The following is a 56879-nucleotide window of genomic DNA, read 5'->3' as shown; positions in this document are numbered from 1 at the left end:
GCAGCAAAACGGATGTGCGCCGGTCCACAAATCGTTGGGTCAGACGGTCATGTAATGCATCTGACAGCCTGTCTTCTACAGTGCGCGTTTCCTCACGCCAATGGGATTCGTCACGAACCCATCCGTTTCGTTGCGCAACATATGTCCAGGTGCGAATATATGCTAGCCGTTTGGAGAGCGCATCAATATCTCCGTCCGTCCGATCAATCCGGCGGATTTGCCGCGCCATGAAGTCATCAGGGATCGACTGGCGTTCGTGCAGATGCCCGTAGATCACCTCGAGCAGGCTGGCATGTTCCGAATGGCTGATGCCGCGAAAATCGGGGATTCGGCACACATCCCACAGCAGGCGCACGGATTGAGGATCGCTGGCGCGGGCCATGACCTCGGTCACTTGTGACAGCGATTTCAGCACGTTCAGATCGTCGGCGGGCCGTGCTTTGAGCAGGTTTTCGTTGTCTGGACTGACTTCTAGCGAGTCGATCAGCGCCTCGATGGATCCGAACCGCAAGGCAGCATTCCGCCAGTTCAGCTTTTTCATCGGCGTGAAGCGGCTGTCCATGATCGCTTGTGCTGTGCCTTCGTCCAACGGCGGGGCCTCGCCCGTGACGCCAAACGTGCCATCCGACATCCCACGCCCGGCCCGGCCTGCGATCTGGGCCAGTTCGTTTGGGGCCAAGGGCCGCATCCGCCGACCGTCAAACTTGGTCAGCGAAGAAAAAGCCACGTGATTCACGTCCAGATTCAAGCCCATACCGATGGCGTCGGTGGCGACCAGATAATCAACTTCGCCATTCTGATAGAGGTCCACCTGCGCATTACGGGTGCGCGGGCTGAGCGCCCCCATGACCACGGCCGCCCCTCCCTTTTGACGACGCAGCAGTTCCGCGATGGCATAGACGTTATCAACCGAGAACCCGACGATGGCGCTGCGTGGAGGCATCCGGCTGATCTTTTTCGACCCGGCATAGACCAGTTGAGACATCCGTTCGCGCCGCACGAACTGTGCCTCGGGCACCAGTGCTGATATGGGACCACGCATGGTGTCCGAGCCTAGGAACAGCGTCTCGCTTGTACCGCGAGACCGCAGCAGACGGTCGGTGAAAACATGGCCGCGTTCAGGGTCGGTACACAGCTGGATTTCGTCGATGGCCACGAAATCGGCGCCAATACCCTCGGGCATCGCCTCGACCGTGCAGACCCAGTATTGGGTGCGCGGCGGCACGATCCGTTCTTCGCCCGTAACAAGCGCCACGACGGACGGCCCGCGAATGGCGACGATCTTGTCATAAACCTCGCGCGCCAGCAGACGCAGCGGCAGGCCGATAACACCTGTCCGGTGGCCCAGCATCCGCTCGATCGCGTAATGAGTTTTGCCTGTATTGGTTGGGCCCAGTACGGCCACGATTCGGGATGACCCGCTCACTCTTGCCCCCTGCCCCTTAGAGGGACGAGCCCTCGACCTGAGGCTTCAGTCGATTCACCGCATTGGTTACTTCTTCATGATGGGGATGTATAGCCAATGCACGCTCGTAGACAGCCAGCGCTTTGTCCGGTTGGCCAATAATCTCAAAGATCAGGCCAAGACCGTAGATCGCTTCGTAATGGTTCGGGTTAAGTGTCAGCGCGTATTCCAGATCAGCGGCTGCCAAGCCAAACCGTTCAACCCCAAAAAATGCCGACGCGCGTACGTGCCACCCTTCTGCAAAGTCAGGCGCATGATCGGTCAGCGCCGTCAGATGTTCGATAGCCGCCTTTGTATCACCGTCATCCAGCGCCTCACGTCCCCGTTCCAGCAAAAGATCAGCCGAGGCTGAACCCGATAACGACCACAGAGACTTGAGTTGACGATCAATGCCAATCGCTTGATCGGGTGTTGATTGCGCCAATTGCTGCAATAGCTCGGCTTCATCCCGTGAATCTGCCTGCTGTGCAAGACAAGGGATGGAAAACGTGACTAGCAGCGCGGTTGCCGCGACGATACCTTTGAGATTGGTGCTTGCAATGCTCATAACAACGGTCAGTGTAGCGTAGCGCAGGAGGATGTCCATTCCCTGTGCTCAAATCAAAGTGAGGAGAACCATGAGCGACACTCTGGAAAAAGCCGCAGCGGCGCTGAACGAAAAACTGGCCGACAGCGGCTTTGGCGCATCCGCCAAGTTCGCCATTGAAGGTGTGGGTTCGATTGTTCTGGACGGCAGCGGCGCGCGTGTCAGCGACGAAGAAGCTGACGTCACCATGAACGCTGATGTCGACACGTTCGAACAAATCCTTAGCGGTGAGCTGAACCCGACCGGTGCTTTCATGTCCGGCAAGCTGACCGTCGATGGTGACATGGGTGTCGCCATGCAACTGGCATCGGCGCTGGCCTGATGGAAATGTCGTCGGCCCCTTTGTTCGAAGACGTGGCCGGCGCACCCGCCGGTGGACAGGCCCATTGGCTGACGACCTCTGACGGGGTTCGCATCCGAGTGGCTCATTGGCTGCCACAGGGTGATGCGGTCGGGACTGTGTTCATGTTTCCCGGCCGTACAGAATATATCGAGAAGTACGGCAATGCCGCGACTGAGTTTGTCGGGCGTGGATTTGCATTTCTGGCGATCGACTGGCGTGGTCAGGGGCTGGCCGATCGCCCTCTGGACGACCCGCGTGTCGGACATGTCGATACGATACCGGATTATCAGATGGATGCTCAGGCCGCTTTTGCGCTGGCCACAGAGCTGGACCTACCCAAACCGTGGCACGTCATCGGTCACTCGATGGGCGGTGCCATTGGCCTGCGGGCTGTACTTGAAACTGACAAGTTTGCCACCTGCGCGTTTACCGGGCCAATGTGGGGAATATTCTTCACCCCATTGATGAAACCGCTGAGCAGGTTGACCGCCTATTGGGGCCCTCGGTTCGGGCTGGGTGAGAAAACCCCGCCCACGACATCTTTGGAAAGCTACGTCCTGTCGCAACCGTTTGAAGGCAACGTGCTAACGCGTGATCCAGCGATGTATCAGATGATGCAGGATCAGCTCAACGTCCATCCCGAGTTGGTGCTAGGCGCACCCTCAACAATCTGGCTGCGCGAGGCGCTGGACGAATGCGCTTGGTTGATGGAGCAAACTGCCCCCACCATTCCGTGCCTGACTTTCCTTGGAACCCATGAACAGATCGTCGACCGCAAGGCGATCCGCGCCCGTATGGCCAACTGGCCCAGCGGCACGCTGGTGGAAATCCCCGACGGCGAACACGAGGTTTTGATGGAAGCGCCTGAGGTCCGCGGCCCCGTTTTCGACCAGTTGGCGGCGCAATTCATGGCTGCCGAACGTGAACCTGCCCTGTCTGACTAACACCCCGCTTGTGATCCCTGCCCGGCACGCCTAGATGTTGGCGAAAGCTGTTATTTCGAGGTGATCCATGCGCGACCTTCCCTTCCCCGTCCGTGACGCAAACGCAGTCGGCGGGTCCGACAATCTTGGCAACCTACCGGAATGGGACCTGACGGATCTGTACAGCTCGGAAGAGGCGCCGGAACTGTCGCGCGATCTGGACTGGCTGGAAGGCGAATGTGCGTCCTTTGCCGCAGACTACGAGGGCAAGCTGGCCGATCTGGATGCCGATGGCCTTCTGCAATGCGTCCTGCGTAACGAAAAGATCAACGCCATTGCCGGGCGGATCATGTCCTTCGCCGGTCTGCGGTACTACCAGCTGACCACCGATGCGGACCGCGCCAAGTTCCTGTCGGATATGCAGGAAAAGATTACCATCTTCACAACGCCGCTGGTGTTCTTCACGCTTGAGATCAATCGTATCGACGATGATGCGCTGAAAGCCCGGTTCGACGCCAATGCGGATCTGGGACGGTATGAACCCGTATTCCGCCGCATCCGCGCGATGAAGCCCTATCAACTTTCTGATGAGTTGGAGAAGTTCCTGCACGATCTGGGTGTTGTCGGCGATGCATGGGAACGTCTGTTTGACGAAACCATCGCCGGCCTGACCTTTGACATCGAAGGCGAAGAGCTGAACATCGAAGGCACCCTGAACCTGCTGACCGAGCAGGACCGGAGCAAACGCGAAACCGCTGCTCGGGAATTGGCGCGGGTGTTTCAGGACAACGTCAAAACCTTTGCCCGTGTTCACAACACACAGGCCAAAGAGAAAGAAATCGTAGACCGCTGGCGCAATATGCCAACCGCTCAAACCGGTCGCCACCTGTCAAACGACGTGGAACCCGAAGTGGTTGAGGCTCTGCGCGAAGCCGTCGTCGCCGCCTATCCTAAACTGAGTCACCGCTACTACGAGCTCAAGCGCAAATGGCTGGGGCTGGACGTGATGCAGGTCTGGGACCGCAACGCGCCCTTGCCGATGGAAGACACACGCATCGTCGGTTGGGACGAGGCCGAAAAGACCGTAATGGATGCCTATAACGCGTTTGACCCGCGCATGGGCGATATCGCCGCCCCCTTCTTCAGCAAAGGCTGGATTGATGCCGCGGTGAAGCCGGGCAAGGCACCGGGTGCATTTGCCCACCCGACCGTCACCGACGTGCACCCCTACGTGATGCTCAACTATCTGGGCAAACCGCGCGACGTGATGACCCTGGCGCACGAGCTGGGTCATGGTGTCCACCAAGTACTGGCCGCCGGTCAGGGCGAGATGCTGTCCTCTACCCCGCTGACACTGGCCGAAACGGCCTCGGTCTTTGGTGAGATGTTGACCTTCCGCAAGATGCTGGATCAGTCCGAAACCCCCGAACAGCGCAAAGTGCTATTGGCGGGCAAGGTCGAGGACATGATCAACACGGTCGTCCGCCAGATTGCGTTCTATGATTTCGAATGCAAACTCCACGCCGCCCGCCGCGAAGGTGAGTTAACGCCCGACGACATCAACTCCCTGTGGATGAGCGTTCAGGCCGAAAGCCTTGGCCCCGCGTTCGAATTCATGGACGGGTACGAGACCTTCTGGGCCTATATCCCACACTTCGTCCACTCGCCCTTCTACGTCTACGCCTACGCGTTTGGCGATGGCTTGGTGAACGCCCTCTATTCCGTTTACGCAAGCGGGTCCGATGGGTTCGAGGACAAGTATTTCGACATGCTGCGCGCCGGTGGTTCGATGCACCACAAGGAACTGCTGGCCCCGTTCGGGTTGGACGCGAGCGACCCCAAGTTCTGGGATAAGGGCCTGTCGATGATCTCGGGCTTTATCGACGAATTGGAAGCGATGGAGGGCTGATCATTTCTGGTTTTTGGTGGTCAGAAACACGGCCAGCACGATCAGCACACCCCCAAGGGTCGCAATCGGCGTGATTGCGGCCCCCAGAAACAGCGCCGAATTGACAAAGGTGAACACGACCGAGGCCGCAAACATCAAGGTTGCGGTCAAGGTCGAAACCCGCGCAGCAGCCTCGTACCACAGGTAATAGGCGCAGGCGGTCGGCAGCACGCCCAGCAGGATCAGGAACACGACGTCATTCACCGTTGGAACCTGCATCGAAAACGCGGCAAGCGGCAGCAGAAGAACCCCGGAACACAAGAAGATGCCGAACAGGAAGTTCAGCCGCTCTCCGGTCGATTTCGAATTGCGCATAGCCCGACTGCTTGAGATCAGGAAGACCGCCCAGCTTAGCCCGGCTCCGATTTCAAGAAGATCCCCGAATAGGGGCTCTCCACCTCCTTGCAAGTCCCGGAAAACGGTCAGAAAAACGCCCAGAATTGCCAAAACTGTGGCCAGAACATCGGTTCGCGTGACCGGTGTATCCGCAAAGAAATAAAGGAAAACCAGCACGAAAAAGGGCGCTGTGTTCTCCAAAACCATCGCATTGGCCGCGCCGGTATGTTCAAGCCCGATGTGGAACAGGATATAGTTCACAACGGTCGACAATACGGCCAGACGGAAATTCCAGTCACTCAACCGGATCGAGGCGGAAACCCGCATCAGACGCAACATGCAATAAATCGCCAACGCCGCGATGAACAGGCGCGAGACCGCGATTTGCAACCCGCCCAGATCGCTGATCAGATAGCGCACGATTACGCTATGCGCACCCCACAAGAACGCAGCCAGGAATCCAAGAACCAATCCATTCTGCAACAGTGGCTGTTTTGGCATGGGCTCAGGCATGGACTATTTCAACTGACTGTCCTTGGACCCGCGCCGATTGATCCCGGACCGCGCTTTGAACGCACCGTCCCTATCCTGCTGGCAATCCAGACAGAGTTTCACCCCCGGCAAGGCAAGTCTGCGTTTCTCGGGGATCGGCTCTTCGCATTCTGCGCAATGGGTCAGGCTTTCGCCCTGGTGGCGCTTTTGCGCCTGCATCCGGGCCAGTTCGTCGGATATCGACGCCTCGATCTGTTCACTTACCGCGCCGTCACGCGCCCAGCCGCCAGCCATTGGTCGCCTCCTGTTTGGGTGGCGACCAGATTAAGTCACGGGGCCCATGTGTGGCAAGTCAGAGCGGCAATGCACCTTCAAACACGCTGTCAATCACCTCTTGCGTCCCTCGTGAAAACTCAAGTGAGCAAAGATAATCCGCCCCTTCACGCACTGAACGACAGAATGCCTCGACCTGCAGTTTATAGTGATCATCACCGGGGAACCGTATGACCTGAACCTCAAGCCCCGGACGATGCAGTTCGACGCGTGCTTCGCCAAAGACTCGCGCGTTGAACGGTGTCGTCAGTCGGATAACGCCGCCCTCGCCGTGAAAGACCATCTCTTGATGGGGATGCATACGGATCGAAACGTAACTGGAATATGTAAAATCAGGGAACTGAGCACGAATTTCGGTGAAGGCATCAATACCGTTCTCCCACCGGATTGCAGATTGTACCGACACCGGTTCCTGCCCGGTAGCGAACCGTGCGCTGCCAATCACATAGACACCAATGTCGCGCAGCCCTCCGCCACCGGTTTCCGCACGATTGCGGATGTTTTCGGTTTCTGCACGATTGTCAAAACTGAACGCCCCCGTCACATGCACGAGCTTACCAATCGCGCCATCTGCGATCAGCTTGCGCGCGAACTGCCACTGTGGATGATGCACGATCATATAAGCCTCGGCCGCCAGCAACCCGGTTTCATCCCGTTTAGCAATCAAGGCGTCAAACTCATGTGCCTGCATGGTCATCGGTTTTTCGCACAACACATGTTTGCCAGCGTCCAGCGCCTTCAAAGACCAATCTACATGCATGTGGTTCGGCAATGGAATATAAACCGCCTCGATCTGCGGATCAGCCAGCATCGCATCATAACTGTCGTAAACGGTCAGGTCCGGGCAAAACGCCTGAAAAGGTTCGGCCTTTTCCGGGCTGGACGTCGCCAATCCGGCAAACCGCGCCCCGTCCGCTGCATGAATGGCCGGTGCCATGAACCGACGCGCGAAATTCGCGGCGCCCAGTACACCCCATTGAACAGGTTTTTGCATTGATCCCTCCCACATTCTCGCAACATCGTTATCGCTAACGGCAAAATCTCTGCTGTTCTAGCAACGTCTGGACGCGAAGTCAGGCTTTTATCTGCTTCAAACGAACGTAAGCTGACATCGCATACTGAAAGGAACCGGGAATGCGCAGATTTCTTAAATGGGTCGGCGGGCTGACAGGAACAGCAATGGCCGCTGGCTTGTTGATTTTCTTTGTTTTTTTGCCACCCTATATCGAAGGCAAACGCAACAACGTCATCGACCACGCGCCGTACCCAGTGACAGATTCAGCCGCCGCTTTACACGAAACTTTGATCGTAGGCGACCTGCACGCTGACCCTTTGCTATGGAGTCGCGACCTGACCGAACGCGGTACGCGAGGACAGGTGGACATCCCCCGACTGATCGAAGGAAACGTCGCCCTGCAGGTCTTCACCGCGGTCACGAAATCCCCTGCTGGTCAGAACTATGAGGCCAACTCGGCCGATGCGTTCGACAATATCACCCTCCTGGCGATCGGGCAGCTTTGGCCGCTTCGAACCTGGGACAGCCTCATGCAGCGCGCAGTCTATCAAGCTGAAAAGCTGCATCAGTTCGAGGCGGCCTCGGATGGAAAGCTGAAAGTTGTCAAATCCCGTAGTGACCTAGAGGACGTGCTGGCCGCTCGTGCGAGCGGCCAAGCCGTTGTTGGGGGTATCCTCGGCATCGAAGGGGCCCACGCGCTTGAGGGGGATTTGACAAATCTGGATACCCTGTTTGACGCCGGACATCGGGTGTTTGGCCTTCAGCACTTCTTTGACAATGAATTGGGCGCATCTTTGCACGGACAGGCGAACACCGGACTGACGGAATTCGGTCGCGACGTTGTTGCCCAATTGGCCGAAATGCCCGTCGTCATCGACCTTGCCCATTCCAGCCCTCTGGTCGCACGGGATGTGATCGCGATGACGGACGTTCCACTGATAGTCAGCCATGGCGGGCTACACGGCTTCTGCGCCGTCAAACGGAACTTTCCCGATGATCTGATGCAAGAGATCGCGGCCACCGGAGGCGTAATAGGCATGGGATACTGGGCCGACGTAACCTGCGGAGATATCACCCCTGCAGGCGTGGCCAAGATGATCAAGGCGGCAGTCGATACTGTTGGGGAAGATCACGTCTCGCTTGGGTCGGATTACGACGGGTCGGTCGAGACCGCGTTTGACACATCTGAACTTGCGGCGCTGACCTCGGGCCTGTTGAGCGAAGGTCTGACCGAGGCGCAAATCCGCAAGGTTATGGGCGAGAACATGGTTCGCGTGTTTCGCCAGCAGTTGACCCAATAAAAAAAGCCCGCCGAGACAGGCGGGCTTTTAATCACACCGGCCTGATTACATCTGGCCCAGCATTCCCTTCTCACGCGCGAGATCGCGCATTTTCTTTTGCAGCTTTTCGAACGCTCGTACTTCGATCTGACGAATGCGTTCGCGGCTGACGTTATACTGCGTGCTCAGTTCTTCCAGCGTCACAGGCTGATCCATCAGGCGGCGCTGAGTCAGAATGTCCTTCTCGCGGTCGTTCAGAACCTCCAGCGCGGCCGCCAGCAGTTCACGCCGAGCGTCCAGCTCGTCGCGCGCCTCATAGTCGCCTGCCTGATCAGCGTCTTCATCCTCAAGCCAGTCCTGCCACTGCATGGTGCCTTCGCCTTCGGAACCGACGGTCGCGTTAAGCGAGGCATCGCCACCGGACATCCGGCGGTTCATGCTGATGACTTCTTCTTCGGTCACACCAAGATCATTGGCGATCTGAGCGACATTCTCGGGGCGCAAGTCACCCTCTTCCAACGCGCCGATACGCGCCTTGGCCTTGCGCAGGTTGAAAAACAGCTTTTTCTGCGCCGAGGTCGTGCCCAGTTTCACCAGCGACCAAGACCGCAAGATGTATTCCTGAATCGAGGCGCGAATCCACCACATCGCATAGGTCGCCAGACGGAACCCTTTTTCCGGGTCGAACCGTTTGACGGCCTGCATCAGGCCGACATTGGCCTCGGAAATCACCTCGGCCTGCGGCAGACCATAGCCGCGATAGCCCATGGCGATCTTGGCCGCCAGACGCAGGTGCGACGTGACCATTTTATGAGCCGATTCAGTATCTTGCTCTTCAACCCAGCGCTTGGCGAGCATGTACTCTTCTTCTGGCTCAAGCAGGGGAAACTTGCGAATTTCCTGCATATAGCGGTTCAGTCCGCCTTCCGGCGTCGGCGCGGGGAGATTTGCGTAATTTGCCATAATTCATGTCCCTCCGACAAATGTTTAAGTTGTTAACATAGGATATGGGAGGTCATCCCCATCCGTTCAAGAGGTACCGTTAACAGTTTGGGATTAACGATTGATAAAGGAAAGATAAGAACGTGTTACTCACAAGTGTTTGCGCATTATGACAATGGCTTGCGCAGCTGTTCAATCAGATTTTCCATATCGGCGGGCAGATCCGCTTCAAACCGCAGGTTTTCGCCCGAAACCGGGTGTTCGAAACCCAAAACAGCGGCGTGCAGCGCTTGACGTGGGAATGCACGAACAAGCTCTGCGGTTTCCATGCTGAACGCCTTAGCGGCCAGTTTTCGCTTACCACCATAGACCGGATCGCCAACCAGACCGTGGCCCGCATGGGCCATGTGCACGCGAATCTGGTGCGTACGACCCGTTTCCAACCAGCACTCAATCAACGCCAAACCCGCCGGAGTGCCAAAAGTTTCAACCAGCCGCGCCCGCGTCACCGCATGGCGGCCTCCGTGGAACAGCACGGCCTGTTTCTGACGGTCGGTTTTGTGTCGCGCCAGTTGCGTGGTCAGACGCATGACATTGCCGGGCTCAAAACTCACGCCCTTTACGCCACGCAAGCGCGGGTCGTTTGCGTCGGGTACACCGTAACACACCGCACGATAATAACGCTCGACGCTGTGGGCTTCGAACTGGGTCGCCAACCCATGATGTGCAGCATCCGATTTAGCAACAACCAGCAAGCCGCTGGTTTCCTTATCTATCCGGTGTACGATCCCCGGGCGCTTTACCCCGCCGACACCGGACAAGTCATCGCCACAATGATGCAGCAGCGCATTGACCAAAGTTCCGCTGGGCGATCCCGGGGCCGGATGCACCACCATGCCTGCGGGCTTGTTCACAACAATCAAATCGGCGTCTTCGTAAACGACATCCAGCGGGATATCCTCGGGGCCGATATGGCTGTCTTCGGCTTCGGCTACTGTGATCAACACAACCGCCTCGGCGGACACCTTGGCCTTGGGGTCGCGCACCTCGGACCCGTTGATCAGGACAGCGCCCTCTTCGATCAATTTGCCCAAACGGGTGCGAGACAGGTTTTCCTCGGGTGGAACATCACGCGAAAGCGCCTTATCAAGACGAGGCGGCGGATCGTCCGCGATGTGAAATTCAATCTGGCGAGTGCCCATGACTGTCCCTTCCGAACCTCAAGAACCGCTGGAAACGCCGCAGATTCGACTGCTGCGGCGGATGGTCATGCTGCTGACCGCGGTGATGATTGGCGGCGTTCTAGTGACATTCGCACTGATTGTCATCCGGCTAACGGACAGAACCCCCACCCTTCCTGACGAGATCGCCTTGCCCGATGGTGCCAAGGCCCAAGCTTTGACAATCGGCAGCAACTGGTACGCCGTCGTTACAAATGACAACCGCATTCTGATTTTTGACAAGACGACCGGACGCCAGCGTCAGGAAATCAAGCTAGATTAGGTCGCGATCAGCTCTCCAGCGCCATTCGAAAGACGATTTCGGACGCTTTGCTGAACGCCTGATATTCCTGCGGAGTGTCCCGGCGGAACTCAAGTTCGCTCGCGTTGAGCTGTTTCGGCGCGAACACCTGCGACGCATCCGGAAAGAACTCCTGCTGAAACGCAACATCCTGCTTTGACATAAGGGTATCCAACCATTCCCGTTCGTCCGGCTCCAAAACGTCGTGGCGGCGCACCATAACGGGGTCTTCGGATATCAATCGTCTGAGCTGGCGACTTTTCTTGCGCCCCAGCGCCCGCGTGACGACCCCAAAGGCTTCGCTGGCGGCGCGCGATTGCGACGGGTTGGATGGTGACCCTGTAACATATCCTTCTGGCAATGGCGTTCCAATCCGCGACAGAAAATCGTCCACGACATGGCCATTGGTCATCTGTTCGCGCTCATACACCGAGGGAACAATCGTCACGCCAGAAAACGCCTTTCGGATTTGCTCAACCCGTGACGTGAAGCTAAAGGCTGCAGGGTCCGCTTCAATTCGGGACAATTGGGAACGGATGTAATCAGTACCGACAACGGGTAAGCGTCCGTTCTTGGCGCGTTGTTTGTAATCGGCCTCAAAAAAATCCGAGTACCGACGGCAGTAAAATGCAATTCGCAGGGCGCGCGCCGGAATTTCCGCAAAGACCTGCGCCAGCTTCTCGAAATCGCAGGAATAGAACATCTCAGATGACACAACACAGGTTTGCCCTGAATGCGCATCAAATTCCGAGGTCATCCCTGCCCGGAAAGGATCCATTGGCTGATCGCTTTGGTTCATGTGGAACGCGATGATGTTATGGCTGATCGCAAGTCGAGGATTACCGTCCAGCCTGCGTCGGCCGGTTTCCATGTAACGCAAGCCGATCTGATCAAGAACGGGCTGGTTGCCGCGCAAGAACCCCTGCAGCGCTGTTGTTCCGGTCTTGGGCATACCCAAATGCAGCCACAGCATCATATGTCTCCGACGTCAGGATACAACTGCATCACGAGGCAGTATTCTCGGCCGAAACAGACGTCATTTGCTGCATCAACTCTTGCATTTCAGGCTGCTCGCGTAGCTGCGCGATCTGCTGCCTGTGGAGATCACAAGACATGTGGTGCAATCGCGCGATTTCCGGGTCAGCCAGCATCTCGTAATACAGCGCGCGCTTACACTCCAGAACAGCGTCAATGGATGTGCAGGTCGTCGCGTTCTGGTTCATCATGTTCCAATATTCCAGACCCAGACTCTCGCCCAAGTGGTGCGCCCGTCCGCGCATCTTTTTGACCAGATAACTTTCACAGGATTTAAGGGCATAATGGTTGAGTTGAACATATTCATACCCAACCGACGCGCGTGTCGACCGCCAGCTTTTGTCATAGTAATGCTCGGGCATTTTCTGGCCAGAACCGTTGTACCAGTGACACTCTTCCATCGTTTCGACGGTCGCGCGTTTCGGCCGGTGGACGCCCAGCGCGTCCCATAGCCCGCGCTGGAACATCGTCTTGAAGCCCCATGCCTGTGGCGGGCGAATAATCCTTTCGGGCGCGGCTTTGCGGAACTGGTCGGATAGGAACCGATCCTCATATCGGACAATTCCCGCATTTCCGAACAACCGCCACGTCATCGAAATCGTTTTGGCATCCGGAATAGCCTGTGTCAGCGCACGCAGAGTGTTGTCGCCCGTCTTGACGTTGATATGTTCATCCGCGTCGATCACGATCACCCAGTCCTGCGGGCGCGCAATCTCCATCTTAAGAAACGCGTTATAAGCGCGCTTTTGCGGGCTTGTCCGGCGACGAGAGTTGTTGTCGACATGGGTCACCACACCCATCTCATCAAGCCTCTGTAACAAAGCATCTGTACCGTCGGTGCAATCATTGGTCATCACGACCATCTGATCAACGCCAATCGCCCGATTATGCGCCACCCATTCCAGCACGAAGGGCCCCTCGTTTTTCATGGGGGTGATGCTGATAAACCGTGATTTTTCGTCGCTCATTCCTGGGTGCCCCAATCGCCCTGTCGATACCTTGTTCTGGCTGAACATATCATTTTTGATCTTTCAAACTTCCTACGTTCAATTCCGAATGTAACCAAGCAAAATCAAGATGCTCCTCCTCCTGCGCGCTGCAGTTGGTTGGAAAAGCGTTGATATGTCGGACACAAGTCTTTCGCAGCCCGCAAATAAAGCCGGGCCGCTTTCCTGTCGCCCCTTTGCAGAAGAATGCGCCCGGCTTCGCCCTGAATAGCTGCCGTGTTCTTGTCCATGCCCGCGGCTTGAATAATCTGCTTGTGCCCCTGTTCTGTTGCACCAATCCGTTGAAGGCAGCGCCCCATCGCAAAGACAAGAAATGGGTTACCTGGATCACAAGCTAGTGCATCTGCCATTGCGAGACGTGCGTTGGTCGCGTCTCCTTCGGCTTCAAAGAGCCCGGCCAGTCGTTTGTGATACAAAGGGTTCTCGGGCGCTTCGGCAACAACGCGACGCATCAAGTCGACCGCTTTGGTTGCCGTGATTTCCCCTGTATGCACGCTCAGCACGGTTTGAAAGCTCTGCACTCGGACATCTGTGTTCGGAAAATCCGTCATGCGGGCAAGACCATCCACAAGGCGCTGCAACCGCGGTGTGCTGCTGAACAATCTACGGGCTTTCTGGTCCAGCGACAAATCCCACCAGTCCATAAGCAGAAAATCGAAGTTACATGGCAGCCGTACAAGGACTTTTCGTTGTGCAACGTGAGCGTTGAAGTTGAACCATGGCCTGCGAATAACCTTCTGCAACTCCCAATCGGTCGGAGGGAACAGCCGAAGTGAAATGTGATCCCGATACACCACCCTCGACCCAAACACCAAAACGTCGGGCCGGATCGGCTTTGCCCAAAATCCCTGGCTGAACGCTTGCGCCGCCTGCCAGCGCTTGCGTTTTTCGCCCAACGCAGCAGCCTTAAGAGCGCACAGAACGGCATGGTCTTCAGGCCACACATTTGGATCCTGCAAGACAGCGTCCACAAGCCCTAAAGCGGCATCCCACTGTCCTTGGTAGAACAGGTTCAGGGCCTGCAAAAGCGGTAGGAATGCGTTATCGGCGCCTGCGTGTAACAGCTTATCACCCAAGCTGGACGCCTCTTCGGTACGATCTTCGGCATTCAGGCGATTAAAGTGGAATAACACTTTGGAATAGATATGCGCCGCCTCGGACGGGTTCAAAAACTTATCCAAGGGGCCGTTCAATCGGGTGATCGCAGCCTCATAGGCTTCGGATATCTCGTCCTCGGTCAGGACGTCGCGAAACACTTTGCGCTGTCGCCCTGAAATGCGCGCGGCCGCCATTGAGAAGGCGCTGATTACGGGTGCGACCACCTGATCTGCGCGCGACATCGTGTAAAGCTCTAGAAAGTCGCGCTGTGCCCGTGTCATGCCCGAGACGTCCGCGATATCCGACATTTGCAACAGGTTCGGAAACCGCCTTTGAAACCGCGTGATCAGTTCTGGCTGGTCCGAGAACATGATCGCCCCACGACCAGCCGCTTTTTCAAGATGCGCCTCGTAGAACTCCTCAGGTTCGATCTTGGCAGGCCAGGTCGTGTGCTTCCACGGTAGGCCATTCAGGATATCACCACGCCGGATATGATAGGCTGAAACCCCCTGCCCCGATAACCGCTCATCTGCGCGGTTCATAATCAAACGGAGTTCATCCGTGAAGCCAATCCGGTGAATGAAGTCACGATAGCGAGGGCGGATCGCTTCGATATCCTCCCACGGGAAGGCGAGCACCTCAAACCCTTCTTCCACAAGCACCGAGCGGCCTGCGTCGAGATGCGCGATCAACTTGTCCGGGGTTGCATCGCCTTGAAATGCCCAGATCGGTTTGGCGTCTTTGCTCAGCGCGTCAAAGTCGTCGGCGTTTGCAAAATGAACATCCATCCATTCTTGCGTGAACAGCTCGTGCGGGTAGTCCAACTCTGGCGCGTCCGCCCCCTGCGGGAACCAGTTGACACGGTAGTCGGTACCATAATCCTCGGCCAGGCGGATACAGGTCAGCATCATCAGTAAGCGCGCACCCATACGGTCGCGGCGCTGACCGATGAAGACACCACGCGCAGCGCTCATGATGCGTCGTCTGCCGCAGCCATTGCAGCCCGGCGCAACCTGCGAAACCGCTGACGCGCTTGCCGAACCAACATGTCATGACGGTCGCCTGCCATACCCTCGATGCCCCGCATAAACATCGGAAGCCTGCGACGCGCGCGCATCATCTTGTAAAAAGCCGCGGGCTCTAACGATCCATCCATCGCCCCCAGCATAACAGGTTTCAGGATGTCCAGCTTGCGCAACATCGGCGCGGCAAAATGGTTTGAAAACCAGGTTTTTAATAGAAAAACATTGGCGCCCTGCAGCCGTTCGACCTGCCGTCGGTCAAGGTCAAAGAACGGATCATAGAAAACGTAAGCCCGACCTGCATTTACCACCGTTTGCGCAGCATCCCCCAGTGGCAAATCCCAATCCTGAACCTGACCAAACCGGTATCGGGTTTCCCAAGGCACAAGACGTTCATCCAACGAGGTCTGAGGATTGAAGGCAATAACCGTCGCACCGGGTACCAGTGCGGAAAAGGTCAGCGCCCCGAACCCGCCCATTGACGCCCCGGCAAATACAACCTTGTCGAACCTGTCAAAGAACCCCTCGGCCGCCCTACCCTGAAAATATGAGATGATTTCAGGATCGCGGTACCACGCCTTAGAGCGCGCAAAGACACCCATATGCGACCACCCTTCATCCCGGAAGAACTTCCAACCCCAGGGTTCGCGCGCAAAAGACAGGTCGTTGGCGTTAGCGATATTGTCAAAGCTGATCACCAGTTGTGACGCCGAACGTTGGTGAAACAAGATCGAATGACGGTCGAGTTTCTGCAAGAACCCCGTTCCGTCGCCACCCGGGTAAAGCTCGACAAACCACGGTGGCGGCGGATCTGTAAGGATCCGCTCGTACCCCGTCTTACGCTCGGGACGCTCGGGTTGAAGCTGTTCTTTTGAAAGATCGTCCGCCATGGCTATCAGATCAGGTTCTCAGCCAGCCAGCCGCGAAACTCGACCCAGTCGGGGCGCAGCTTGATTTCCGCGATCTTGGCCCGATGCCAGTCGCAGGCCTGTTGGTGCAGCCTGTTCAATTCAGGATCCGCTTTCAGTTGTTCAAGAACCGGAGCAGCCTTGCGAGCGGCAGGCAGGATCGATTGGTCGACCTCTTTATTGGCATTCATGTCCGTCCAATAGGATTGCCCTTGGTCCACGCGGATATGGTTGGTTCTTCCCCGATCACGCTTGATCAGGAACCCGTCCAAAGACCGAACCGAATAATGGTGCAAACGCCCAAGCGAATGGTCAAACCCCCGCCAGGCCCGCCACCCCACCTTATCTGCTGGAAACAGTTTGCCGCCAGCATCCGACCACGCAATGTCGGCCGCGGCTTCGTCTTCGAATCCTTTTGGGCGGTGCGGCCCGAAACGCGTGAATTTTCCATTGTTTCGAAACAGGGTTTTCAAGCCATACGCCCGACCCGAATGGTACGGATAAGGCTGATCTGCCATCGAGAACGCCTCGGTCACCGGTTTATCTTCGAAACTGATATTGCCTGAACTGCCGAATAGCTTCCAGGCAAACGAAATAGCATCGACAGGCTGACCAGCCCGGTCCTCAACTTCGGCGATCAAAGCCCCGAATCCATTGTCACCGCATCTGATGTTCCAGAACTCGTCCACGTCGAGGCATAACAGCCAATCAGCCTCTTTGACTTTGGGTTGCCGCCGTGCACGTCGCAACATCTGATGCTGAGGGTTACCGCCTTCTTTCACCTCGTTGGGAACGTGTGTGGCAATGCCCAGATCCTCAAGCCTGCGCGCGATGTCGTCCGTGCCATCTTCACAGGCGTTGGTGAAGATCACAAAGTGTTCCACCCCAAGGGATTTATGGAAGGCCACCCACTCTAACATATAGGGGCCTTCGTTTTTCATAGTCGTGAAGACGGTAATGGCCTGAGACATCTGCACCTTTCCCGAATGGTCTTGCCTCCGACTCATACACATCCCTAACCGCACGGGCGAGACAGGAAATAGAGGTTTGCACAGTCCGGTCCGAACTGGTGCATCTCTACACAAGATTTCCTTAAGAAACGACTGACATCTGAGTGGGAGATGGTGCGGTCGAGAAGACTCGAACTTCCACGGGTGTTACCCCACAGCGACCTCAACGCTGCGCGTCTACCAATTCCGCCACGACCGCACTGTATGTGACTTGGTAGAGGGGCGTATAGACGGTGCGGAACGGGATGTGAAGACTCAAAAACACGCCGGATTGAATTCCTTTTTTCTGCTCATATCTGTACCGGTGAATTCTTTGCTTACCGCCCTGAACAGGAGCCCTCCGACATGACCACACCAGACCCACGCCCCGTCATTCAGGTGGATATCGTATCAGATGTGGTCTGCCCCTGGTGCATCGTGGGATTTCGGCAATTGGACATCGCGTTGCAACAGGAAAACGTTCTGGCACGCCTCCAGTGGCACCCGTTCGAATTAAACCCGAATATGCCACCCGAGGGCCAAAACCTGCGGGAGCACATAACCGAGAAATACGGCTCGACGGCGGAACAAAGCCAACAGGCCCGCGAGCGCTTGGTTCAAATCGGCGGCGAACTTGGCTTTACCTTTAACTTCAACGACGACAGCCGGATCGTTAACACATTCGCAGCTCACCAACTCTTGGGTTGGGCTGAGTCACAGGGCAAACAACACCCGCTGAAACTAACGCTGTTCAAAACTTATTTCACGGATGGCCTGGATGTATCAGACACCGAGGTACTGCTGAATGCGGTGCAAGCTGCAGGGTTGGATCGTGACGCAGCACAGGCAGCGCTTGAATCGGGTGCGCATGTAGAGCCGGTACGCGAAAAGCAGCAGTTTTGGACCAGCCGTGGAATCTCGGGCGTGCCATCCATGGTCTTTGGGGGCAAATACTTGCTAACAGGCGCTCAGGGCTCCGAGACCTATTCCCAAGTCCTACAGCGGTGCCTGACCGAGGCCGCCTGACCTCTTTTCAACGCTTCGTCTGCGGGGTATGAGGCCCTCATGGAATGGAAGATCACAGACGGTTTGACCGACTATGACGAGGCTTTGTCCTTTATGGAAAAGCGCGTTGCGGCTATCGCAGCCGGCGACGCGGATGAGTGTATCTGGCTTCTGGAACACCCGCCGCTTTACACGGCTGGCACCTCGGCCAAAGCAAGTGATCTGACCGATCCCGACCGGTTCCCTGTCTACGAGGCAAAGCGGGGCGGCGAATATACCTATCATGGCCCTGGCCAACGGGTTGCTTATGTGATGCTTGACCTGAACAAGCGCGGCAAGGACGTGCGGCGCTTTGTAAAGCAGCTTGAGGAATGGGTTATCGCGTCCTTGGCCGAGTTTAATGTCACCGGGGAAATCCGAGACGGGCGTGTTGGTGTCTGGGTGCGTCGGGATGACAAACCGCTGACCCCGACTGGTCAACCTGCCGAAGATAAGGTTGCCGCCATTGGGTTGCGCCTGCGCAAATGGGTTAGCTTTCACGGTATTTCGATTAACGTCGAACCCGACCTCGAACACTTCTCAGGCATCGTTCCCTGCGGCATCAGTGAACACGGCGTCACCTCGCTGGTCGATCTAGGGCTGCCCGTTACAACGGCTGACGTGGACATTGCGCTGCAAAAAACCTTTGCTCGCGTGTTCGAGACGATCGCGCCAATCCCATAGAGACGCGAATCGCGCAACACTCGGGAAGATCACGAACAATTCGTTTTGTGACAGCGTCACTGTTTCCAAAAGAGGTTTGATCTTTAGGGCGTAGCCCGGTGCAAAAGCTAAAATTTACCCAAAAACCACTCAAATGAATACACGAGACCGTTTCAAGAGTAAGATGTATTCACCGTTCTAGAGTGAGTGGTGTGTTAACCGGTCAGCACCGGAAGCCCCCAGTGCATCGGAAAAGTTCTTGGTAACGAGTCTGCCGTTCCGACCCCAAATCGGAACGGCAATTCTATTCCAGCGACGGTTTTGTTCTACGGTCAGACGCTTGCAGTTGCTCGGTCGATTTATTGACCCAATGCGGCTTTGATCTTTTCGGCATGCTGAGCGATCAGATCGAAATCCCCCATTTTTCCCGGCGCACGCAACGGCAAGGCTTCGTGACGTGGCAGAACGTGGAAATGCAGGTGAAAGACTTCCTGCCCTCCGGCGGCTTCGTTGAACTGCTGTACGGTGACGCCATCAGCCTCAAATGCGTTCATCACAGCTTTCGATAGCTTTTGAACTGTTGCGATGACTGCCGCCAGCTGCTGAGGCGTCGCGTCAAGAAGATTGCGGCACGGAGTTTTTGGGATCACCAGCAAATGCCCGTCAGACCGAGGCATAATATCCATGAACGCCAAACTCTCGTCATCCTCGTACACACGTGTCGAAGGGATTTCCCCACGCAAGATCTTGGCGAAGATGTTGTCGGTATCGTAAGCGGTCATGTTTGTTCTCCAAGCGCGATATCGACACCAGTTCTGCTGTGCGCCCCAGCGCGGGTCAAGCGACGAATTGAAACCCAAGGCCGAGCCCTTGAAAATCCTGACGTGATACCCAGCTAACAGCTGATTTTGGTCGAAAGTAAGTGAGTGGCCCCGCGACCCGCGACAATTATTCTTGATCCAGATCAAACTCGACCATTGAAGGCGCCCCATTCGCAATCTAAAACCAGCAGGAATCCCGCGCGTCGGAGACTTTCGGCTGCGCGGTAGAATTGTAACAGGAGGCACCTAATGGCAGACGCAGCCATTCATGGTCATGATCATGAAGACGAGCGCAGCTTTTTCCAGCGCTGGTTCATGTCGACCAACCACAAGGATATCGGGATTCTTTACCTGATCTTCTCGGCTTTGGCCGGTTTGATTTCGGTTTTGATGACTGTCTATATGCGGCTCGAGCTGATGCACCCCGGTGTGCAGTACATGTGCCTCGAAGGGTTCATGGCTGATCCGTGTACCCCGAATGGTCACCTGTGGAACGTGATGATCACCTACCATGGTGTTCTGATGATGTTCTTCGTAGTCATCCCGGCCCTGTTCGGCGGATTTGGCAACTATTTCATGCCGTTGCAGATCGGCGCGCCTGATATGGCGTTCCCGCGGATGAACAACCTGTCCTTCTGGCTGTACGTCGCTGGTACGTCGCTGGGTGTGGCTTCGCTGCTCAGCCCCGGTGGTAACGATCAGCTCGGTTCGGGTGTTGGCTGGGTTCTCTACCCGCCGCTGTCCACGACCGAGGGCGGCATGTCCATGGACCTTGCGATCTTTGCCGTACACGTATCGGGCGCCTCCTCGATCCTCGGCGCGATCAACATGATCACCACCTTCCTGAACATGCGTGCCCCGGGCATGACACTGTTCAAGGTGCCGCTGTTCAGCTGGTCGATCTTCGTCACCTCGTGGCTGATTCTGTTGTCCCTGCCGGTTCTGGCAGGCGCGATCACCATGCTGCTGATGGACCGCAACTTTGGCTTCACCTTCTTTGATCCGGCCGGTGGCGGCGATCCGATCCTGTATCAGCACATTCTGTGGTTCTTCGGCCACCCGGAAGTGTATATCGTGATCCTGCCCGGTTTCGGCATCATCAGCCACGTGATTGCGACCTTCGCACGCAAACCGATCTTCGGCTATCTGCCGATGGTCTGGGCGATTATCGCGATCGGTGTTCTAGGCTTTGTCGTGTGGGCGCACCACATGTACACCGTCGGCATGTCGCTGCGTCAGCAGGCCTACTTCATGTTGGCCACGATGGTCATCGCGGTTCCGACAGGCGTTAAGGTCTTCTCGTGGATTGCGACCATGTGGGGCGGTTCCATCGAGTTCAAGACACCGATGCTGTTCGCGTTTGGCTTCCTGTTCCTGTTCACCGTCGGCGGTGTGACCGGTGTGGTTCTGTCGCAGGCCGGTATCGACCGCGCCTATCACGACACCTACTACGTGGTTGCTCACTTCCACTACGTGATGTCGCTGGGGGCCGTGTTCGCGATCTTTGCAGGCGTGTACTTCTACTTCAGCAAGATGACCGGTCGTCAGTATTCCGAGTTTTGGGGCAAGATCCACTTCTGGATGTTCTTCATCGGCGCTAACCTGACGTTCTTCCCGCAGCACTTCCTGGGTCGTCAGGGCATGCCGCGTCGCTATATCGACTATCCCGAGGCATTCGCCCAGTGGAACTTTGTATCGTCGATTGGTGCGTTCATCTCGTTCGCCTCGTTCCTGCTGTTCTTCGGCATCGTGTTCTACGCCCTGTTCCGTGGCGCTAAGGAAACGCGGAACAACCCGTGGAACGAATATGCGGATACGCTGGAATGGACCCTGCCCACCCCGCCGCCCGAACACACGTTCGAACAGCTGCCGAAGCAGGAAGACTGGGACAAGGGCCACGCCCACTGATCCCATAAAATCTAAAGAAAGCCCCGCCAAATTGGCGGGGCTTTTCATTTTGCATTCCCTTGTTTTCAGAATATTCGCCAGAACCTGCAGGACAGGCTATTCTAGGGGCAACTCCTTATCCAACAGGTCCGGAGGAATCCAATGTCCAAGATTGATTTCTGGTTTTCGATTGGCAGTACATATAGCTTTCTAACCATCATGCGGATGGATGACTGGTGCGTTGAAAACAACACAACAGTCAATTGGCGTCCATTCAATGTACGCGCCATTATGTCCGAACAGAAGAACATCCCGTTCGCCGGGAAACCTGCAAAATCCGCCTATATGTGGCGCGATATCGAGCGTCGTGCAGCCAAGTACCGTTTGCATGCCAACCTGCCCGCGCCCTATCCCGTGTCCGATCTGGCGCTGGCCAATCAGGTTGCGTTGCTGGGAATGCGTGATGGTTGGGGTAAGTCCTTTGCACAGAACATCTACCGTATCTGGTTCGAGGACGGAATCGAAGCTGGCAGCGAAGCCGCAATGACCGAAGCCCTGCACAGATGCCAGCAGGATCCTCGCATCGTTCTGGCCCGTGCGCGCAGTCCGGACATCGTGTCCGCGCTAGAAGTTGAAACGGATCAGGCCCTTCGGCTCGGCATTTTCGGTGCCCCAAGCCTCGTCGTCCGCGGTGAGGTTTTCTGGGGTGATGATCGCCTGGACGACGCTTTGTCATGGGCCCGCGTCGGGCACGTGACCTGAGCATTTTCCGTCGACACCAAAAGCTGCCGCGCTATTTTCGATCTATGCCTTACCAGTGGAATCAAACCTCAAATACCGAACAAGAGCTGCGACTTTGGCCGCATAACTCTTTGCCGCCTCGCTGGGCGATCCGAGTTGTGTTTTCGCTTTTTATATTCGGACTGCTTCCGCTGATGGCTGTGCTTGGTTCAGCGGTGCTGTGGGGCTTGTTGCCGTTCCTATTGGTGACGGTTTTGGGGCTTTGGCTGGCTATTCAGGCGAACTACAGATCTCGCAGTGTGTTCGAAGTATTCACTCTGACGGGAACTCAGGCGCGTCTTGTGCACCACAACCCCCGCACCGGCCAACAGGAATGGGTTTGCAACCGGTATTGGGCCCGGCCAGAGATGCACAAACACGGCGGCCCGGTTCCGAACTACGTAACCCTGACAGGCGACGGTAGAGAAGTGGAAATCGGCGCGTTTCTCTCAGAAGAAGAGCGCATAGCGTTGTACGGTGATCTGACGCAAAAACTGCGCGAACCTGTCGCGCAGTAATTGTTGCTCTTTGCCAGAAAAAGATCAGCAGCCGTTGCTTGATGCCGCACAAAGATGGTCTTTGACCATCGGTCCGACCTTTCCGAAATCCATCTGGCCGGTGTAACGCGTCTTGAGCTCGCCCATCACCTTACCCATGTCCCGGATCGAGCCAGCACCTGTGGTCGTAATGGCCGTCTGAATCGCCTGAGAGACCTCATCATCATCCAACTGCTTGGGTAGGAATTCTTCGATGACTTCAACCTCACGCAGTTCACGTTCAGCCAGGTCTAGCCGCCCACCCTCTTCATAGGCACGGGCGCTTTCCTTGCGCTGCTTGGTCATTTTTCCAAGGATTTCAAGAACCTCGGCATCACCGCAGCCCTTGACCTCTTCGTTGTCCGAAGCGCGCGATGCGATATCGCGGTCCTTGATTGCAGCATTGATCAGCCGCAGCGTCGACAGACGCTCGGCCTCCTTGTCTTTCATTGCTTGCTTCAGGGCAGAGTTCACCCGTGATCGCATATCCATATGATCTGTCCATCCCCATGGAAAAGGAACCCCGACCATATCGAAACAAAAAGCGTGATACAACAGGGGGTGAATATCGCTAAGTTATTGATTTTTATATATAGCCCAAAATTTGAACAGGCTTGACCCAAGCGCTTAACCCTCTTAGGTATGCGCCGGTTTACCTTGCAGGAGAGTCGCGCCATGGCCCAGAACGCCCCGTCCAAGCCCACCGCATGTCTGGCTTTGGCCGACGGAACACTGTTCTACGGGATGGGTTTCGGTGCCACAGGTCAAACCGTGGCTGAGCTGTGCTTTAACACCGCCATGACCGGGTATCAGGAGATTATGACCGACCCATCTTACGCAGGTCAGGTCGTTACCTTCACCTTCCCGCATATCGGCAATGTCGGCGTGAACCCCGAGGATGACGAAACCGGCGATCCTGTCGCCGCTGGCATGGTGGTAAAGTGGGATCCGACCGAACCATCGAACTGGCGTTCGGCGGAAGAGTTGAAGACATGGTTGGCGCGCCGTGGACGCATCGCAATCGGTGGCGTAGATACCCGCCGCCTGACCCGCGCAATCCGGCAGCAAGGCGCCCCTCATGTTGCGTTGGCGCATGATCCCGACGGCAATTTCGATATTGAAGCACTAGTCTCTGCTGCCCGTGGCTTTGCCGGGCTGGAAGGAATGGACCTGGCCAAAGATGTCACCTGCGCCCAAAGCTATCGTTGGGACGAAATGCGTTGGGCTTGGCCCGATGGCTACACACGGCAAGAAGCGCCTGCCCATAAGGTCGTGGCGCTGGATTTTGGTGCCAAGCGCAACATCCTGCGGTGTCTGGCCTCGGCCGGTTGTGACGTGACTGTTTTGCCCGCTACAGCCACTGCTGCCGAAGTACTGGGCCACAATCCTGACGGTGTGTTCCTGTCCAACGGCCCAGGCGACCCGGCAGCGACGGGCGAATATGCTGTACCAATGATCAAAGAGGTTCTGGACACCACAGATCTACCAGTTTTCGGCATATGCCTGGGTCACCAGATGCTGGCCCTCGCACTGGGCGGTGAAACGGTCAAAATGAACCACGGCCACCACGGCGCAAACCACCCGGTCAAGGATTTGGAAACCGGCAAGGTCGAGATTACCTCGATGAACCACGGCTTTGCTGTTGACGCGCAGACACTGCCAGAGGGCGTGGTTGAAACGCATCGCTCGCTGTTCGACGGCTCCAACTGTGGTATCCGCATGACCAACCGGCCTGTCTATTCGGTGCAATACCACCCCGAAGCCTCGCCTGGGCCGCAGGACAGCTTTTACCTGTTCGAGCGCTTCGCCACGGCAATGGCGGACAAAAAAGCGCAGGCATAAGCCTACATTGAACAAGGTTAACCGGTTGTTAACCTTAATAGATGAACCCTGACAACGGTCAAACGTGTCAGGGTTTTTTCATGGTCGTACTGAACCGGCAGCATTTTGCGCGGGCAAGACCGATACCGCCAAAGGTCAGGAAACCCTTGGGCGCCTGCCTGTTGGATCGTGGGTTGATTACCCACAATCAGTTGGAAAAAGCGTAGCACCTTCAGACCCGGCAGAACGCTCCACTGGGCGAAATACTGGTTGGCGAAGGTTGGGTGGACAGGCAGGTTGTCCTACATGCACTGGCGGAACAGTCCGGGCTGCAAATCGCGGATTTGGATCTTTTTCCCGCGGAAAGTGACGCGTGCCGCCTGAAACCCGTGGATTTCTGGCTACAGAACAATGTCGTCCCATGGAAACACGTTGGTCCGATCCTTTTGATAGCGACATCTCGGCCCGACCATTTTGATACGGTACGCGCTGCATTCAAAAACACAGATTACACCGTAATACCTGTCCTAGCGCCGGCCGAACACATTGACCGGGAAATCGCTCGTGTACATTCAAGCCACCTTGCACACGCCGCAGAGGTTCGTGTCCCCGCTGAACAAAGCTGCCGTTCATGGACGCTAAACGCGCGGATGAGGCCTGTTGTCGGCGTGATCACCATTGCGTTCCTGTTCACAGTCTTCCCCTCTAGTGGATTAGCACTTCTAGTCACCTTAGCGACGCTCTCGCTAATCTTGTTCATGGTGCTTCGCGTCGCGGGATTGATAGCCTTTCTAACGAAACCTCAAAACGACCACGACATTGACGACAAACATACGTCAGTTGGCAAACGGCCGTGCGTCTCGATCCTAGTCCCTCTGTACAAGGAGCGCGAAATCGCTAACGCTCTGATCAGACGGTTGCATCGTCTGACCTATCCCAAAGCGCTGCTGGACGTCATTCTTGTGCTAGAGGAATCCGACGAGGTCACGCGTACTGCGCTTTCCAGTGTCGACCTGCCCAGTTGGATCCGGATAGTTGAAGTCCCCGCATTGAACGGGCTGACGACAAAGCCTCGCGCCATGAACTACGCGCTGGATTTTTGCAGAGGTGATATCTTGGGGGTTTGGGACGCCGAAGATGCACCGCAGCCCGATCAACTTGAACGCGTCGTTTCCACATTCGCGCGCATGGACGAGGACGTAGTCTGCGTTCAGGGCGTACTGGATTATTATAATCCCAGAACAAACTGGCGCTCGCGCTGTTTTACGATCGAGTACAGCAGCTGGTTCCGCGTCATATTGCAAGGAATTGCCCGCATGGGTCTGGTCGTTCCGTTGGGGGGCACAACCTTTTTCTTTCGACGCGACAAGCTGGTCGAACTGGGTGGGTGGGACGCACACAACGTCACCGAGGATGCCGACCTTGGGGTAAGGCTCAGCCGCGCTGGATACCGGACCGAGATGGTCGACACCACCACGTTTGAAGAAGCGAATTTCCGCGCCTGGCCCTGGGTCAAGCAAAGGTCGCGCTGGCTCAAGGGGTTCATGGTCACTTATCTTGTGCACATGCGCGCGCCGTTGCGCCTGCTTAATGATCTGGGGTTAAAACGGTTTCTGGGCGTGCAGGCGTTTTTTCTGGGTACAGTTGGACAGTTTCTACTGGCCCCGGTCCTGTGGTTGTTCTGGCTGACAACCCTTGGTCAGCCCGGCCCGCTGGATCAGATCCTGTCAAACAATGTCATTTTCGGTCTTATTCGTCTTTTCGTCGCCGCCGAGATCACCAATCTGGTCGTCGGCAATCTGGCTGTAGCAGCCAAGGAAAGACGTTTTCTGCTGCCCTGGGTTCCCACCATGCCCTTGTATTTTCCGCTGGGCGTTCTGGCGGCCTACAAAGCCCTGTGGGAGTTGGTCAGCAATCCTTTCTTCTGGGACAAAACACAGCACGGACAGGCCGGAGAAGACGTGAAACTGCCCTGACGCTTAGGCTTCACGCCGAACGGCATCCTGTTTCAGACGAGTCATGAAGGCGACCGAGATATGTTCCTTCAACGCGCGTGCGGCGGCCTCTTCGTCGCGTGCAGCGATAGCCTCGACGATTGCCTTGTGTTCACTTTGGGCAATCTCTCCACGCCCGCGAACAGCCAGCGAGGTCGTTGCCATCAACGCCATAGTGCGATGCACCAGGTCCAACTGCTGCACCAGATAGCGGTTATGCGAGGCCAAATGGATTTGCTCATGAAACCGACGGTTGGCGCGCGACAGCGCGGTGGGGTCATCGACCAGCGCATCATCGGCGGCGACCATATCCTGTAGTACCCGGATTTCCTCTTCGGTCGCATGCTTGGCGGCCAGGCTTGCGGCCAGCCCTTCCAACTCGCGTCGCACCACATAAAGTTCAGCCATCTGGTTATGGTCCAGCGAAGCTACGATCAGCGAACGCCCGTCCCGTTCCAATAGCGATTGCGTCTCTAGCCGCTGCAATGCCTCACGGATGGGGGTGCGCGACACGCCAAACCGTTCGGCAAGCTCGCTTTCCACCAGCCGGTCGCCAGGCTTGTAAACGCCCACATCAATCGCTTCGAGTATCAGGCTATAGGCGTCTTTGGACGGCTGTCTGGATTGTGGCATCGGGTGGTTCATCTCCTGGTTCGAACATGTCTATCCGCCTCCGGCCCTTCGGATCAAGTGCGGCATTGAAAACCAACTCGCCACGCCCTAAACCCAACCCCATGGTCAAACCCGCCTTTTCCCACGTCACCCAATGGGTGTTCGATCTGGACAATACGCTTTACCCGCCTCACATGCGCCTGTTTGATCAGATCGAGGTGCTGATGACCGACTACGTGGTGCAGGCCATCGGCGTCGACCGGGCTGAGGCGGATCGGCTGCGGTCGCACTACTGGCGCGCATACGGCACCACGCTGGCCGGGTTGATGGCCGAGCATGATCTGGACCCCGACCCTTACCTGCACGCGGTTCATCAAGTTGACCTAAGCCATATGGACCCCGACGCCGAGCTGGCTGATCACATTCGGTCCCTGCCCGGCCGCCGGATCGTCTATACCAACGGCAGCGCACCTTATGCCGAGCGCGTTTTGGCAGCGCGCGGCCTCAGCGGATTGTTCGATGCGATCTACGGGGTAGAACATGCGGGCTATCGCCCCAAGCCCGAACAGGCCGCGTTCGAGGCGATCTTTACCAAAGACGGAATCGACGCTCAAAAGGCTGCCATGTTCGAAGATGACCCACGCAATCTGGCCGCTCCGCATGCGATGGGAATGCGCACTGTCCACGTCGCGCCCGAGCCGCACAGGGCCGATCACATCCACCACCACACCGACGACCTGACGTCATTTCTGGCCCGCCTGCGATAGGCTGTCACACTGCGACCATCTGTGTATTTCGCGGGTGCAGCATCGCCCCTATATGCGCCTCAGCGACGAACAGAATCGAGAAACCCATGAGCGCGATCGAGGCCCCTCGGCGCCTGCCCATCTGGCAGCGCCTGTTGTTTGCAATTCCCCTGTTTGGCTGGATGGCCAAGGACGTCGCCCAGAGCGACGGCGACGATTGGGGTTATACAGCCCTGGCGATCTTCAGCATGTGGGGGTGTTCCATCCTGCTATTCGGCCTGCCGGGTCTCTACATCCCTGCCGTGATGATGGTGCCGGTGATGTTCCTGATCCTCATCCTGATTTCACGCGGGTGACATACGGGACAGGATGTCACTTGGCACGCCGCGTGGAACCGCACTAGGTTCTGCCCAAACGGAGGCCAAGCCCATGACAGATAGCTGTGACATCCTGATTTCCGGCGGCGGAATCGCCGGGTTGACCGCTGCGGCGGCATTCGGAACAGCCGGGTTCGACGTGATCTGCGTCGACCCCACCACTCCGGTGACGGAACGCGATGTGGATGGCTCCGACATGCGGACCACGGCCTTTCTGCAACCGGCGCACGGTCTTTTGGATCAATGCGGGCTTTGGGCGCGGCTGGACGAGCATGCAGCCCCGCTGCAGATCATGCGCATCGTGGACGCGGGCGGAGATTTGCCCGAACCTCGCGTCGTGCGTGATTTCAACGCCGCCGATATCTCCGACCAGCCCTTCGGGTGGAACCTGCCCAACTGGTTGCTGCGGCGCGAGATGGTGGCGCGTTTGGCCGAACTGCCCAACGTGGATTTCCGTCCCGGCACTGGCACGGTCAGCCTGTTCACTCGCACCAATGAGGCGCGCGTGGGCCTGAGCGACGGCAGCCGCATCCGATGCAAGCTAGTGGTCGCCGCAGACGGGCGCAGCTCCCCCATGCGCGAGGCGGCGGGGATCGGTGTCCACACCACCCGCTATGGCCAAAAGGCGCTGGCCTTTGCCGTCAGGCATCCAGTCCCGCACGAAAATGTCTCGACCGAGATCCACCGCTCGGGCGGGCCGTTCACGCTAGTCCCCCTGCCCGACTGGCAGGGTCAGCCTTCGTCAGCGATTGTGTGGATGGAGCGTGGGCCGCGCGCAGCTGAATTACTGAACTCTGATCCCGACGCGTTCGAGGCGCTGATGACCGAGCGTTCGTGCGGATTGTTCGGGCAGTTGAAACTGGCTTCGCGCCGGACGATCTGGCCGATCATCAGCCAATCGGCCGAGCGTCTGTCGGGCGAACGCATCGCCCTGATGGCCGAGGCCGCCCATGTGGTGCCACCCATCGGCGCGCAAGGATTGAACATGTCACTGGGTGATCTGCGCAGCCTGTTGGATCTCGCGACAGCCCGCCCCGAGGGGCTGGGCGACGCGCAGATGCTGGACGCCTATCACAAGTCCCGCCACGCCGAGATAGAGATGCGTGTTAAAGGCATCGATCTACTTAACCGCGCCTCGATGATCGAGGCACGACCGCTGCGTGATGCGCGGGCGATGGGGTTGAATGCGCTTTATTCCCTGCCGCCGGTGCGCAAGACGCTTATGCAGATGGGCCTGGGTGTGCGCTGATCAGCACCTAGATCACCTGATCCAGCACCCGCTTCAAACGCGCGATCGTGCCATCCACATCATAGAGCTTGTCCAGCCCGAACAAGCCCAGACGGAAAGTACTGAACCCCTCGGGCTCATCACACTGCAGGGGCACGCCCGCCGCAATCTGCATCCCCAAAGCCGCAAATTTCTTGCCGTTCTGCACTTCGGCATCGTCAGTGTAGCTGACAACAACGCCCGGCGCTCCGAACCCATCAACCGCGACCGAGACAAGGCCCTTGTCCTTCAGCATCGCCCGAACACCATTTCCTAGTGCCCACTGAGCCTCGCGCAGTTTTTCAAACCCATAGTCGCGGGTCTCGACCATCGTGTCGCGGAATTCCTTCAGCGCATCGGTGGGCATGGTGGCGTGATAGGCGTGCCCGCCCGCCTCATACGCTTGCATGATCTGCCGCCATTTCTTGAGGTCCACGGCAAAACTGTCAGAACTTGTTTCCTCCAGTCGCGCCTCGGCGCGCTCTGACAGCATAACCAGACCGGCACAGGGCGACGCGCTCCATCCTTTTTGCGGAGCCGAGATCAATACATCCACGCCCGTCGCTTTCATATCGACCCAAGCACACCCAGAAGCGATGCAATCAAGCACCATCAAAGCACCGACCTCATGCGCCGCCTCAGCCATGGCCTTCACATAATCGTCCGGCAGAATAACCCCCGCCGAGGTTTCCACATGCGGGGCAAAAACCACATCCGGGCGTTGATCACGAATGGTCGCCACAACCTCGTCTATCGGTGCAGGTGCGAAAGGGGATGGGCTGGAATTCCCGGTTTGCCGCGCCTTGAGCACGGTGGCCGAAGCCGTCAACCCTCCGGCCTCGATGATCTGGCTCCAGCGATACGAGAACCAGCCGTTACGTACGACGACCACATTGGCGTTGCGGGCAAACTGCCGCGCGACAGCCTCCATCCCATAGGTGCCGCCGCCGGGTATGACAGCCACACCATCTGCATTGTAGACGTTCCTCAGCATGTCAGAAATATCCAGCATGACCCGTTGAAACTTAGCCGACATATGGTTCAGCGAACGATCGGTGAATACCACTGAAAACTCTTCAAACCCATCTGGGTCAACTGTGTCCAAAAGCGCTGCCATGAGTGTTCCTTTCAAATAAACCAGCTGACCAACCAGTTGGGCCAGTTCGGATCAGCGGCAATGTAACCTTCAAAATTGACCCAAGGGAACCCAGTAACTTCAACAAAAAATTTACTTTTTTGGGTGGCAATAGATCAATAAATGACGCCAATTAGTGTCACCAGCTCTTTACACTCATACGTGTTTCTGACCAGATACATTCACTTTACGGAAGAAAGGTATTTCCTAACGTGACGGCGCCTAAGCGGATCAGTTTTCAAGTTGTTCGGGACGAGGTGAAGCGGAGGATAGAAACCCGCATCTGGCCGCAGGGAGCGTTGCTGCCCACCGAAACGCAGCTTGCCGAGGAATTCAACTGCGCGCGCGCGACCGTCAACCGCGCGTTGCGAGAACTGGCCGATCAAGGCTTTGTAGAGCGCAAGCGCAAAAGCGGAACGCGGGTTAAGAAAGAACCCAGCAAACATGCCAAACTGGAGTTTTCACTGGCCCGCCAAACGGTCGAAAGACAAAACTCCACTTACAGGTATTCGCTGGTAGAACGAAACGTGGTCGATAGCCCGGGTTGGCTGGCATCGCAAATGAGCGTGGCTCACGATGCACGCGTTCTGCACGTGATCTGTATGCATTACGCCGACAACCGTCCCTTTCAGCTAGAGGAACGCTGGATCAATATCGCCGCGGTACCAGAGGTCGAGTTTGCAGACCTGAATGAGCATGGCCCGCATGAATGGCTGTTGAAGGCCGCCCCGTTTACCGAGGCCGAGGTCGCCTTTTGCGCCGTCTCGGCGGATGGTCGCCTTGCCGAATTCATGGGGACCACGACCGGGGCGTCAATGATACAGCTTGAGCGTACGACATGGCGAGATGGTCAACCGATGACTTTTGCGCGCATGACGCATCATCCCGGCTATTGCATCCGTACCAAATACTGATCAGCCAATCGGACCCGGCAACCTTTCTTCGCTGAGCAGAACGTTGGCCTCGACATCCCCGGCGCCCGGCAGAGTCATGATACGGCGACGCAGCACGCGTTCGAAATCGGCAAGATCGCGCGCGACAACTCGAAGGCGATAGTCGTAAAGCCCCAGCACATGCTCGACCGTTTGCACTTCGGGGATGGCGCTGACGGCACGTTCGAAGTCTTCCAAGCTGATTTGCCCTTTCCGAGCCAGCTTTACCCCAAGAAAAACCGTAACCCCGAACCCAAGGGCTTCGGCGTTCAGGCGTAGCCGACGCCCCTTGATCACACCGGCCTGCTCCAGTCGTCTAATGCGGCGCCACGTCGCTGGCTGAGACAGGCCCAGCTTTCGCCCCAGGGCTCCGGCGCTCTGACCGGCATCCTGCACCAGTGCCCGCAGGATTTTGCGGTCAAGTTCGTCCAGTTCAATCATACCGGCAACACCAGATCACTTTTGACGCGCGCTATATGCATCAGCGCTTCAATATCCGCGATATGCGGCAGCGTCAGAATCTGTTCCCGATAGACCTGCTGGTAATGCGACATGTCCCGCGCCAGAACCGAGAGCCGTACATCAACGCGCCCCAGAAAGGTCTGTATCTCGATGACCTCTGCCACACCTCGAGCTGCCGCAGTGAATTCATCAAAGGCGCGGGATTGCGTCTTGTCCAGAGTAACCCGCAAAGACACTTCAACTGCATATCCAAGCGCGGCCCAGTCGATCACGGCCTCTTGCCCTTGAATTATCCCGGCCTCGTGCATTTTTTCCAGACGTCGCCAGCAGAGGCTGGCGCTGATCCGGCTTCGCTCGGCCAATTCCGAAGTCGCCAGACTGGGGTCCGCCTGCAAATGACGCAGAAGACGCCGGTCAATATCGTCGAGCATGATTTTTTCCATTATCTGACTGAATACGAATAAATTCTCATCTGAGTGTGAGAATTTCAAGAAAAATGCCATCGCATTCCCCATCGCAAGCCAGTAGAACCATCCGCAATCGAAAACAGAAAGGACCGGCGACATGCGCGTCTATTACGATCGCGATTGCGACATCAACCTGATCAAAGACAAGAAAGTGGCAATCCTGGGCTATGGCTCGCAGGGCCACGCCCACGCGCTGAACCTGCGCGACTCGGGTGCGAAGAACCTTGTTGTGGCGCTGCGCGAAGGCTCGGCCTCGGCCAAGAAAGCCGAAGCCGAAGGTCTTACCGTGATGGGTATCGCCGAAGCCGCCGCCTGGTGTGACCTGATCATGTTCACCATGCCCGATGAACTGCAGGCCGAAACCTACAAGAAATACGTGCATGACAACATCAAGCCCGGCGCGGCCATCGCGTTCGCCCACGGCCTGAACGTCCACTTTGGACTGATTGAGCCGAAAGAAGGCGTCGACGTCATTATGATGGCCCCCAAAGGGCCCGGCCACACCGTGCGCGGCGAATACGTCAAAGGCGGCGGCGTGCCCTGTCTGGTAGCCGTCGACAAAGACGAAACCGGCAAGGCCCTGGAAATCGGTCTGTCCTATTGCTCGGCCATCGGCGGCGGTCGCTCGGGCATCATCGAGACCAACTTCCGCGAAGAATGCGAAACCGACCTGTTCGGTGAGCAGGCCGTTCTGTGCGGTGGTCTGGTCGAACTGATCCGCTGCGGCTTTGAAACTCTGGTCGAAGCCGGTTACGCGCCCGAGATGGCCTATTTCGAGTGTCTGCACGAAGTGAAGTTGATCGTGGACCTGATCTATGAAGGCGGCATCGCGAACATGGATTACTCGATCTCGAACACGGCTGAGTACGGCCAGTACGTCACCGGCCCGCGCATCCTGAAATACGACGAGACCAAAGCGCGTATGAAAGAAGTTCTGAACGACATCCAACAGGGTAAATTCGTTCGCGACTTCATGCTGGAAAACGCCGTAGGCCAGCCGACCATCAAAGCGTCGCGCCGCGCCAATGACGAGCATATGATCGAGGAAACCGGTGCAAAACTGCGCGCTATGATGCCCTGGATCTCGGCCGGCAAAATGGTCGACAAAGAAAAGAACTGATCCCCACGGGATCACGCGAAAGGGCGGCCTTCGGGTCGCCTTTTTTGTCCCAATCGGAGGCCGCGCATGGTCGATCAACCCACATCCCGCGACTGGAGCGGCGTCATCGCACTTGGCCTGATATGGGGTGGCACCTTCATGGTCGTGTCTATGGCGTTGGAAGGGTACGGCCCCGTCACGGTTGCAACCGCGCGAACCACTTTGGGGGCAGTCACTTTGTTGGCAATGATGGCTTTGACCGGTCGCAAACTGCCTGCGGGCGATGCCAGGCTGTGGTTCTTTATTGCGATCATCGGCCTGTTATCGACCGCGTTGCCCTTTCTGCTGCTGAGTTGGGGGCAGCAATATGTACCTTCGGCCTTTGCAGGGCTGTCGATGGCAGCGATCCCGCTAATGGTATTGCCACTGGCGCATTTCTTCTCGGACGAGCCGTTAAATCTGCGCAGATTTCTGGGCGTATCGCTGGGTTTTTCCGGGGCTTTGGTGCTGATCGGCCCAGGTCTGGCGCAGATCGGACAAGGGGCTGAACCCCTAGCGCAACTGGCCTGTATCGGGGCAGCACTCTGCTATTCCTGCGCGTCGATCTTCACCCGACGTTGTCCACCGATTGATCCGGTCGCGTTGGCGGCGTTGTCGCTGATGGTCGGGGCGGTTTTATTGTTGCCCGTCATGCTACTGACCGAGGGCGTCCCGCAATGGCAGGGCACGCGCCCTGGCCTGGCAATCATCGCACTTGGTCTGCTACCCACCGCCTTTGCCACCCTTTTACGCGTGTCCATCATCCGCAGCGCGGGGTCAGTGTTCCTGACGCTGGTCAACTATCAGGTGCCCATTTGGTCGATGGTCTTTGGTGCGTGGATTCTGTCCGAGGCGTTGCCACTGAGATTCTTCATAGCGCTGGCCATGATCCTCACCGGGTTGGCCATCAGCCAATGGTTCAGCCTGCGCCGGATGCTGATCGGGCGTTAACCAGCCACAGCCTCGACCTCGGCCACGATGCCGTCGACGACCTGCGCCAGAAGCGCGTCATCCTCGCACTCGGCCATCACACGGATCAAGGGTTCCGTCCCCGATTTACGGATCAGCAAACGGCCCTGTCCGTTGAGCCGCGCCTCGGCATCAGCAATGGCAGCCTGCACGCTGGCGACTTCCAGCGGAGTTTGACCTTCACCATAGCGCACATTCTTCAGCAGCTGCGGAACCGTCTCGAACTGTACGGCCAATTCCGAAGCTTTACGGCCCGAATGCACCATCTCGGCCAGGAAATGCAGCCCGGCCATCAGCCCGTCGCCCGTGGTGGCATAGTCGCTCATGACGATGTGGCCCGATTGTTCTCCGCCCAAGTTGAAGCCGCCTTCACGCATCCTCTCAACAACATAGCGGTCGCCGACCGCCGTTCGTTCAAGGCGCAGACCCAACGCGGTCAAGTGCCGTTCCAGCCCCAGATTCGACATAACCGTCGCAACCAGCGCTCCGCCCTGCAAGCGTCCCGCCTTTGACCAACTGCCAGCAAGCAGCGCCATCAACTGGTCGCCGTCAGCCACCTTGCCATGTTCGTCAACCATCACCACACGGTCCGCGTCGCCGTCCAGGCAGATGCCGACATCCGCGCCATGGGCCACCACAGTCTCGGCCGCCAACTGGGGTTTGGTCGAGCCGCAATTCAAGTTGATGTTCTTTCCGTTTGGCGCAATCCCCACAGGGATGACGTCCGCCCCCAATTCCCACAACACTTCCGGGGCTGTTCGGTGTGCCGCACCATTGGCGCAATCGACCACCACTTTGAGGCCGTCCAGCCGCAGATCGCGGGACAGAGAGGACTTTACTCGCTCGCCATATCGAAAGCGGGCATCATCAACGCGTCGCGCACGGCCAATGTTCTGAGCTTGAGCGGGTTTGACACCTTCTTCAATCAGACGCTCGATCTCAATCTCGGCCTGATCCGATAGCTTGAACCCATCGGGGCCAAAAAACTTGATCCCGTTGTCTTCGGCCGGGTTGTGGCTGGCCGAGATCATCACGCCTAGATCCGCCCGCATCGACCGGGTCATCAACCCGACCGCAGGGGTCGGAACCGGCCCCAGTAGCAAAACGTTCATACCGGTCGAAGTCAGCCCCGCCGTTAGCGCGTTTTCCAGCATATAGCCTGACAGACGCGTGTCCTTGCCGATCACGACGCGATGTGCGCCAGACTGGTCACGACGGAAATACCGACCTACGGCTGCGCCAATGCGCAGGGCCATTTCGGCCGTGATCGGATGAGTATTGGCAGTGCCCCGCACCCCATCGGTTCCGAACAGCTTGCGCATTGATATGTCTCCGTCGTTTCTTGCCTGCGACCGGATTACCGGACGGCAGCCCACAGACGCAAGGCCTGAGCGGTCTCAGCCACGTCGTGAACCCGCAGGATCTGCACCCCTTGTGCCAGACCGGCCAACCCGACTGCAATCGAACCCGGCGCACGGGCGTCCTTGCGCGTCTCTTTGCCGATCTGTCCGATGAACCCCTTGCGCGATACGCCCAGTAGTATCGGACAGCCCAACCCGTGAAACAGGCTGAGATTGCGCAGCAGCGTCAGGTTATGGGCCTCAGTCTTACCAAAACCAATGCCGGGATCGACGATGATTTGGTCTCGACGCAGCCCGAGGACTTCGAGGTTCTGTACCTGCTGGCCCAAAAAATCATACACGTCCAGCAGCACGTCATCATAGCGTGGTTCATCCTGCATCGTGGCGGGATCGCCCTGCATATGCATGACACAGACCGGCGCGCCAACCCGCGCACAAAACGGGGCCAGATCTGGATCGAAGGTAAAGCCCGAGACATCGTTGATCAGCCCCGCGCCTGCCCGCCACGCCGCTTTGGCAACGCTCGCTTTGCGCGTGTCTATCGAGATCAGTGCCTGCGTTTGTTCTCGGATCGCTTGGATCAGAGGCTCCGTCCGGGCGATCTCTTCATCTTCCGGGACGAAAGCGGCCCCGGGCCGGGTAGATTCGCCACCAATATCCAGGATCGTCGCATCCTGCGCGACCATCTGTTCGGCCGCACGGCGTGCAGACTGGACTGAGTTATGCATCCCACCGTCCGAGAAACTGTCCGGAGTGGCATTGAGGATACCCATGATCTGAGCCCGATTCATGTCCAACCCCGCTATCGGCGCGCGAGGATGGGACAGAGGTTCCAGGATATCGTCGGGCATGTCCTGTGCCGAAACAATAGAAGAGCATTCCGAGCGACTCAGCCGTTCCGCATGGGTAAACCAAAGCGCCTGCCCCGCCAAAGACACGGCGCCATCGGGACGCCGCGCGCCGTTCTGGACCAGCGGACGGTAATAGGTTGTCACAGTTGCGCCTGCTCCACAGAGATTGCTCGCAGTGGTGTTTCAGGATCGCCCGGCAACGCACCACCGATGACCATCATCTCGCTGGCTTCGAACGTCGCTGCAAACCAAGCCGCCAGCGCCACGGCGTCCGATGGCGCAGCCGAAGGGCCATCAACCGCGTCCAGAACGATCTTGGACGGTGCCCAGACGCAAATCTGCCCGTTTTTCATCGCCCAATCCAATTCCGTCCGCGTCGAGACGACGACGCAGCGGTGATCCCGTGCAGCCAGAACCCAGGCGTTTTGCTCGATCGCCAGCAAGTCAATCCGGCGTTGAGTCATCGCATGTCCCGTTTGCGGAACAGCCATGTCAGCTGCACCCACACACAGGATCAGCGGGCGCTGACGATTTTCCAACTGATCGATCCATCCAGTCAGGTTGCCCGACGCAATCGCCTCATTCGATAGAAAGACCAGACGGGGATGCGGGCGTTCTTCTTCGACCACATCATGGTGCACTGCGTCCTTACCGCGCACAATCTCGACACCCAGAGCACCGGGACCCCGATCCAGTTTTTCGATGCGAACAAAAGCCCTTACAGCCTGTGGCTCTAGCAAAATACGTTCTGCCACCCGGTCGGCCAGTGTTTCCAGAAGATTCAACCTTTCAGCAGCCAGTTCAAAGGCGATCGCCTCGGTCACACGATCGTAAGACAAGATGCGGTCAACATCATCGTCAATCGGGTCTGTCAGTGGCCGCACCTCAACCACAATGTTAAAACAAACCCGCTGCGTTGTGCCGCGTTCAGCCTGAAAGGCACCGATCTCGACCTCCACAATATGATCCCGCAACGAAATGCGATCCAAGGGACCTCGGGTCGCAGTAGCCTCGGAACGCTCCGAAGGATGCGCGAAGGCAAGGCGGATTTCAGAACTCATGGTTCGGACCTTTTCGGGCTTTGGGACTGATCTGCCCAAATTAGACGTTGCGGGCGCGTATAGCACCGCAACAAACGCCTTTCCAGCCATCGAATGCGTCGTCAGGTCACGCGGAACCAACTCATCATACCCGATGCGGCATGACCCAGCATGTGACAATGCAACAGCCAGCTGCCCGGATTGTCTGCAACCAGAACAACCTGGCGCGATTGCCCGCGCCCCAAAAGAACCGTATCGCGCCACGGACCAAGGCTGCCATCCGACAGAACGATGCGAAAATGATGACCGTGCATGTGCATCGCATGAGGAAAGGCGGTTTCGTTGGCAAACTCAATCCGATGCGTTTCGCCCAATCGCGCGTCCAAAAACGGATCCTTTGGGCGCTCGGCATACCCGTTCAGCGCCCAGAAACGACCCAGCTGCGCCAGTTCCTGTCCTGACAACTCGGTCTCGCCCAGTTTGGCTGAACTTAACCAACGCATCGCGCCGCCTTGCATCGACATCCGATGCAAAGGCGTATCCTCGACAGAGATTTCAGGCAGCGGATTGGGTGGTAGCGCCGCGATACCGGTTCGCACCGCCCGGCCTGGGCCAGATACATCAAAACGCACAAGGCCAAAGCCCCCGTCCCGCTCAAAACTCACAAGGCTGGCGGTCTCGGACGCGGAGGCACGCACGTCTACGATCATGTCTGCCCGTTGCGCCGGACCCAGTGGGAAACGATCGGTTATCTCCAGCGGAGTTTCCAGCGGCATACCGTCCAGCGCAACGATCCAACCGGTCAGCCCATCTATGCCCAGATCAAATATTCGGGCGTTGGATGCATTGATCAGGCGCAGGCGCAGACGCTCGGAAGCTCTGACTTTATACGAAGGGTCGAACTGACCGTTGACCGTAACGATATTGCCCAATCGTCCGGCATGGCTGAGATCATGCCCGTTGTCGAAATCATTGGTGATCTGGGCTGTTTCAGCGTCCAGCCGCCAGTCATCCAGCATCAGCGTCAGATCACGATCCACGTCGGGTTTATCGGATTCCTCGATGATCAGCGGGCCATAAAGTCCACGCGCCACCTGTTCGATTGTGCGGTTATGGGAATGATACCAATACGTCCCGGCGTCAGGCACGGCGAAATCGTAGTCGAACGTGGATCCGGGCTCGATGACGTCCTGCGTCAGGCCCGGCACACCGTCCATCGCATTGTCAATCCGGATGCCGTGCCAGTGAACCGACGTGGCCTGAGGCAAAGCATTCGAGAGCTGGCGCTGCACACGCCCACCCTGCGGCACACGGATTTCCGTGCCGGGTACAGTCCCGCCAAAGCTCCAAACCGGTGTTTCCGGAAACTCGGACGGCGCGATCTGCTGCACGGCTTCGCGTGCCACAAGTTGAGGATACGCGGCCAGACCCACTTTGGGAAACGCAGATAGCGCGGCAGACGCGCCCAGGAATTGTCGACGATTCAAAAACATTGCGGGCCTCCTGGCACGCAACATAGATCAAAAAACGCCCCGCGCCATTCAGCTTCCAGCGCGGGTGCGTCAGTTAGTTACTCGCCGTGCGATGTTTGTGCCGGTAGAAAATGTGCACGCCGATCCGTGCGGTTTCCGTATAGACACGCGCCCAAGAGGGCCGAACGGCTGTTGTGTGGTAGTGAGTGGCACCTTCGGTCAACGCAGGCACGTCACCGTCGATGGCCGCACGTGCGACTTTCGAAACACGTTCATAGGCTCTTTTCTCGCGGATTACTTCCTTGCGGCCATCACAGGTATAGGTGAACTGGCACTGGTATTTCTTACCTGTCCCCTGCTTGATCACTCCGCACAGCGTATCGGGAAAACGTCCGCTGTCGACTCGGTTCAGGATGACCTCGGCCACGGCAAACTGTCCGCGCACACTTTCGCCACGCGCCTCGAAGTACAGTGCTTCGGCCAGGCACTTGAAGTGCTCGTCCCCAGTGGCCTTGGGCTGTTGATCCAGCCAGTTCTTTGAGTAGGATATTTTTTGTGGTTCAGCCGCCTTTCGGGGCTTGAACAAATTCAGGTATTCGCGGAAGTTTTGACCGGGCAGTTCAGTCCGGGCCACAAGTTCACGCTTTGCAGTATCGGTGGCTTCCCTCTCAGCGACGGAAACACTTGGCAGCACGGTTGCTGCCATCGTGGCAACAGCCATTATGTAACGTAGCATTCAGATAACCTCGCAAAGGCACATGATGCGCCAAACCCTCCCCCGGCGGGCGCGACGAGGCTCATACCGAATTGAATCGGAAACGTCCAGTTTTGTCGAAAAAAGCAAGTGGAAAATCGCCGTTACGTCAAAAATAACCCACGGCGAAGCTTGTTGTTTCCTACTATTCTTAGGGTTTCAGAAGGCTGTCAACCCCCAAGTCTGGACGAAATCGCCAGTTGAGCGGCAGCCAGCCGAGCCACAGGCACCCTGAAGGGAGAACATGAGACATAGTCGAATCCCAGATCTCGACAAACGGCGATTGATTCGGGGTTTCCACCGTGTTCACCGCACACAGACAAGGTCACGTTAGGTTGCGATTGCCGCCCCCTCTCGGCCCCGAGCTTGAGCAGTTCCCCAACACCGTCCGCATCCAATACATGGAACGGATCTTCGGCAAAGACACCTTGTCGGACATAGGCGGACATAAACCGCCCCGCGTCATCGCGCGACAGCCCGTAGGTCATCTGGGTCAGATCGTTGGTTCCGAAACTCAAGAACGAGGTCTGTGGCGCGATCTCATCTGCGCGCAGGCAGGCGCGCGGTGTTTCGACCATCACACCCAACCTGTATTCGAATTCCTGCCCGCGCTCGGCCGCAACCGAAGCCGCAACAGAGTCGATCCGCGATTTGACCAGCTCAACTTCGCGTTTCGCGGAAACCAGCGGGATCATCACCTCGGGCACGACAGGTTCGCCATTTTTGCTGGCTTCGATCGTCGCCTCAAAGATCGCGCGGGCCTGCATGTCATAAATCTCGGGCACAGTGACACCCAAGCGGACACCGCGCAGCCCCAACATGGGGTTGTATTCCGTCATCGCCGCCACGCGACGTTCAACATCCGAGACCGGGAGGTCCAGCGCTTCGGCCAATTCGCGTTGACCGCCGCGTGTGGTGGGCAGGAATTCATGCAAAGGCGGGTCGAACAGGCGGATACAGACGGGCTGCCCTTCCATAATCCGGAACAGTTCGACAAAATCCTCGCGCTGCATCGGCAATAGACGTTCCAGAACCGCCTCGCGACCCGATGAGGTTTGCGCAAAGATCATCTCGCGCATGACAATCAGGCGGCTGGGATCAAAGAACATATGCTCGGTCCGGCACAGCCCAATGCCCTGCGCCAAAAAGTTCCGCGCCGTCTGCGCGTCGGCAGGCGTATCGGCGTTCGCGCGAATGGCAATGTCGCGCTCAGCGTCGGCCCAGGCCATAAGTGTCTGAAAACAATCATCCAACGCCGCTTCCAGCATCGCAGGTTTCCCAGCAAGGACTTGCCCTGAACTGCCATCGATAGTCAGTGTGTCTCCGGTTTTAAACACACGTCCGTCAGGTGCAGTCAACATCCGTTTCTTGGTTTGAAAACGCATCTCGGACGCACCGACAATACAAGGCAGACCGAGACCCCGACCAATAACGGCCGCGTGACTGGTCATCCCGCCTTTTTCAGTCAGAACCGCGACGGCCGCGTGCATCCCGCGCACATCCTCGGGCGCGGTTTCACGTCGCACCAGGATACACGGCTCTCCACGAGCAGCGCTGGCCTGCGCTTCGGCGGCGGTAAACACCATTTTGCCAGTCGCGGCGCCGGGGCTGGCGGCGATTCCGGTCGTCAGAACATCTCGCTTCGCCTCGGGGTGGACCTGACGGTGCAGTAATTCGTTCAGCGAATGCGGATCAACCCGCATCACCGCCTCTTGCGGTGGAATGATACCGTCTTCGGCTAGTCGCACTGCAATCCGCATCGCGGCCCGCGCGCTGCGTTGCACGCGAACACCGTCCAAAATGTGGACATGGCCGTTTTCGATCACGAATTCGACCTGCATTTCCTCGCGCAGCTTGATCCGCATCAGCGCGGCATGCGCCTTGAGTTCCGCAAAGGCTTCGGGCGCCACTTCCTCGAGCGACTTACCGCGCGGATCCTTTTCCAGATAGAGCGCAGCAACACCCTCGCCCAACGCATCACGGCCCTGGCTCTGGCTCAGGTATCGCCCGGTCAACTGAGGCATCCCAGTCGTAGGTTCCACCAATTGCAAAACACCCGAGCCGCACTCACCCTGACCGACACCCGGGATCATCTCCTGAATGACGAGGCCCAATCCGGCATCCACAGGCGCACCTTTAGCCTGTCGCAGAAGGCGTGCCGAAGTCCCATCCCATGCTCGTGCCATCGACCGTAAAACGGCGACAAGTTGCTCGCCGCGATCCTGCGGAAAGGTTTCGTCCGTTTCATCTTCGTAGGCACGCAGCGATTGTTGCAGACCTTCGCGCCCATCGGCGTCGATATCATCGAACACGTCTGCATCCAACCGCGCGACGTGAACCGCGTAGCTTTGCACGAAACGCAGATACAGGGCGGCCGCAGCCTCGACGCCCATCGAATCCGACAGGTCCACATATCGCGCATCATTCATTCCGATATTCAGGATCGCACCTGGACCGCCCCAATCAGGGTCCTCGGAGCTGGGTCGCACGCACAACAGTGTCGATTGGTCGAACTGCTCAAGAATAGCGTCGATATCAGGGACCTGTCCCTTGGCGATTGCCTGAACAGCATCAAAGGATAACGCCACTGTGCGCGGCACCGGTAATTCCAGACGGACAAGCCGTTGTAGACATTTCGCGCGGCCACCATGCGACGCCGTGGTGACAGGCGCGGTGGATGTGATCAGCGTGGTATGCGGGTTATTCTGCACTGCGGCACCTTTTGGTTTGACCGCAGCATAAGCCCCTGCACCATTGGCGCAAGGGCCATCTGGCTTAGCCTTCGATCTTGCTGAGGTCCGCCACGCGCGCGCAAACCTGACGGATCTGGCTGAGCAGGTTCAGACGGTTGCGCCGCAGGATGTCATTGTCGGTATTGACCTGAACATCTTCGAAGAACGCATCCACCGGACCGCGCAGTGCGGCCATGGCGGTCATTGCAGCGGGGAAATCCTCGGCCTTCTGCGCGGCTTCGATCTGGCCCTGCGCGTTTTCCAGCGCCGCAAACAGCGCCTTTTCGCTGTCGGTCTCGGCAAACTTCACATCCGCACCGTAGGAATATTCGACCCCATCTTTTTCCTCGGCCTGAGTCAGAATGTTGTTGGCGCGCTTGAAGCCCTGAACAAGATTCTCACCATCCTCGGTCGCGATCACTGCGTTCAGAGCACGAGCGCGTTTGACCAAAAGGTTGAGGTCATCATTGCCGTCCATCGCGATACAGGCGTCGATGATGTCGTGGCGGATGCCTTCATCACGCAGGAACACCTTAAGGCGGTCGTGGAAGAAGGACAGCAGGTCCGCCGGGGCGTTGGTGACAATCGCAGTCGCGGCTTCGACCTGATGCGCGAGCCCGTGAACCTCTTGCGCGGCGGCCTCGGCATCCTCGGCCTTGGCTTGTTTCGCCTTGGCTTCCAGCAGGGCTGCCTGCCATTCGGGCAGTTTCAGCAGGCTTCCCAATGCTGATGCGAAGGTGTCATTCAGCGAAAGGCGCAGATTGTTGGTGAGGATCAACCGGATCACCCCAAGCGCCGCACGGCGCAGCGCAAACGGGTCTTTCGAGCCAGTGGGCTTTTCGTCAATCGCCCAGAATCCGGTCAGCGTGTCCAGCTTGTCGGCCAGCGCCACAGCCACGGAAACCGGCGCGGTCGGCACATCATCCGACGGGCCAAGCGGCGAGTAATGTTCCTCACTTGCCTGCCCCACTTCCGCAGGCAGTTCGGCTGAATCGGCATAATAGCGGCCCATCAGGCCCTGCAATTCGGGGAATTCGAACACCATCTCGGATGACAGGTCCGCCTTGCACCCTTGCGCCGCCATCATCGCCAAGGCTGGCGTTGCACCGGTCGCAGAGGCCAGTTCATGCGCCAGCGCGGCGATGCGCAGAACCCGCTCGCCCTGCGAGCCCAGTTCTGCGTGGAAGGTCACCGAGTTCAGTTTCTCGACCCACGGCTCGAACCCGTCGGATTTGACAATGCGCAGGTCGTTCTCCCAGAAGAACTTCGCATCCGCCAGCCGGGCGGACAGCACCTTTTGGTTCCCCGCCAGGATGGTCGCGCCATTGTCGGCGGTCTCGCGGTTGGCGACGGTTATGAATTGTTCGATCCGACCGGTCTTGGGGTTCTTCACCGAAAAGAACTTCTGATGCTCTTTCATCGAGGTTTGAAGCACCTCGGGCGGCAGGTCCAGGAATTCGTCGTCGATCTTGCCCATTAGCACCACTGGCCATTCGACCAGACCCGCAACCTCGGCCAGCAGGCCCTTGTCCTCGACAACTTCCAGACCGGCGGCAAAGGCCATGTTCTGTGCGTCGTTCCAGATATGTTCGGCCCGATCCGCGGGGTTTAGTTCCACAAAGGCGCGTTTCAGTTTGGCAGCGTAGTCTTCGAAGGACGTGGCCGAGAACCGATCCGGGGCCATGAAACGGTGCCCCCCCGTGGTATCCCCGGATTTGATCCCCTCGACCTCAAGCGGTACGACCTGCGCGCCCGTCTCATCCGACAGGATGCACAGGATTGAATGCAAAGGGCGAACCCAGCGCAACGGACCGCTGCCCCAACGCATCGACTTGGGCCAGGGGAAGTTACGGATGGTGGCCTCCAGCACGTCGGCCACGATCTCGGTCGCTGGACGGCCCGCTTTTTCGATGGTGGCGAAATAAACCGCGCCTTTTGGCGTTTCGCGCTCTTCCAAATGATCGCGCGTCAGTCCCGCACCGCGCAGGAAGCCCTCGATCGCTTTGTCGGGCGCGCCGACCTTGGGGCCCTTGCGTTCTTCTCGGATGGTGGGGCTTTCCGCCAGCAGGCCCTCGATCGCCAACGTCAGGCGGCGCGGCGTGGTTAGAGCGGCAGCCCCGGCATAGGTCAGACCGGCCTCGACCAAACCATCGGTGATCCGCTTTTTCAGATCTTCGCCGGCACGGGTTTGCATGCGGGCGGGGATTTCCTCGGAAAACAGTTCGATCAGCAGGTCGGGCATGGTCGGTCCTTAGAAGTTCACGATCGTCTGGATGACGATGGCATTGGCAATATCCACAAAGAAGGCGGATACAAGGGGCAACACGATAAAGGCAATAGGCGAAGGGCCATATCGCTTGGTGACAGCGGTCATATTCGCGATAGCTGTGGGGGTTGCACCCAGGGCAAACCCGCCGAACCCGGCGGCCAGAACAGCGGCCCGGTAGTTGCCACCCATGACCGGAAACAGCACCCAGATCACAAACACAACGGCCAGCAGCGTCTGCGCCGTCATGATCACCACAATCGCAAGCCCCAGCTCAGCGATCGTCCATAACTGCAGGCTCATCAATGACATTGCCAGAAACGCACCCAGCGAGAATTCCGAAAGCAAAGCAAGCGAAGGCGTACGCGCAACAGGATTCGCGTTTGGAAACAGCGCCGAGCGTAAGTTGGCAATGACGATACCCATGATCAGACAGGGGACGAACAAAGGCAGCTTGAGCCCCGCCGCACTGATCGCCTGGTGCAGGAAGTACCCCGCAACGATCGCGATGTTCAGATACAGCATCACCCGCATGATGGTCAGGTGATCCACCTTTGCCTCTGCCTCGGTGGGTTTGTCGGGCAAACCGACCGTATGTTCTTCGTCGGGACGTTCTGGTGTCAGGTTCTTGCCCTCGACCAGAAATCGCGCGATCGGACCGCCGACCAAAGCTGCCAGAACAAGACCCAGAGTAGCCACGGCAACACCCAGTTCAGTTGCACCTTCCAAACCGGTCACTGCGCCAACCTCGGGTGCCCAGGCGATGGCAGTACCATGCCCGCCAATCAATGCCGCCGACCCGAACAAGACCCCGGCCTGTACCGGATAGCCGAAGATCGCTGCGCCAACCGCGCCGATTCCGTTTTGCAGAACTATTGTGATCAGCGTCAGGATCAAAAGCAAAAACAGCGGCTTACCGCCAGCAACCAAATCAGAAAGTCTGGCGTTCAGCCCAATTCCGGCAAAGAATACAACCAACAGGAAATCGCGCGCAGCCAGTCCGAACGACATCTCGATGCCGAAGACCAGATACAGCGCCAACAGAAAGACCGAGGCCAGCAACCCTCCGGTCACGGGCTCGGGGATGTTGAACTGCCGCAGCACCTCCACACGGGCGTTGATCTCGGCCCCGATCAGATAAACGGCAAACCCCATCGTAGCTGTCAGAAAGTCGGGAACTTGCAACATCTGCTGGATCATTGCTTCACTCCTGCGGGCGCGGCGGGCATTCCTCGCCTACGACCGTTCCGTCATAGGCTTTTTCACCGCAATTGTTCAGCGCGTGCCAAACATAGCCCTTGCCGTCCTGTGAGACTGCAACGATACGATCGACGCCATAGTGAATGTTCTTTTGCCCCATGAATGCCTGTGCCTGCCCGGTCTTCAACGCATCCGCGATGGCAACGGCATTGTAGCAGTCGAACCATCCTGGCGCGGTCAACGGTTCGGCATTGTCCAACGCCACGAAGCCTGACAACTGGTCCAAGCTCAGATCGGTTTCAAAACACGCTCGATACCGGATCGGAGAGCTATCGGCATCAATTGCCTGAAACGCAGAATAGGTGATCGGTTTTGGCTGATCGGTCTCAACGACCACCAGATTGACATCCCGCCCCGGCTGCGGTTCGACCGTGTAGTAAAACCCATAGACCTGAAGATAATACATTCCCACACCGGCCAAAACAGCCGAGCCAAGCAACAGAAGAGCAAGCAGTTTTCCGGTCATTGTTTACGCAACCCCTTTCAAATGCGCGGGAAATCGGACAGGGTCCGGCACGTAACAGGTTGATACGAGGCTTATCGAATGGACTCCACCCTTACCGTCGGATTCTTCGGCGCTTTGTTCGCGATCATGAACCCGATCACCAACCTGCCCGTTTTCCTCAGCGTGACCGAAGGGTTGTCCCCCGCCGATCAGCGTAAGGTGGCCGCGAAAGTGACGGTCTACTGCCTGATCCTTGGTGGCGCCTTTGCAGCCATCGGCAATCAGGCGTTGGGGTTGTTTGGCATTTCGGTCGATGACCTGCGTGTCGCGGGTGGGCTGGTCGTTCTGATGATCGGCCTCAACATGCTGAGCGGCAATCAAAGCACGACCCATCATGGGACCGAGGATGAAAAACAGTCCTACCCCGAACCCGACACCGTTGCGTTCTACCCCTTGGCCTTCCCGATTCTGGTCGGGCCAGGCACGATCACGACACTGATCCTCTATGCTCATCACATCACCAAACCAGTGGATGCGATGCTTTATGCAGGCGTATTTTTTGTTGTCCTGCTGTTGCTGTTCGTTACCTTCTGGAACGCATCGGCGCTGGCCAAACGCTTGTCCGCAAACGCGCGCGTTATTATGAGCCGCTTCATGGGCATGATCCTGTCGGCCATCGCCATCAGCATGATCGCCGATGGCCTCAAGGTTTTGCTGCCCGGATTGGCGTGATCTGGCCATCAAGCCTCGTACCCGGCAGCCTCGGTCATGACAAACGCATCGGCGCATTGCTTGGCCAACGCCCGCACCCGCCCGATATAGGCCTGCCGTTCGGTGACCGAAATCACCCCACGCGCGTCCAACAGGTTGAAGATATGGCTGGCCTTGATGCACTGATCATAAGCCGGATGCGCCATCACGATGCGCTTGCCCGTCTTTGGATCATCATGCTCTTGCGCCAGAATAGTGGCGCATTCTGCCTCGGCCTCTTCAAAGTGGCGCAGCAGGACCTCGGTGTTGGCCACGTCAAAATTCCAGCGGGCGTATTCTTCCTCGGTCTGTTTGAAGATATCGCCATATTTCAACGGGCTGGGCGATTGAGGGTCGTTGAAGGGCATGTCCATTACATGGTCGATGCCCAACACATACATTGCCAGACGCTCCAACCCATAGGTCAGCTCACCCGAGACAGGCGCGCAATCGTGGCCGCCGACCTGTTGGAAATAGGTGAACTGGCTGACTTCCATACCGTCGCACCAAACCTCCCAACCCAGACCCCAGGCCCCAAGGGTGGGACTTTCCCAGTCATCCTCGACAAAACGGATGTCGTGCAGCTCCATGTCGATACCGATCGCCTCAAGCGAACCCAGATACAGCTCTTGCAGGTCCGGTGGGCTAGGTTTGATCAACACCTGATACTGATAGTAGTGCTGCAATCGATTGGGGTTCTCTCCATATCGCCCGTCGGTCGGGCGGCGCGAAGGTTGAACGTAGGCCGCTGCCCAAGCTTTGGACCCCAAGGCGCGCAATGTGGTCGCCGGATGGAAGGTGCCGGCACCGACCTCCATATCGTAGGGCTGCAGGATCGCGCAGCCTTTCGAGGCCCAATAGGTCTGAAGCCGCAGAATAATCTCTTGAAAAGAACGAGGTGTACTGGACTGGTCGGTCATGACATTCCCTTTGGACGCTTGGGCGCCGGTTCCGGTGGGTTTTTCCTTTCCTATGCAAGGGGCCGGGGGGCGTCAACGGCACAAGTGGTCTCGCCTGTCACTGAGCGGCCACACTGTAAATTCCCCGTATTCGGGGCATGGCAATCCACACCCCTGATCGCGTAGTCTGCGGCGCAGAAAAACACTGCGGACATGGGCAGACAATGACACGCATATTTACGGCAATTCTGTTTCTAATTCTCTTCGGCCTTCGCGCCTCATTCGCGCAACAAGACACTGGGGTCTGGGTTCAGGTTGAAGCCCGCCCGACTTTGGCCGCAGCACAAGAGCGCGCGCGGGCGTACGCAGAAGTATTACCTGATGTGAACGGCTTTCGCTTGAACTCTGGATGGTATGCGATTGTTATTGGTCCTTATTTACGCGGCGATGCCGAGCAGGTTCTGAGTGTTTACCGCTCCGAAGGGCAAATCCCCGCGGACAGTTACATCACGTTCTCCAACGTTCTGGGGAAGCAGTTCTGGCCCACCGATGCGGCCCTGTCAGAACCGGAAACTGTAGCGCCACCAGTCGAACAACAGCCCGATCAGCCCGTGGCCGGGCTGACGCCGCAAGCCTCGGACGAAACACGGTCACAGGCATTGCAATCAGAGCGCCGTCTGACGGCTCAGGAACGCAGGAATCTGCAGACCGCTTTGCAGGCCGCCGGTTTCTACAACGCAACAATCGACGGCGCATTCGGGCAAGGCACCCGGCGTTCGATGGCCGATTGGCAGCGTTTCAATGGTTTCGAGGCGACGGGCGTTCTAACCACGGCACAGCGCGCAGCCCTGATGGACGCCTATAACGCACCTTTGATCAACGTCGGGATGGCGCGCCATTCGGATATGAAGGCGGGGATTGATCTGGATCTGCCGTTGGGCGTGGTCTCGTTTGACCGCTACGAGGCGCCATTCGTGCATTTCACGAACAGTACCGATCTGGGCGCAAAGGCGCTGCTGATCAGCCAGACCGGCGACAAGAACACGCTGCGCGCTTTGTACGAAGTCATGCAGTCACTTGAGATCGTTCCTTTGGAAGGGCCGCGTCAACTAAGTGGCAATAGCTTTACCCTTGAAGGACGTGGAAACGATGTCGTTTCCTATACCGAGGCGCGTCTGGACAATGGGCAGATCAAGGGCTTCACGCTGGTTTGGCCTGATGGAGATGACGCCCGGCGGATGCGGGTACTGGCCGCGATGAAAGCCAGCTTTGCAACGAACAACGCCGTTCTCGACGCCGCGGCTGGCGCAGATGCTGAACAGCGGATCGATCTTGTGGCTGGCCTTCAGATACGCAAGCCTCGCCTGTCACGGTCCGGGTTCTTTGCCGACACCAATGGCACCGTACTTACTGTGGCCGAGGCGGCAGACAGCTGCGCCCGCGTGACGCTGGACGGAGATCAGGAACTTCAGGTCGCCTGGCGGGATTCCGACCTAGGTATCGCAGTTCTGCAACCGCGCAGCGCATTGGCCCCGCTGAGCGTTGCTGAATTCAGCGCAATCGCCCCCCGTATTCAGGCTGAAGTAGCAGTGTCTGGCTTTTCGTACCAAGGCGCATTGGGCGCGCCCACGCTGACTTTCGGCCAGATCGCCGATGTGCGCGGGCTGAACGGGGAAGAAGGCGTGAAGCGCCTAGCCCTCGCGGCTCAGCCCGGTGACGCCGGAGGCCCTGTATTCGACGGGAACGGTCAAGTGGTTGGTATGTTGTTGCCGACCCCATCCGACGGTCGCACCCTGCCCGCTTCGGTCAGTCTGGCGGCGACGGTATCCAGCCTGAACCAGATTTTGGACAAAGCAGGCGTATCCGGCGTATCCGGTCAACCGTCCTCTCAGATCACACCTAACGAGCTGAACCGTCGGGCAACCGGAATGACGGTGCTGGTCCACTGTTGGGACTGATCCCGCCTCAATCAATTCAACGCCGCCTTTAGGGGCGGCGTTTTTAGTTACAAAATATCTGGCGTGATCCGGATCAGCGTGGGGCCTTTCGCATCAAAAGCAGCGCGGACGGCAGCCTGCATGTCTTCAAGACTAACTGGCTCTGCGGACCGGGCACCGAAGGCTTCGGCCAGCTTGCAAAAGTCGGGGTTCCGCGCCACGACCGCATTCGGCGCGATCTGACTGCGGACCATGCTGTCTTCGATCTCTCTCAGCTTGCCATTGTCCCAAAGGATAATGGGAAGAGACAGGCCAAGTTCGACTGCAACGCCTAGCTCCATCATCGTGTATTGAAACCCGTAATCTCCTGCGAGTACCGCCGTAGGTTTGCCGCGCCGTGCCACAGCGCCTCCGATCCCCGCGGGAAGGGCATAGCCCAGCGTCCCAAACCCGGTGGGGTGGTGCCAGTGGTAAGGGAAGGTCATATCCCAGACCTCTTTGCCCACATAGGCAAGCTGGGTCATGTCCGAATAGATCATTGTCTCGGCCGGCATCGCCTCGCGCAGCGCGTCCAGCACGGGGACAATGCCGGGGCGTTCGGCGTCCACTTCGATCCGCCATTTCGCGCGGGCTTGGGCGACCTCGTCTTCGGTCCAGCCGGTTGCTGGTTTCACATGGTCGATTGCGGCCCAAAGTGCGTGAGCAAAACTTTCCCCGTCCACTTGCAACTTAACCGCCGCCCGTTGGCGGTCGGACAAGACAGCAGGGTCAAGGTCGACGCGCACTAGATTCCCAGAATGCCCCAGATCGTCGCGCCACAGATCGACCTCGCCCAGCTCGGCCCCAACCACGACAACCAGATCGGCCGATGCAATGACCTCGGCGCTGCTGGGTCGGGGCAGATAGGCACCAAAATCAAGCGCATAGTTCAACCCGGCCATGCCACGCCCCGCATAGGTGGTGAAACAGGCTGCCCCCAGTTGGGTCAGGATCTGCCGCCACAGGTTGGACCGCGTCCCGCCCCCAAGGATGAACAAGGGCCTGCGGGCGATATTCAGCATCGACATAACCGACGCGACGTCCGGCGGCGCGGCTTTGGTGCGCAGCCCCGGTTGGTTGGGAAACGGGGCCGGATCTGCTTCGGCCTCAAGCTGCTTGATCGGCACCTGAATATGCTTGGGACGCGGGCGCGCCAGTTCGAATTCCTCAAAGGCGCGCTCCACCAGCCCGTAGGCGGCTTGGGCCGAATTTGCCTGCACGGACCAATCCGCAACCGTATCGGCGGCCCCGCGCTGGTCCTTCATCTGATGCAACTGGCCCTTTGACGCCTCGGTCTCGTCCAGACATGAGGACAGAACCAGCATCGGAACAGAATCCGAATACCCCTGCCCCATCGGTGTCATGATGTTGCACAGGCCCGGCCCGGTTATCACATAGGCCACCCCCGGCTTGCCTGTTGCACGGGCATATCCGTCAGCCATAAAGCCCGCGCCTTGCTCGTGCCGGGCCAGAACATGGGTGATACCTGCTTCTTCGATCCCCCGATACATTTCCTGGTTGTGCACACCGGGAATGCCAAAAATCACATCCACACCGCGATCCCGAAGCATATGCGAGATTTGCGCGCCGAGGGGTCTTTTCATCAGCTTCTCCAGAATTGAACAGTGAACAGAGCGTAGACGGCCAGCAGCTCAAGCCGCCCAACCAACATCCCGATGGACAGCAGCCACTTGGCCGTATCGCTCAGCCCCGCGAAATTGCCCGCCGGGCCGATCTGATCGCCAAGCCCCGGCCCTACATTGGCTAACGCCGTCGCCGCGCCCGAGACAGAGGTGATAAAGTCCAGACCCGTCAGCGCCAAAGCCCAAGCCAGAACGCCCATCGACAGCACAAAGAACATGAAAAAGCTCATGACCGAGGTCAGAACATCGGTACTGATGGGGCGCCCATCATATAAAGGCATAAAGACCCCGTGCGGAGACCGGATCCGACGAATCTGAGTTTTGATGGATGCAAATAGCAACTGATAGCGGAAGACTTTGATCGAACAGGCTGTCGAACCCGCACACCCCCCGATCAGACCGATCAGAAAGAACACCATCACCGGAAAGCTGCCCCATGTCATGTAGTTGACGCTGGCGTATCCGGTTCCCGAGATAATGGAGGTGATGTTGAACAAGGACTCGCGAAATGCCTGTTCCCAATGATGCGGAAAGACCAAAAGCAGAAAGACCGTCATCACGGCGACCAGCACCAGAATGGTCGCTAGAAACGTGCGGATCTGGCTGTCTTTCCATAATGAGCTTGTATTGCCGTTCGCCAGCTGGACGTAGCGCACAAACGGCAGCGCTGCCAAAATCATGAATACAGATGCTGCATATTCGGTGGGCCCGGAAAACGTTGCAAAGGACGCATCATAGTTCGAGAACCCGCCAGTTGCGATCGTTGTCATCGAATGCACAACGGCGTCAAAAAAGCTCATTCCAAAACCGGCGTAGACCAAAACGCAGACAAAGGTCAGAAACACATAAATCAGTGATATCTGCCCAGCGATTTCCTGCGCGCGAGGCAGGATTTTCCCCATGGTCTCAAACCCTTCCGAGCGGAAAATCTGCATCCCGCCCACCCGGAGCTCGGGCAAAAACACCATAGCCACAACGATAATCCCGATGCCACCCAGCCATTGCAGGACGCCGCGCCACAAAAGCAATCCCTGCGGCAGAGCATCCAACCCCGTGATCACGGTCGAGCCGGTGGTCGTCAGCCCCGACATCGCCTCAAAATAAGCATCGACGAAACGAAGCTCGGTCGCCCCAAACAAAAATGGGATGGCACCAAAGAACGGCAGCGCGACCCAAACCCCTGTTGTCAGCAAAAAGGTCTGACGGATCGTCAGACCTTCGCCCACACCGTTCGAGCAGCTCATCGCCAGAATAACGCCGGTCAGGACCGTAATGATCCCACTTTCAAGGAAAACATGCCATTCGTCGCGCCCTTCAATCAGGTCCGCGATCAAAGGCAGCACCATGGTCGCCCCAAGAATGGCGACCAACAGGCCAATCACATATCCAACCGGGCGTATATCCGTCATGAGGCGCAGCGTTGGCGCGCCTGCACGACTGTGTCAAGCGGATGACCCGATTTACTTATCGGATTTATTGCCAGCAGCCGGCATCGCAGGCGGCTTCGAAGGGGCACGAGGCCGGCGCGCAGCAGGCGCAGACGCCGGTTTCTCTGCAGCCGGTTTTGCGGCCACGGATTTAGGCGCCGCAGCTTTGGGGGCTACTTTGGTCGGAGTCGGCTTGGCTGACGCCGCTTTGGTCGGGGCCGTTTTGGGCGCCGGGGCTTTAACCGGAGTCGATTTGGCCGGCGCTGCTTTGGCTGTTGTTTTGGGCGCGGCCGGCTTGGATGCCGCAGCCGCAGGCTTGGTAGCCGCCGGTTTCGGTGCCGCTTTCGCTGTCGCAGGTTTTGGCGCAACAGATTTCGTCGCAGGTCTGGCGGCGGAAGGAGCCTTAGATGCAGCTGTTTTCGCAACCGCAGGCTTGACCGGTGTCTGAGCGGGTTTCACCGCCTTGGCGGGGGCCGGTTTTGAGACAACACGTTTCGGTGATTCGGTCGCTGTCTTCGCTGCGGGTTTGACCTTTGCAGCCGGTTTCGGCTTAGCAACCGGAGCTGTAGTTGCCTTGGAAGCTGGTGCTGTGGTCTTGGTCGCAGATTTCGGCGCAACAGGTGCGGGCACCGATGAAGACGCATGCAATGCTTGAACGGGAACGAAAGGCAGCTCCATCGCCGAGCACGCCAGAATGTGCATGATTTTCATCTGGTTGCTGACCGCATAGCCCGCCATCCGAATGGCGGCAGCCTGAAATTCCAGCGGCTGGGTAATCGGATTCATACGTAGTTACTCCTCTGAAAACGACGCAGCCTGCATGACGGGAAGAAGCCAGAGACGCCGCGATGTTTCGGGCACCCTTCGGTGTCGCTCTGATTCAGGCGTTGCACGTGTCGGCTTCCTTCAGAAGTGACCTTTGCCGCAATCAAACGGCGCAGTCACGGCTGCATTCGGCCTCAGTCTACTTGAAAGGCCGTGCGCTTGCAGCATTTTTTGCTGCGCTGCGGCAAAAACGTGCCGTAAGTTTGAAGTTGAGACTTTTTGACCTCACCCTACGTGGAAAAGGGTCGCAAACAATTTCGGGTCAATGCTGGCGGATACGAAGGTCGGGCCTTCAGTCAGGACCGAAACCGCATCGTGGCTGTGCAGGCTTTCCTGATGGCTGGCGACCACTCGGAAATCACCGACGTGATGATCGGCCAGCAATTCGGCGCAGAACAAACGCGCGGCGTCCTCGACAAAGATCGGGTTGGCGGCGTTCAGCTCGGCAAAAGCCTGTTCATCCTCGCGCTTGACCATGACTTGCGTTTCCGTGGGCACTGCGCGACGACACAGAGCGATCAGGTCTTCGAACCAAAGACAATCGGCGTCGCAGTCCACCACGACCGAAATCCGCGCGACCGAGCGCTGTGAATGAGGCGTCGCCAACTGCCCTCGCGTCGAGCGCGCATGCTCGCTGAGTTCCAGCGAACAAGGGCAGGTCGAGGAATAGACATAGTCCAGATGCATGATCTTCTGGCGCACGCCGTTCTGTTCAACCAGTTCCAGCGCGATGTCGTAGTATTGATAACCTTCCAAACCCGAGCGCAGGCTTTGCACCTTATCAGGGAAGGAAAACCGCATCTGGATGCGCGCATCAAAGCTGTCCAGATCGGTCATGTAATCATCCAGCGCGGCTTCCATCACCTCAAAGCTGAAGGTGCGCTCGGCGTGTTTGTAGAAGGACCGCATGATGCGGGACATGTTGATGCCCTTCTTTTCCGCCTCAAGGCTGACTGACCCGGTAACCGAGGTCTCAAGGGTCAAATCCTCACCTTCTTTGCGATGGAAGCGGATCGGCAGGCGGAAATTGGAAATGCCCACATGCTGAATTTGCTGCTTTGCCCCCCGGATCAGGCTGGAGGGGCCGTTTTGCAGGTCGGGCAGCGTGGCGCGATATGCAGCATCCACTTCGAACCCTTCGAGATACTCACGTGACAGCGACGGATAGTTCACCGGTACCAGCCCCGGAACCAGACGTGCGATCGCCGGATCAAGCTGGCTGATTTCGGCCTCTGTCGCGCTTTCGGCCCATTTGCGCAGCACTTTCAGCGCGGCTTCGGCCTGATCATGGTTGGGGGCGTCGTCAATGTCACGGGGATGCACGTTCATCGATCAGAGTTCCTCGGGGTTGGTCGCCGGAGTATATACGGGCTCGGCGCGTTTTCCAGTTTATCCGTATACGCCGGAAAACACAGCCCGGATCGAATTTTGGTGCGGAATGAGCGATTTACTACCCCACACACATTTCTTTGACCCGGGAATACCTGATTTGACGCACCGCTATTGTTGAGAAACGTCCAATGCGTGCCCGATATCGGCAAGCAGGTCATCTGCATCCTCAAGCCCGACCGAAAAACGGATCAGACCCGGTGTGATACCCAACTCGTCCTTTTGCGTATCGCTCAGACGCTGATGCGTGGTCGTCGCCGGGTGCGTAGAGATTGATTTGGCATCACCCAGATTGTTCGAGATCACCGGGATCGTCAGCGCGTTCAGGAACTTGAAGGCCGCGTCCTTGCCGCCCTTGATATCCAGCGACAGAACCGTGCCGCCCTTGCCCCCCAGTTGCGTCTGTACCAGCGCATTCTGCGCGTGGGTTTTCAAACCAGGGTACAAAGTGCGTTCCAACGCTGGATGCCCCTCAAGCGCCTCGGCGATGATCTGCGCGGATTCAGCCTGCGCGTTGACGCGCAGCGCCATCGTCTCAAGCCCTTTCAGCATCACCCAGGCGTTAAACGGGCTAAGCGCCCCGCCGGTGTGTTTCAAATAAGGTTCAACGGTGCCGCGGATGAAGTCTTTGGTGCCGATGATGACGCCGCCCAGCGCCCTGCCCTGCCCGTCGATATGTTTGGTCGCGGAATAGACCACCACATCCGCACCCTGCTGAATCGCGCGCGAGAACACGGGCGTCGAGAATACATTGTCCACAATCACCAGCGCGCCAACGGCATGTGCCAGCTTGGCGACGGCCTCGATGTCGATCACCTCAAGCGTCGGGTTCGACATAGATTCGAAAAACACCGCCTTGGTATCGGGACGGATCGCAGCCTGCCACGCGTCCAGA

The 56879-nt window shown here is 57.8% G+C and carries 53 protein-coding genes, 1 tRNA gene and 1 pseudogene (2 of these 55 only partly in view); 22 read left to right on the top strand and 33 right to left on the bottom strand.

What is annotated here, in order from left to right; genetic code table 11:
• Positions 1 to 1426, bottom strand: partial view of a helicase-related protein gene (locus AC2TAD_RS09630; protein ID WP_480867377.1) — the 5' portion only. It extends 1385 nt beyond the left edge of the window; the window shows 1426 of its 2811 coding nt (coding positions 1-1426); its start codon is at positions 1424 to 1426; its stop codon lies off the left edge, out of view.
• Positions 1427 to 1442: 16 nt separating this feature from the next.
• Positions 1443 to 2051 carry a tetratricopeptide repeat protein gene (locus tag AC2TAD_RS09625; RefSeq protein ID WP_170352840.1) on the bottom strand — a complete coding sequence of 203 codons (609 nt, stop codon included), beginning with the start codon at positions 2049 to 2051 and terminating at the stop codon, positions 1443 to 1445.
• 31 nt (positions 2052 to 2082) lie between these two features.
• On the opposite strand from AC2TAD_RS09625, the gene AC2TAD_RS09620 reads away from it, so the two are divergent.
• From AC2TAD_RS09620 to AC2TAD_RS09610, 3 genes are all read left to right on the top strand, one after another.
• The gene (locus AC2TAD_RS09620; RefSeq protein WP_170750697.1) at positions 2083 to 2373 is read left to right on the top strand and encodes an SCP2 sterol-binding domain-containing protein; all 291 of its coding nucleotides are present in this window, start codon (positions 2083 to 2085) and stop codon (positions 2371 to 2373) included.
• Positions 2373 to 3338 (top strand): alpha/beta fold hydrolase, encoded by a 966-nt coding sequence (locus AC2TAD_RS09615; RefSeq protein ID WP_480867375.1) that lies wholly within the window; start codon positions 2373 to 2375, stop codon positions 3336 to 3338. Before AC2TAD_RS09620 ends, AC2TAD_RS09615 begins: the two co-directional genes overlap by 1 nt.
• A 67-nt stretch (positions 3339 to 3405) precedes the next feature.
• Positions 3406 to 5226, top strand: coding sequence for a M3 family oligoendopeptidase (locus tag AC2TAD_RS09610; protein ID WP_480867373.1), 1821 nt, complete (start codon positions 3406 to 3408; stop codon positions 5224 to 5226).
• On the opposite strand, the gene AC2TAD_RS09605 is transcribed toward AC2TAD_RS09610, so the two are convergent.
• The 3 genes from AC2TAD_RS09605 to AC2TAD_RS09595 are packed head-to-tail and all read right to left on the bottom strand — an operon-like array spanning position 5227 to position 7420.
• Entirely contained in the window at positions 5227 to 6114 is an 888-nt protein-coding gene (locus AC2TAD_RS09605; protein ID WP_480867371.1) for a DMT family transporter, read from the bottom strand.
• Positions 6115 to 6117: 3 nt separating this feature from the next.
• Positions 6118 to 6387 (bottom strand): DksA/TraR family C4-type zinc finger protein, encoded by a 270-nt coding sequence (locus AC2TAD_RS09600; protein WP_480867370.1) that lies wholly within the window; start codon positions 6385 to 6387, stop codon positions 6118 to 6120.
• Positions 6388 to 6445: 58 nt separating this feature from the next.
• The gene (locus AC2TAD_RS09595) at positions 6446 to 7420 is read right to left on the bottom strand and encodes a Gfo/Idh/MocA family protein (RefSeq protein ID WP_480867368.1); all 975 of its coding nucleotides are present in this window, start codon (positions 7418 to 7420) and stop codon (positions 6446 to 6448) included.
• Between the two features lie 140 nt (positions 7421 to 7560).
• On the opposite strand from AC2TAD_RS09595, the gene AC2TAD_RS09590 reads away from it, so the two are divergent.
• Entirely contained in the window at positions 7561 to 8742 is a 1182-nt protein-coding gene (locus AC2TAD_RS09590; RefSeq protein ID WP_480867367.1) for a dipeptidase, read from the top strand.
• Between the two features lie 45 nt (positions 8743 to 8787).
• Here the strand turns inward: AC2TAD_RS09590 and rpoH are convergent, their stop codons facing one another.
• Complete coding sequence (gene rpoH / locus AC2TAD_RS09585; RefSeq protein WP_170750687.1) at positions 8788 to 9684, bottom strand: RNA polymerase sigma factor RpoH; 897 nt, start codon at positions 9682 to 9684, stop codon at positions 8788 to 8790.
• A 146-nt stretch (positions 9685 to 9830) separates the two neighbouring features.
• Positions 9831 to 10865 (bottom strand): RluA family pseudouridine synthase, encoded by a 1035-nt coding sequence (locus tag AC2TAD_RS09580; protein WP_480867365.1) that lies wholly within the window; start codon positions 10863 to 10865, stop codon positions 9831 to 9833.
• Between AC2TAD_RS09580 and AC2TAD_RS09575 the strand changes: the two genes are divergently transcribed.
• Positions 10864 to 11166, top strand: coding sequence for a DUF6476 family protein (locus AC2TAD_RS09575; RefSeq protein WP_170352830.1), 303 nt, complete (start codon positions 10864 to 10866; stop codon positions 11164 to 11166). The genes AC2TAD_RS09580 and AC2TAD_RS09575 overlap by 2 nt on opposite strands.
• A gap of 7 nt (positions 11167 to 11173) precedes the next feature.
• Here AC2TAD_RS09575 and AC2TAD_RS09570 read toward each other — a convergent pair whose 3' ends face one another.
• The 6 genes from AC2TAD_RS09570 to AC2TAD_RS09545 form a co-directional block, all read right to left on the bottom strand.
• Positions 11174 to 12157, bottom strand: coding sequence for a hypothetical protein (locus AC2TAD_RS09570; RefSeq protein WP_480867363.1), 984 nt, complete (start codon positions 12155 to 12157; stop codon positions 11174 to 11176).
• Positions 12158 to 12188: 31 nt separating this feature from the next.
• Positions 12189 to 13187 (bottom strand): glycosyltransferase family 2 protein, encoded by a 999-nt coding sequence (locus tag AC2TAD_RS09565; RefSeq protein ID WP_480867362.1) that lies wholly within the window; start codon positions 13185 to 13187, stop codon positions 12189 to 12191.
• Between the two features lie 104 nt (positions 13188 to 13291).
• Complete coding sequence (locus AC2TAD_RS09560) at positions 13292 to 15298, bottom strand: tetratricopeptide repeat protein (RefSeq protein ID WP_480867361.1); 2007 nt, start codon at positions 15296 to 15298, stop codon at positions 13292 to 13294.
• Positions 15295 to 16236 (bottom strand): hypothetical protein, encoded by a 942-nt coding sequence (locus AC2TAD_RS09555; RefSeq protein WP_480867359.1) that lies wholly within the window; start codon positions 16234 to 16236, stop codon positions 15295 to 15297. Before AC2TAD_RS09555 ends, AC2TAD_RS09560 begins: the two co-directional genes overlap by 4 nt.
• 5 nt (positions 16237 to 16241) lie before the next feature.
• Entirely contained in the window at positions 16242 to 17225 is a 984-nt protein-coding gene (locus AC2TAD_RS09550) for a glycosyltransferase family 2 protein (RefSeq protein ID WP_170750677.1), read from the bottom strand.
• A 151-nt stretch (positions 17226 to 17376) separates the two neighbouring features.
• Positions 17377 to 17463: transfer RNA gene (locus AC2TAD_RS09545), tRNA-Leu, on the bottom strand.
• 146 nt (positions 17464 to 17609) lie between these two features.
• Between AC2TAD_RS09545 and AC2TAD_RS09540 the strand changes: the two genes are divergently transcribed.
• Both AC2TAD_RS09540 and lipB read left to right on the top strand, forming a co-directional pair.
• Entirely contained in the window at positions 17610 to 18269 is a 660-nt protein-coding gene (locus tag AC2TAD_RS09540; RefSeq protein WP_480867358.1) for a DsbA family oxidoreductase, read from the top strand.
• Between the two features lie 39 nt (positions 18270 to 18308).
• A complete protein-coding gene (gene lipB / locus AC2TAD_RS09535) occupies positions 18309 to 18971 on the top strand; it encodes a lipoyl(octanoyl) transferase LipB (protein WP_480867357.1) in 663 nt (220 codons plus the stop codon).
• Between the two features lie 338 nt (positions 18972 to 19309).
• On the opposite strand, the gene AC2TAD_RS09530 is transcribed toward lipB, so the two are convergent.
• The gene (locus AC2TAD_RS09530; RefSeq protein WP_480867355.1) at positions 19310 to 19732 is read right to left on the bottom strand and encodes an HIT family protein; all 423 of its coding nucleotides are present in this window, start codon (positions 19730 to 19732) and stop codon (positions 19310 to 19312) included.
• Between the two features lie 288 nt (positions 19733 to 20020).
• Between AC2TAD_RS09530 and ctaD the strand changes: the two genes are divergently transcribed.
• The 3 genes from ctaD (at position 20021) to AC2TAD_RS09515 (ending at position 22956) form a co-directional block, all read left to right on the top strand.
• Entirely contained in the window at positions 20021 to 21679 is a 1659-nt protein-coding gene (gene ctaD, locus AC2TAD_RS09525; protein ID WP_170352822.1) for a cytochrome c oxidase subunit I, read from the top strand.
• Between the two features lie 141 nt (positions 21680 to 21820).
• The gene (locus AC2TAD_RS09520) at positions 21821 to 22420 is read left to right on the top strand and encodes a DsbA family protein (protein ID WP_480867354.1); all 600 of its coding nucleotides are present in this window, start codon (positions 21821 to 21823) and stop codon (positions 22418 to 22420) included.
• A 44-nt stretch (positions 22421 to 22464) separates the two neighbouring features.
• Complete coding sequence (locus AC2TAD_RS09515) at positions 22465 to 22956, top strand: DUF2244 domain-containing protein (protein WP_170352820.1); 492 nt, start codon at positions 22465 to 22467, stop codon at positions 22954 to 22956.
• Positions 22957 to 22980: 24 nt separating this feature from the next.
• Here the strand turns inward: AC2TAD_RS09515 and AC2TAD_RS09510 are convergent, their stop codons facing one another.
• Complete coding sequence (locus tag AC2TAD_RS09510) at positions 22981 to 23466, bottom strand: GatB/YqeY domain-containing protein (protein WP_170352819.1); 486 nt, start codon at positions 23464 to 23466, stop codon at positions 22981 to 22983.
• A 183-nt stretch (positions 23467 to 23649) separates the two neighbouring features.
• Here AC2TAD_RS09510 and carA point away from each other — a divergent pair, with 183 nt between their 5' ends.
• The 3 genes and pseudogenes from carA (at position 23650) to AC2TAD_RS09495 (ending at position 26771) form a co-directional block, all read left to right on the top strand.
• Complete coding sequence (gene carA, locus AC2TAD_RS09505; RefSeq protein WP_480867352.1) at positions 23650 to 24816, top strand: glutamine-hydrolyzing carbamoyl-phosphate synthase small subunit; 1167 nt, start codon at positions 23650 to 23652, stop codon at positions 24814 to 24816.
• Between the two features lie 263 nt (positions 24817 to 25079).
• Positions 25080 to 25316 (top strand): annotated as a pseudogene (locus tag AC2TAD_RS09500) (GspE/PulE/PilB domain-containing protein); the annotation flags it as partial.
• Positions 25317 to 25445: 129 nt separating this feature from the next.
• Positions 25446 to 26771 (top strand): glycosyltransferase, encoded by a 1326-nt coding sequence (locus AC2TAD_RS09495; RefSeq protein ID WP_480867577.1) that lies wholly within the window; start codon positions 25446 to 25448, stop codon positions 26769 to 26771.
• Between the two features lie 3 nt (positions 26772 to 26774).
• On the opposite strand, the gene AC2TAD_RS09490 is transcribed toward AC2TAD_RS09495, so the two are convergent.
• On the bottom strand, positions 26775 to 27422 hold the full coding sequence (locus tag AC2TAD_RS09490; RefSeq protein WP_170352816.1) for a GntR family transcriptional regulator: 648 nt from the start codon (positions 27420 to 27422) through the stop codon (positions 26775 to 26777).
• A gap of 101 nt (positions 27423 to 27523) precedes the next feature.
• On the opposite strand from AC2TAD_RS09490, the gene AC2TAD_RS09485 reads away from it, so the two are divergent.
• The 3 genes from AC2TAD_RS09485 (at position 27524) to AC2TAD_RS09475 (ending at position 29773) form a co-directional block, all read left to right on the top strand.
• Positions 27524 to 28168: a pyrimidine 5'-nucleotidase gene (locus AC2TAD_RS09485; protein ID WP_480867575.1), complete on the top strand. Its 645-nt coding sequence runs from the start codon at positions 27524 to 27526 to the stop codon at positions 28166 to 28168.
• Positions 28169 to 28254: 86 nt separating this feature from the next.
• A complete protein-coding gene (locus AC2TAD_RS09480) occupies positions 28255 to 28503 on the top strand; it encodes a hypothetical protein (RefSeq protein WP_170352814.1) in 249 nt (82 codons plus the stop codon).
• Between the two features lie 73 nt (positions 28504 to 28576).
• Complete coding sequence (locus AC2TAD_RS09475) at positions 28577 to 29773, top strand: UbiH/UbiF family hydroxylase (protein WP_480867351.1); 1197 nt, start codon at positions 28577 to 28579, stop codon at positions 29771 to 29773.
• A gap of 7 nt (positions 29774 to 29780) precedes the next feature.
• Here AC2TAD_RS09475 and AC2TAD_RS09470 read toward each other — a convergent pair whose 3' ends face one another.
• Positions 29781 to 30908 carry an aminotransferase class V-fold PLP-dependent enzyme gene (locus tag AC2TAD_RS09470; protein ID WP_480867350.1) on the bottom strand — a complete coding sequence of 376 codons (1128 nt, stop codon included), beginning with the start codon at positions 30906 to 30908 and terminating at the stop codon, positions 29781 to 29783.
• Positions 30909 to 31138: 230 nt separating this feature from the next.
• Here AC2TAD_RS09470 and AC2TAD_RS09465 point away from each other — a divergent pair, with 230 nt between their 5' ends.
• Positions 31139 to 31840, top strand: a complete 702-nt coding sequence (locus AC2TAD_RS09465; protein WP_170352811.1) for a histidine utilization transcriptional repressor HutC — start codon at positions 31139 to 31141, stop codon at positions 31838 to 31840.
• On the opposite strand, the gene AC2TAD_RS09460 is transcribed toward AC2TAD_RS09465, so the two are convergent.
• Both AC2TAD_RS09460 and AC2TAD_RS09455 read right to left on the bottom strand, forming a co-directional pair.
• Complete coding sequence (locus AC2TAD_RS09460; protein ID WP_170352810.1) at positions 31841 to 32299, bottom strand: Lrp/AsnC family transcriptional regulator; 459 nt, start codon at positions 32297 to 32299, stop codon at positions 31841 to 31843.
• Positions 32296 to 32751: an Lrp/AsnC family transcriptional regulator gene (locus AC2TAD_RS09455; protein WP_170352809.1), complete on the bottom strand. Its 456-nt coding sequence runs from the start codon at positions 32749 to 32751 to the stop codon at positions 32296 to 32298. The genes AC2TAD_RS09460 and AC2TAD_RS09455 overlap by 4 nt, the downstream gene beginning before the upstream one ends.
• Before the next feature lie 133 nt (positions 32752 to 32884).
• Between AC2TAD_RS09455 and ilvC the strand changes: the two genes are divergently transcribed.
• A complete protein-coding gene (gene ilvC, locus AC2TAD_RS09450) occupies positions 32885 to 33907 on the top strand; it encodes a ketol-acid reductoisomerase (protein WP_170352808.1) in 1023 nt (340 codons plus the stop codon).
• Between the two features lie 66 nt (positions 33908 to 33973).
• Entirely contained in the window at positions 33974 to 34876 is a 903-nt protein-coding gene (locus tag AC2TAD_RS09445) for a DMT family transporter (RefSeq protein WP_170750655.1), read from the top strand.
• Here AC2TAD_RS09445 and glmM read toward each other — a convergent pair.
• The 9 genes from glmM to AC2TAD_RS09400 form a co-directional block, all read right to left on the bottom strand.
• Positions 34873 to 36216, bottom strand: a complete 1344-nt coding sequence (gene glmM, locus AC2TAD_RS09440; RefSeq protein WP_480867348.1) for a phosphoglucosamine mutase — start codon at positions 36214 to 36216, stop codon at positions 34873 to 34875. The genes AC2TAD_RS09445 and glmM overlap by 4 nt on opposite strands.
• Positions 36217 to 36251: 35 nt before the next feature.
• On the bottom strand, positions 36252 to 37250 hold the full coding sequence (gene folP, locus AC2TAD_RS09435) for a dihydropteroate synthase (protein WP_480867346.1): 999 nt from the start codon (positions 37248 to 37250) through the stop codon (positions 36252 to 36254).
• Positions 37247 to 38167 (bottom strand): dihydroneopterin aldolase, encoded by a 921-nt coding sequence (locus tag AC2TAD_RS09430; protein ID WP_353393198.1) that lies wholly within the window; start codon positions 38165 to 38167, stop codon positions 37247 to 37249. Before AC2TAD_RS09430 ends, folP begins: the two co-directional genes overlap by 4 nt.
• Before the next feature lie 101 nt (positions 38168 to 38268).
• Positions 38269 to 39639, bottom strand: coding sequence for a multicopper oxidase family protein (locus AC2TAD_RS09425; protein WP_480867345.1), 1371 nt, complete (start codon positions 39637 to 39639; stop codon positions 38269 to 38271).
• A gap of 73 nt (positions 39640 to 39712) precedes the next feature.
• Positions 39713 to 40354: a cell wall hydrolase gene (locus tag AC2TAD_RS09420; RefSeq protein ID WP_170352802.1), complete on the bottom strand. Its 642-nt coding sequence runs from the start codon at positions 40352 to 40354 to the stop codon at positions 39713 to 39715.
• A 188-nt stretch (positions 40355 to 40542) separates the two neighbouring features.
• On the bottom strand, positions 40543 to 43083 hold the full coding sequence (locus AC2TAD_RS09415) for a putative PEP-binding protein (protein ID WP_480867343.1): 2541 nt from the start codon (positions 43081 to 43083) through the stop codon (positions 40543 to 40545).
• A 64-nt stretch (positions 43084 to 43147) separates the two neighbouring features.
• The gene (gene glyS / locus AC2TAD_RS09410) at positions 43148 to 45346 is read right to left on the bottom strand and encodes a glycine--tRNA ligase subunit beta (protein WP_480867342.1); all 2199 of its coding nucleotides are present in this window, start codon (positions 45344 to 45346) and stop codon (positions 43148 to 43150) included.
• Between the two features lie 9 nt (positions 45347 to 45355).
• Positions 45356 to 46570 (bottom strand): sodium/glutamate symporter, encoded by a 1215-nt coding sequence (gene gltS, locus AC2TAD_RS09405; protein ID WP_480867341.1) that lies wholly within the window; start codon positions 46568 to 46570, stop codon positions 45356 to 45358.
• Positions 46571 to 46574: 4 nt separating this feature from the next.
• Positions 46575 to 47096 carry a DUF6446 family protein gene (locus AC2TAD_RS09400; protein ID WP_480867340.1) on the bottom strand — a complete coding sequence of 174 codons (522 nt, stop codon included), beginning with the start codon at positions 47094 to 47096 and terminating at the stop codon, positions 46575 to 46577.
• Between the two features lie 78 nt (positions 47097 to 47174).
• On the opposite strand from AC2TAD_RS09400, the gene AC2TAD_RS09395 reads away from it, so the two are divergent.
• Positions 47175 to 47807 (top strand): MarC family protein, encoded by a 633-nt coding sequence (locus AC2TAD_RS09395; RefSeq protein WP_480867338.1) that lies wholly within the window; start codon positions 47175 to 47177, stop codon positions 47805 to 47807.
• Positions 47808 to 47815: 8 nt separating this feature from the next.
• On the opposite strand, the gene AC2TAD_RS09390 is transcribed toward AC2TAD_RS09395, so the two are convergent.
• Positions 47816 to 48745, bottom strand: coding sequence for a glycine--tRNA ligase subunit alpha (locus tag AC2TAD_RS09390; protein WP_170352797.1), 930 nt, complete (start codon positions 48743 to 48745; stop codon positions 47816 to 47818).
• A gap of 203 nt (positions 48746 to 48948) precedes the next feature.
• Here AC2TAD_RS09390 and AC2TAD_RS09385 point away from each other — a divergent pair, with 203 nt between their 5' ends.
• Positions 48949 to 50682, top strand: a complete 1734-nt coding sequence (locus AC2TAD_RS09385) for a serine protease (RefSeq protein WP_480867336.1) — start codon at positions 48949 to 48951, stop codon at positions 50680 to 50682.
• A gap of 47 nt (positions 50683 to 50729) precedes the next feature.
• On the opposite strand, the gene AC2TAD_RS09380 is transcribed toward AC2TAD_RS09385, so the two are convergent.
• Entirely contained in the window at positions 50730 to 52304 is a 1575-nt protein-coding gene (locus AC2TAD_RS09380) for a thiamine pyrophosphate-binding protein (RefSeq protein ID WP_480867334.1), read from the bottom strand.
• Positions 52304 to 53752, bottom strand: coding sequence for a TrkH family potassium uptake protein (locus tag AC2TAD_RS09375; RefSeq protein ID WP_170750632.1), 1449 nt, complete (start codon positions 53750 to 53752; stop codon positions 52304 to 52306). The genes AC2TAD_RS09380 and AC2TAD_RS09375 overlap by 1 nt, the downstream gene beginning before the upstream one ends.
• Between AC2TAD_RS09375 and AC2TAD_RS09370 the strand changes: the two genes are divergently transcribed.
• Complete coding sequence (locus AC2TAD_RS09370; RefSeq protein ID WP_480867332.1) at positions 53751 to 54218, top strand: hypothetical protein; 468 nt, start codon at positions 53751 to 53753, stop codon at positions 54216 to 54218. The two genes, AC2TAD_RS09375 and AC2TAD_RS09370, sit on opposite strands and share 2 nt — an antisense overlap.
• A 602-nt stretch (positions 54219 to 54820) precedes the next feature.
• On the opposite strand, the gene folE2 is transcribed toward AC2TAD_RS09370, so the two are convergent.
• Positions 54821 to 55924 carry a GTP cyclohydrolase FolE2 gene (gene folE2, locus AC2TAD_RS09365; RefSeq protein WP_170750628.1) on the bottom strand — a complete coding sequence of 368 codons (1104 nt, stop codon included), beginning with the start codon at positions 55922 to 55924 and terminating at the stop codon, positions 54821 to 54823.
• 171 nt (positions 55925 to 56095) lie between these two features.
• Positions 56096 to 56879, bottom strand: partial view of an O-succinylhomoserine sulfhydrylase gene (metZ, locus tag AC2TAD_RS09360; protein WP_170750626.1) — the 3' portion only. Its footprint extends 407 nt past the window's final position; only the last 784 of its 1191 coding nucleotides appear in the window; the start codon falls outside the window, past its right edge — the gene reads right to left on this strand; its stop codon occupies positions 56096 to 56098.

It is taken from the genome of Ruegeria sp. HKCCD7628, from assembly GCF_057221005.1.
Note: the sequence above shows the minus strand (reverse complement) of the source record. Positions and strands in the feature narration are given on the sequence as shown.

What these genes read in the sequence shown, in the direction of transcription:
- AC2TAD_RS09560 (WP_480867361.1), bottom strand. Translation starts at nt 15,298, where the DNA reads ATGAGCGCTGCGCGTGGTGTCTTCATCGGTCAGCGCCGCGACCGTATG.
- AC2TAD_RS09495 (WP_480867577.1), top strand. Translation starts at nt 25,446, where the DNA reads ATGAGGCCTGTTGTCGGCGTGATCACCATTGCGTTCCTGTTCACAGTC.
- AC2TAD_RS09390 (WP_170352797.1), bottom strand. Translation starts at nt 48,745, where the DNA reads ATGACCGACCAGTCCAGTACACCTCGTTCTTTTCAAGAGATTATTCTG.
- AC2TAD_RS09445 (WP_170750655.1), top strand. Translation starts at nt 33,974, where the DNA reads ATGGTCGATCAACCCACATCCCGCGACTGGAGCGGCGTCATCGCACTT.
- AC2TAD_RS09595 (WP_480867368.1), bottom strand. Translation starts at nt 7,420, where the DNA reads ATGCAAAAACCTGTTCAATGGGGTGTACTGGGCGCCGCGAATTTCGCG.
- AC2TAD_RS09570 (WP_480867363.1), bottom strand. Translation starts at nt 12,157, where the DNA reads ATGCTGTGGCTGCATTTGGGTATGCCCAAGACCGGAACAACAGCGCTG.
- AC2TAD_RS09615 (WP_480867375.1), top strand. Translation starts at nt 2,373, where the DNA reads ATGGAAATGTCGTCGGCCCCTTTGTTCGAAGACGTGGCCGGCGCACCC.
- AC2TAD_RS09480 (WP_170352814.1), top strand. Translation starts at nt 28,255, where the DNA reads ATGAGCGCGATCGAGGCCCCTCGGCGCCTGCCCATCTGGCAGCGCCTG.
- ctaD (WP_170352822.1), top strand. Translation starts at nt 20,021, where the DNA reads ATGGCAGACGCAGCCATTCATGGTCATGATCATGAAGACGAGCGCAGC.
- AC2TAD_RS09460 (WP_170352810.1), bottom strand. Translation starts at nt 32,299, where the DNA reads ATGATTGAACTGGACGAACTTGACCGCAAAATCCTGCGGGCACTGGTG.
- AC2TAD_RS09425 (WP_480867345.1), bottom strand. Translation starts at nt 39,639, where the DNA reads ATGTTTTTGAATCGTCGACAATTCCTGGGCGCGTCTGCCGCGCTATCT.
- AC2TAD_RS09600 (WP_480867370.1), bottom strand. Translation starts at nt 6,387, where the DNA reads ATGGCTGGCGGCTGGGCGCGTGACGGCGCGGTAAGTGAACAGATCGAG.
- AC2TAD_RS09400 (WP_480867340.1), bottom strand. Translation starts at nt 47,096, where the DNA reads ATGACCGGAAAACTGCTTGCTCTTCTGTTGCTTGGCTCGGCTGTTTTG.
- AC2TAD_RS09580 (WP_480867365.1), bottom strand. Translation starts at nt 10,865, where the DNA reads ATGGGCACTCGCCAGATTGAATTTCACATCGCGGACGATCCGCCGCCT.
- AC2TAD_RS09420 (WP_170352802.1), bottom strand. Translation starts at nt 40,354, where the DNA reads ATGCTACGTTACATAATGGCTGTTGCCACGATGGCAGCAACCGTGCTG.
- AC2TAD_RS09430 (WP_353393198.1), bottom strand. Translation starts at nt 38,167, where the DNA reads ATGAGTTCTGAAATCCGCCTTGCCTTCGCGCATCCTTCGGAGCGTTCC.
- folE2 (WP_170750628.1), bottom strand. Translation starts at nt 55,924, where the DNA reads ATGAACGTGCATCCCCGTGACATTGACGACGCCCCCAACCATGATCAG.
- glmM (WP_480867348.1), bottom strand. Translation starts at nt 36,216, where the DNA reads ATGCGCAAGCTGTTCGGAACCGATGGGGTGCGGGGCACTGCCAATACT.
- AC2TAD_RS09550 (WP_170750677.1), bottom strand. Translation starts at nt 17,225, where the DNA reads ATGTCTCAGGCCATTACCGTCTTCACGACTATGAAAAACGAAGGCCCC.
- glyS (WP_480867342.1), bottom strand. Translation starts at nt 45,346, where the DNA reads ATGCCCGACCTGCTGATCGAACTGTTTTCCGAGGAAATCCCCGCCCGC.
- AC2TAD_RS09605 (WP_480867371.1), bottom strand. Translation starts at nt 6,114, where the DNA reads ATGCCTGAGCCCATGCCAAAACAGCCACTGTTGCAGAATGGATTGGTT.
- rpoH (WP_170750687.1), bottom strand. Translation starts at nt 9,684, where the DNA reads ATGGCAAATTACGCAAATCTCCCCGCGCCGACGCCGGAAGGCGGACTG.
- AC2TAD_RS09490 (WP_170352816.1), bottom strand. Translation starts at nt 27,422, where the DNA reads ATGCCACAATCCAGACAGCCGTCCAAAGACGCCTATAGCCTGATACTC.
- AC2TAD_RS09385 (WP_480867336.1), top strand. Translation starts at nt 48,949, where the DNA reads ATGACACGCATATTTACGGCAATTCTGTTTCTAATTCTCTTCGGCCTT.
- AC2TAD_RS09625 (WP_170352840.1), bottom strand. Translation starts at nt 2,051, where the DNA reads ATGGACATCCTCCTGCGCTACGCTACACTGACCGTTGTTATGAGCATT.
- AC2TAD_RS09395 (WP_480867338.1), top strand. Translation starts at nt 47,175, where the DNA reads ATGGACTCCACCCTTACCGTCGGATTCTTCGGCGCTTTGTTCGCGATC.
- AC2TAD_RS09540 (WP_480867358.1), top strand. Translation starts at nt 17,610, where the DNA reads ATGACCACACCAGACCCACGCCCCGTCATTCAGGTGGATATCGTATCA.
- AC2TAD_RS09370 (WP_480867332.1), top strand. Translation starts at nt 53,751, where the DNA reads ATGAGGCGCAGCGTTGGCGCGCCTGCACGACTGTGTCAAGCGGATGAC.
- AC2TAD_RS09375 (WP_170750632.1), bottom strand. Translation starts at nt 53,752, where the DNA reads ATGACGGATATACGCCCGGTTGGATATGTGATTGGCCTGTTGGTCGCC.
- AC2TAD_RS09485 (WP_480867575.1), top strand. Translation starts at nt 27,524, where the DNA reads ATGGTCAAACCCGCCTTTTCCCACGTCACCCAATGGGTGTTCGATCTG.
- AC2TAD_RS09565 (WP_480867362.1), bottom strand. Translation starts at nt 13,187, where the DNA reads ATGAGCGACGAAAAATCACGGTTTATCAGCATCACCCCCATGAAAAAC.
- AC2TAD_RS09555 (WP_480867359.1), bottom strand. Translation starts at nt 16,236, where the DNA reads ATGGCGGACGATCTTTCAAAAGAACAGCTTCAACCCGAGCGTCCCGAG.
- carA (WP_480867352.1), top strand. Translation starts at nt 23,650, where the DNA reads ATGGCCCAGAACGCCCCGTCCAAGCCCACCGCATGTCTGGCTTTGGCC.
- AC2TAD_RS09610 (WP_480867373.1), top strand. Translation starts at nt 3,406, where the DNA reads ATGCGCGACCTTCCCTTCCCCGTCCGTGACGCAAACGCAGTCGGCGGG.
- AC2TAD_RS09575 (WP_170352830.1), top strand. Translation starts at nt 10,864, where the DNA reads ATGACTGTCCCTTCCGAACCTCAAGAACCGCTGGAAACGCCGCAGATT.
- AC2TAD_RS09380 (WP_480867334.1), bottom strand. Translation starts at nt 52,304, where the DNA reads ATGAAAAGACCCCTCGGCGCGCAAATCTCGCATATGCTTCGGGATCGC.
- AC2TAD_RS09520 (WP_480867354.1), top strand. Translation starts at nt 21,821, where the DNA reads ATGTCCAAGATTGATTTCTGGTTTTCGATTGGCAGTACATATAGCTTT.
- AC2TAD_RS09470 (WP_480867350.1), bottom strand. Translation starts at nt 30,908, where the DNA reads ATGGCAGCGCTTTTGGACACAGTTGACCCAGATGGGTTTGAAGAGTTT.
- AC2TAD_RS09455 (WP_170352809.1), bottom strand. Translation starts at nt 32,751, where the DNA reads ATGCTCGACGATATTGACCGGCGTCTTCTGCGTCATTTGCAGGCGGAC.
- AC2TAD_RS09590 (WP_480867367.1), top strand. Translation starts at nt 7,561, where the DNA reads ATGCGCAGATTTCTTAAATGGGTCGGCGGGCTGACAGGAACAGCAATG.
- AC2TAD_RS09620 (WP_170750697.1), top strand. Translation starts at nt 2,083, where the DNA reads ATGAGCGACACTCTGGAAAAAGCCGCAGCGGCGCTGAACGAAAAACTG.
- ilvC (WP_170352808.1), top strand. Translation starts at nt 32,885, where the DNA reads ATGCGCGTCTATTACGATCGCGATTGCGACATCAACCTGATCAAAGAC.
- AC2TAD_RS09530 (WP_480867355.1), bottom strand. Translation starts at nt 19,732, where the DNA reads ATGACCGCTTACGATACCGACAACATCTTCGCCAAGATCTTGCGTGGG.
- AC2TAD_RS09475 (WP_480867351.1), top strand. Translation starts at nt 28,577, where the DNA reads ATGACAGATAGCTGTGACATCCTGATTTCCGGCGGCGGAATCGCCGGG.
- AC2TAD_RS09515 (WP_170352820.1), top strand. Translation starts at nt 22,465, where the DNA reads ATGCCTTACCAGTGGAATCAAACCTCAAATACCGAACAAGAGCTGCGA.
- lipB (WP_480867357.1), top strand. Translation starts at nt 18,309, where the DNA reads ATGGAATGGAAGATCACAGACGGTTTGACCGACTATGACGAGGCTTTG.
- gltS (WP_480867341.1), bottom strand. Translation starts at nt 46,570, where the DNA reads ATGATCCAGCAGATGTTGCAAGTTCCCGACTTTCTGACAGCTACGATG.
- AC2TAD_RS09510 (WP_170352819.1), bottom strand. Translation starts at nt 23,466, where the DNA reads ATGGATATGCGATCACGGGTGAACTCTGCCCTGAAGCAAGCAATGAAA.